Source organism: Geodermatophilus sp. URMC 60 (assembly GCF_053502585.1).
In genome coordinates, this window is sequence record NZ_CP199958.1 from 4,732,267 (window position 1) to 4,787,732 (window position 55,466).

Below are 55,466 nucleotides of genomic sequence, written 5' to 3' on the forward strand. Positions count from 1 at the left end.
GTGCGCGGTGGCTGCGCTCGGAGGGCCTGCCGCCCACCACCCGCGCCGCCGACCTGACCGCCGAGCAGTGGCTGTCGCTGCACCGCTGCTCCGCCGCGGCGGGGCACGTCCCCGGCCCGGCCGCGGCCGGCGGGCGGAACGGCCGGCCGTCGGCGCACGGGCACGCGCCCGGCGCGATGGCCGCGCCCCGCTGGCACTGAAAGAGGACCCCTTGCCCCCCGCCACTCGCGCGCTCGCGGCGGGACCCTGCAAGGGGGCCGACGGGAGGCGCCGTCAACCCGCGCTATGGGCCGACGGCGTCCTCGGCGGCGAGCGCGGCGGCGCGGTCGGGGTGTGCGAACGCCTCGGCCAGCGCCTGGCGCAGCGGCCACACCCCGGCGCGCCAGGCCAGCGCCCGCCCGAGCGCGGCGGGCGTGCCGTCGACGGCGTCGGGGTGGTCGCCCCTCGGACCCCCGCCCGGCCACCACGGCACCGGTCGGCCGTCGGCGCGCAGCGGCTCGTGGACGGCGACCTCACCCGGGAGCTCGGCAAGCCCCAGCCGGGCGGCCGCCAGCCCCGCCCCCGGGACGTCGGCCCAGCGCACCGTGCGCGCCGGGCGGCTCTCCACGCGGGCCCGCACCACCTCGCCGGCCAGCGGCAGGTCCAGCAGATCGGCGACCGGCCCCGGGGCCCCACCGGCGGGCACGAGCGCGGAACCGACCAGTGGCTGTAGCCACGGCGCGTCGAGCACGACGGCCTCCGCGGCAGGCACCACGCGGTCCGGGGCCACGCGCACCCGGGCCGGCGGGTCCACGTCGACGCCGCTCAGCGCCGCGGCGAGCCGCGCGTGCACGGTCCGCAGCACCGCGGGAGCGACCGTCCGGCGAGGGTCGCCGAGCCGGTCGAGCAGGTCGAGCGCGCCGTCGACGTCGGCCAGCACGTCGTCCACGGAGGCCGGCGGCCGCAGCAGGTCGAGGAGGGCCGGCGCGGCGTCGGCCGGTTCGTACAGCCCCTGCAACTCCGTCGCCTCCGGGAGCCGCACCCGGTCCGGACGCCGCCCGCCGAGCACCGGGTGGCTGCCCAGCCACCAGCGCAGGTAGCCGGGCACGGGCACCCCGCCGAGCACGACGTCGGCCCATGCCTCGGCAGGCAGCTCCGCCAGCAGGGGCAGGGCGCCGGCCCAGTCGGCGACGAGCTCGAGATCCCGGACGGCGGTCAGCGGCGGCCAGGAGGGTGCGGGCGCGCCGGCGGGCAGCCGGTCGAGGACGGCGTCGGCCCAGTCCTGGGCACCGTCGACGTCGAGCTCGTCAGGGTCCTCGGCGCGCATCAGCGCGAAACCGTCGAGCACGCCCACCGCGCGCAGCACGTCGGGGTCGGCGTCCACCGCGGGGTCCAGCACGCCCAGCGCCCCCTCGGCCAGCACCGCCCCGAAGCGCGACCCGGGCAGCACGAGCTCGCCGGCCGGCGCCCAGCCGCCGTCGGCGTCGGGCAGCGCCAGCTCGGCCAGCCACGGCAGCTCACCGGGCGCGGTGCCGGCCGCGGCGACCAGCGCCAGGACGGCGTCGGCGAACCCGGCCGGGCCGCGGTCGGCGTCCCAGTCGTCGTCGGCCGCGTCGACCGAGGCCTCGACCGCCGCCCGCACCTCCGGGTCGTCGAGCACCGCGGCCGCGGTCGCGGGGCGGGCGTCCAGCCGCTCCAGCAGCCGTCGGGCGGCGGCCGGTGCGACCGCGTCGGGATCGGCCACCCGCAGACCCAGCGGCCCCAGCCGCGCCACCGGCAGCCCCTCGTCGGGGAGCAGCACCCCGGCCGGCCCGTGGGCGGTGCGGCCGTCGGCGAGCGGCACCGGCAGCGCAGCCAGCTCCTCACGCTCGGCACCGTCCAGCGCGACGTAGAGCCGTGCCCACCACGACGGCGGCCGGGCGACGCCCCGCACCGCCTCCACCACCTCGGCGGTGCCCACCCGGCGCACCCCGAGCGCGGCCAGCGCGGGCTGGTCCCTCCTGCCGGACCAGCCCGCCGGCAGCAGCCCGGGCAGGACGCCGGTCAGCGCGGCCACCCGCTCCTCGGTCGGCTCGGCGAGCACCGCGGCCCGGCCCGGGGTCTGCCGGTCCGGCTCGGCCCCGGCCACCGGCAGCCACGCGGTCTCCCGCAGCCGCTCCAGCGCCGCGGTGCACAGGGCGGCGTCGAGCTCGGCGCCGGCCAGTCCGATGCGCGGCACCAGTGCGAGCACCGCGCCGTCCCCGCCGGCCTCGTCGGCCAGCCCCGCGAGCAGGTCGGCGTAGGCAGCGGCGGCCGCGGTGACCAGCTCGTCGGTGACCGGCCCGGGCAGCACGTGCCGCCGGTCGGCGCCCAGCGGGAACGGCGCGATCAGCCGGGCGGGCAGGGTCAGCGGCTCGTCGCTGGGCGTCGGGCCGTGCACCCGCTGCGGCAGCGGCAGGGCCACCGGGCGGCCGTCGTCGTCCAGGGGCACCGCCCACGTGAGCGTCCAGGCGCGGCGCTCCCGTTCCTCGACCGGCCGCCCGGCGAGCAGCTCCTCGGGCAGCACGCCGTCCCGCCGCTCGAGCCGCCAGGTCGTCGTCCGGTCGCCGTCGGTCAGCCGGGCCCGGGTGCCCGCGTACCGCACGGCCAGCGACCGCGCCGTCCCGTCGAGGACGACGTCGACCGCGGCCAGCCCGGGCAGCGCGAGCAGCAGCTCGGGGTCGAGCTCCTCCAGGGCGGTCCGGACGGCGGCCCGCGACCCGGCGCGCAGCGGCAGCGCCACTTCGGTCGCGAAACCCTCCGGGGGCGTCCCACCGGCCGGCCAGGGCAGCCGCAGCACCGGGACCGCGCCGTCCCGGCGGGCCACCTCCCCGGTCAGCGCGGGGATGCCGGCGACCTCCGCGCGGGTGCGGTCGGCGCTGAACAGCACGCCGCCGGTGGTGGAGTGCACGGCGGGCTCGTCGGTGACCGCGAGGACGGCGGCGAAGCCGACGCCGAAGCGGCCGACCGAAGCCGGCTCGTCGCGCTTGGCCGACGCGCGCAGCGTCGCCAGGCCCTGCACGCCGGCGGCGTCGAGCGGGGCGCCGGCGTTGGCCGCCCGCAGCACCTCTCCCCCCGCACCGTCGTCGGCCAGCTCCAGCCGCAGCCGCCCCGGCACGCCGGCCCGGACGGCGGCGTCGGCGGCGTTCTGCGCCAGCTCGACCAGCAGCCGGTCGCGGTAGCCGCCGCGGACGAGGTCCTCCTCGGCGTTGGCGTCCTCGCGGAAGCGGGCCGGGGAGTCGGTCCAGGCGGCGAGCACCCGGCGCCGCAGCCCGGCGGTGTCGAAGGGGTCGGCTCCCGAGGCGTCGGAGGGGTCGGCTCCCGAGGCGTCGGAGGGGTCGGCTCCCGAGGCATCGGAGGGGTCAGCCACGCCGCCAGCATGGCAGCGGCGTGGCGGGGTATCCGTGGTGCGTGTCCGAGATCGACGTGTCCCAGTACCGGTTGCAGGCCCTCCCCGACGACGACTCCGACGAGGACTGGGACGACGACGGCGAGCTGTTCGGCCCCGACGGCAGGCGGGTCGAGACCTGGCGGGAGGGTTATCCGTACAGCGAGCGGCTGCCGCGCAAGGAGTACGAGCGGGAGAAGCGCCGGCTGCAGATCCAGCTGTTGCGGCTGCAGGGCTGGGTGAAGGACACCGGCCAGCAGCTCGTCGTCCTCTTCGAGGGCCGCGACGCCGCCGGCAAGGGCGGCACGATCAAGCGCTTCACCGAGCACCTCAACCCGCGCGGCACGAAGGTGATCGCGCTGGACAAGCCCTCCGAGCGCGAGCGGACCCAGTGGTACTTCCAGCGCTACGTGCAGCACCTGCCCGCCGCCGGGGAGATCGCCCTGTTCGACCGGTCCTGGTACAACCGCGCCGGCGTCGAGCGGGTCATGGGCTACTGCACCGACGAGCAGTACGAACGGTTCATGCGCCAGGCGCCGGAGTTCGAGCGGATGCTCGTCGACAGCGGCATCCGGCTGGTGAAGTTCTGGTTCTCGGTCTCCCGGCGCGAGCAGCGCACCCGGTTCATCGTGCGGCGGATCGACCCGGTGCGGCAGTGGAAGCTCTCCCCCACCGACCTGGCCTCGCTGGACCACTGGGACGACTACACCGCGGCCAAGGAGGCGATGTTCGCCGCCACCGACACCGGGCACGCGCCGTGGACGGTGATCAAGAGCAACGACAAGAAGCGGGCCCGGCTCGAGGCGCTGCGCCACGTCCTGCACTCGCTGCCCTTCGAGGGCAAGGACGAGGCGGTCGTGGGGCGGCCGGACCCCAACATCGTGGTCGCCGCGGCGGACGTGCTGGAGTCCGACCGCGAGGCGCTCGAGCGGGAGGAGCTGGCGGCGGCCCGCTGATCGGGGACCTCCGGAAGGACCCCGTCCTCGTCGCTCGCAGGCTCGCGACGAGCTCCTGGACGGGGCCGGCTGCCCTCGCACGCTCGGGGCGGGGCCGAGGAGCAGCGGCTACCCGCGGGTAACCTGCATTCCCATGTCGCTCGCCGAGCAGTCGGAACGCCGCGCCACCGAGACCTTCGAGTCGACGGCCCCCGCGACGGGTGCGGTCGTCGGGGTCTTCCCCGTGCACGGGCCGGACGACGTCCGCGCGGCCGTGGACCACGCCCGCGTCGCCGCCGCGGCGTGGGCCGACCTCGGCTTCGACGGCCGGAGGCAGCGGCTGGCGGCCTACCGCGGCTACCTCGCCCGCCGGATGCACGAGCTGGCCGACCTGGTGCACCGGGAGAACGGCAAGCCGCACGCCGACGCGATCCTCGAGATCACCCTGGCCGTCGACCACCTGGCCTGGGCCGCCACCCACGCGCGCAAGGTGCTCGGGCCGCGACGGGTCAGCCCGGGCCTGCTGGCGGCCAACCACGCGGCGTGGCTGGAGTACCAGCCGCTCGGCGTCGTCGGCGTGATCGGCCCGTGGAACTACCCGGTGTTCACGCCGATGGGCTCGATCGCCTACGCGCTGGCCGCCGGCAACGCCGTCGTCTTCAAGCCGTCGGAGCACACGCCGGCCGTGGGGGTGTGGCTGGCCGACGCCTGGCGGGCCGCGGTGCCCGACGCCCCCGACGTCCTCTCGGTCGTGACCGGCCTCGGTGGGACCGGCGCGGCGCTGTGCCGCGCCGGGGTGGGCAAGCTGGCCTTCACCGGCTCGGCCGCCACCGGTCGCAGGGTCATGACCGCGTGCGCCGAGACCCTCACGCCGGTGCTCATGGAGCTCGGCGGCAAGGACGCGATGATCGTCGACGACGACGCCGACGTGGCCGCCGCCGCTGACGCCGCGGTGTGGGGCGCGATGAGCAACGCCGGGCAGACCTGCATCGGCATCGAGCGGGTCTACGCCACCGAGCGGGTCTACGACGCCTTCGTCGCCGAGGTGACCGAGAAGGTGCGCGAACTGCGCCCGGGCACCGACGACGCCGCCGCCTACGGCCCGATGACGATGGCCGCCCAGACCGACGTCGTCCGCCGGCACCTGGACGACGCGCTCGCCGCGGGCGCGCGGATCGCCGCCGGCGGCACGGTCGAGGGCCGCATGGTGGCGCCGACGGTGCTGCTCGACGTCCCCGAGACCTCCGCCGCGGTGTGCGAGGAGACCTTCGGCCCGACGCTGACCATCACGCGGGTGCGCGACGCCGAGGAGGCCCTCGAGCGCACCAACGCCAACGCGCACGGGCTGGCCGGTGCGGTCTTCTCCCGGTCGAGGGTGCGGGCCATGGACCTCGCCCGCCGGATGAGGAGCGGCATGACCTCGGTGAACTCGGTGCTCACCTTCGCCTCGGTGCCGGCGCTGCCCTTCGGCGGCGTGGGGGAGAGCGGCTTCGGCCGGATCCACGGCGAGGACGGGCTGCGCGAGTTCACCCGCGCCAAGGCCATCACCTGCCGGCGGTTCGGGCTGCCGGTCGACCTGATGAGCTTCACCCGGCCGGCCGCGGCCGCCGACGCGCTGGCCCGCGTGATGGGTCTCGTGCACGGCCGACACCGGTGACCGCCTCCGGGGGCACCGAGGAGTTCGACGTCGTCGTCGTCGGCGCGGGCTCGGCCGGCTGCGCGCTGGCCGGGCGGCTGTCGGAGGACCCGTCGCTGCGCGTGCTGCTGCTGGAGGCCGGCGGCTCGGACGACGTCCTGGAGGTGCGGGTCCCCGCCGCGCTGTACAAGGTCTGGCGCACCCGGCGGGACTGGAACTACACCACCGAGCCGCAGCCGGGCCTGGGCGGGCGGCGGCTGTTCTGGCCCCGCGGCAAGCTGCTGGGCGGGTCCTCGTCGATCAACGCGATGATCTACGTCCGGGGTGGCTCGTGCGACTACGACGAGTGGGCCGAGCTGACCGGCGACCCGTCGTGGTCCTACGAGCACGTGCTGCCCCTGTTCCGCAGGATGGAGGACAACGCCCGCGGCGCGGACCGCTTCCACGGCGTCGGAGGGCCCCTGCGGGTGGAGGACCCGCGCTCGCCGCACGCCTGGTCACGGGCCGTCGTGGAGTCGGCGGTCGCCGCCGGGTACCCGCGCAACGACGACTTCAACGGCGCGACGCAGGAGGGCGTGGGGCTCTACCAGCTCACCCAGCGCCGCGGCCGCCGCTGGTCGGCCGCTGACGCGTACCTGCACCCCGCCGCGGGCCGGCCGAACCTGACGGTCCGCACCGGTGCGCTGGCGACCCGGGTGCTCGTCTCGGGCGGGCGGGCCACCGGCGTCGAGTACCGGTCCGGCGGGCGGACCCACACCGCGCACGCCGCGGCCGAGGTCGTGCTGGCCGGCGGGGCGGTCAACTCCCCGCAGCTGCTGATGCTCTCCGGCATCGGGCCGGGGGCGCACCTGCGCGAGGTCGGCGTCGACGTCGTCTCCGACCTGCCCGGCGTCGGCGGCGGCCTGCAGGACCACCCGCTGGTGCCGGTCATCTGGCACACCCGCTCGGGGAGGTCGCTGTTCCGGGCGGAGTCGCCGTCGGGCTACGCGCGCTGGTTCGGCGTCCGCCGCGGCCCGTTGACCTCCAACCTGGCCGAGGCGGGGCTGTTCACCCGCTCGCGGCCGGACCTGCCCGGACCCGACCTGCAGTTCCACTTCCTGCCGGTCAAGTTCTGGCGGCAGGCGGAGGTCGACCCCGACGTCGACGCGTTCACCGCCGCCGCCGTCCTGGTGCGGGTGCACTCCCGCGGCTCGGTGCGGCTGCGCTCGGCCGACCCGACCTGGGCGCCGGCCATCGACGCCGGCTACCTCACCGACGAGCGCGACCTCGACGCGCTGGTGTGCGGGGTCGAGAGGGCTCGCGAGATCGCGTCGTCCGGCCCGCTGGCCGCCGTCCTGGCCGAGGAGTGGTCTCCCGGTGGGACGGTGCACTCGCAGGAGGGGCTGCGGCAGTCGGTGCGCGACACGCTCGAGTCGCTGTACCACCCGGTGTCCTCGTGCCGGATGGGGACCGACGACGACGCGGTGGTGGATCCGCAGCTGCGGGTGCACGGCATCGACGGGCTGCGGGTGGCCGACGCCTCGGTGATGCCGACGCTGGTGCGCGGCAACACCAACGCCCCGACGATCATGATCGCCGAGCGGGCGGCCGACCTGATCACCGGCCGCACCGTCGACCCGACCCTCACCGGCACCGCCTGAAGGCCCTGGCCGCCGGCACGCCGCTGCGGGTCCGGACGGTGCGGCTCCCCTCGAGCGCACCGCGTGCACCGTCCTCCCGACCGCAGAACTCCTCGCCCGGTGTATCCGTCGGGGCGCCTCGACGCTCGGACGGGTGTGAGCACCGGACGGCCACCCGAGTCCTGGCCCTACCTCCTCCTGCTGGAGGCCGCCCGCTCGCTGGGCCGCGTGGACGGCGGTCTGGCCGCGGCCATCGAACCGGCGGGCTCGGTCGGCCCGCAGTCGACGTGCTGCCGGGGCCGCGAGCCCGCGGAGTTCGCCCGTCTGCTGTGGGCGGACCGGCCGGGTGCTCCCCCGAGCGGCCTCCGGCTGAACGCGCCCCTCTGGTACGCCCACGGCTTCGGCGAGGGCCTGGCCGCCGAACGGCGCCGGACCGAGTGCCGGCCGGCCCCGTCCCGGGTCCCGCCCTGAGCCTGCGAAGGGTGGGGAGGACGGGGTCCTTCCTCAGCCGTGGGCCTGTGCGGCGGCCGCCTCCTCCCGGTCGGTGGGCAGGGCCGTCCCGACCACGGCCGGCGGACGACGCGGGATGAGGAAGGACATGGCCGCTGCGGCGATGCAGAGCGCACCCGCGAGGAACCAGGCCAGGTCGTAGGAGCCGGTGACGTCGCGGATCACGCCGCCCCCGAAGGCCGCGAAGGCCGACCCGACCTGGTGCGAGGCGAAGACCCAGCCGAACACCACCGGCGCCCGCGGGCCGAAGAACTCACGGCACAGCGCGAGCGTCGGCGGCACCGTGGCCACCCAGTCCAGGCCGTAGAAGACGATGAACGCGACCATGCTGACGTGCAGGTCGGGCCCGAACAGGGCCGGCAGCAGGAACAGCGACAGCCCGCGCAGGCCGTAGTAGGCCAGCAGCAGCACCCGCGGGTCGGTGCGGTCGGTGAGCCAGCCCGACAGCACCGTGCCGGCGATGTCGAAGATCCCGACGACGGCGAGCAGCCCGGCCGCGGTGGTCACCGGCATGCCGTGGTCGTGCGCGGCCGGGATGAAGTGCGGCTGCACCAGCCCGTTGGTCGACAGCCCGCAGATGAAGAACCCGCCGGCCAGGAGCCAGAACGGGGTCGTCCGTGCGGCCGTGACCAGCCCGCGCAGCGCCGTCCGGGCCGCGCCGGTGCGCACCGGGTCGGCGTCGTCGGCCGCCGTCCCGCCGTAGGGGACGACGCCGACGTCGCGCGGCCGGTCGCGCAGCAGCCACAGCACCAGGGGGACGACGGCCAGCGCGGCCGCGGTGGTGCCCAGCGACGCCGAGCGCCAGCCCCAGTTCGCGTCCGCCCAGGCGACCAGCGGGAGGAACACCAGCTGCCCGGTCGCCCCGCCGGCGGTGAGGATCCCCGACACCAGGCCGCGGCGGGCCACGAACCAGCGGCCGGTCACCGTCGCCACCAGCGACAGCGCCATCGAGCCGGTGCCCAGCCCGACGAGGAAGCCCCACAGCAGCACCAGCTGCCAGCTCGCCGTCATGAACACGGTGAGACCGCTGCCGGTCGCGGTCAGCAGCAGCGCCGCGACGACGACGCGGCGGATGCCGAAGCGCTCCATCAGCGCGGCGGCGAACGGCGCGGTCAGCCCGTAGAGCGCCATGTTGACCGCCACGGCGGCCGAGATCGTCGTGACCGACCAGCCGAACTCCGCGCGCAGCGGCTCGATGAGCACGCCGGGCACCGCCCGGAACGCCGCGGCGCCGACCAGGGCGAGGAAGGTCACCCCGGCGACCCACCAGGCGGGGTGGACCCGGTGCGTGCGCGGCGCGGCGGTGCTCGTCACGACGACGAGCATGGCGGATGCCGCCGACGGCGGGACAGTGGCCCGGCGGCCAACACGTGCAAGGATCCGGCCATGACCGCGGGCCCGAGCCCGGCCACGACACCCGGCCCGAGCCCGGCCACGACACCCGGCCCGAGCCCGGCCGGGGCAGGCTCCCACGACGTCGCCGTCCTGGCCCTACCCGGCTCCATCGCCTTCGAGCTCGGCCTGCCCCACCGGCTGCTCGAGTCCGCGGTCGACGCCGGCGGGCACCGGCTCTACCGGGTGCGGGTGGCGACGCTCGACGGCGGGCCGGTCCGCACCTCCGCCGGGTACTCGATCACGCCGGAGCACGACGCCTCGTTGCTGGCCTCCGCCGGGACGGTCGTCGTCCCCGGGGTGCACGGCGGCCCGGCGATGACCGACGGCACGCTCCCCGACGGCCTCGGCGACACCCTGCAGGCCGCCGCCGGGCACGCGCGGCTGGTGTCGATCTGCACCGGCGCCTTCGTGCTCGCCGCGGCCGGTCTGCTCGACGGGCGCCCGGCCACCACGCACTGGATGCACGCCGAGGCCTTCGGCCGGCTGTTCCCCGCCGTCCGCCTCGACCCCGGCGTGCTCTTCGTCGACGACGGCGACGTGCTGACCTCCGCCGGCAACGCCGCCGGCATCGACCTGCTGCTGCACCTGGTCCGCCGCGACCACGGCTTCGAGGTGGCCAACCGGGTGGCCCGGCGCAACGTCGTGGCCCCGTGGCGCGAGGGGGGCCAGGCCCAGTTCGTCGAGCGGCCGCTCCCCGACGTCGGCGACGTCGGGACGGCGGCCACCCGCGCCTGGGCCGTCGAGCGGTTGGCCGATCCCCTCACGCTGGCCGACCTCGCCGGGCACGCGCGGATGAGCGTGCGCACCTTCACCCGCCGCTTCCGCGACGAGACCGGCCTGTCGCCGCTGCGCTGGCTGGCCGGGCAGCGGCTGGCACTGGCGCGGCAGCTGCTGGAGTCCACCGACGCGCCGATCGACCGGGTCGCCGCCGACGCCGGGTTCGGCACACCGGCGTCCCTGCGCCAGCACCTGCGGGCCACCATCGGGGTAGCGCCGGGCACCTACCGGCGCAGCTACCGCGGTCGCGGTGTGACCGGCCCCTCCCCCGTCTGACGGCACAGATCGGCGCCGCATCTGGTTGAGTAGCAGTACCGGCGTTGCCCTGCTGCCCATCCGGGGCGCGGGACTCGACGTCGGGCTGCGGCAGCGCCACCCCGGCGCGCCCGGCTGTCCGACGTCCCGCTGGACGACGCGCCGCCCTGCTCCGCGCAGGCGCGCCGGCGCGCACTCCGCCCGGGTCGCCCGACGGCGAACCGAGCACTGAGGAACACCCCATGACCTCGCACGACGCCTCCACGCCTGCCTCCGCGGGCACCCGCCGTCGCCGTCGCGGTGGCCGCGGCGGGGGCAGCCGCCCCGCGACCGGCCAGCGCACCGAGCAGCAGCCGACCCCCGAGGCCCCGGCGCCCGCGCCCGTCGTCCCGGTGGGCGCCGACGCTCTGCCGTCCGCCCACCCCACCACCCCGGCGGGTCTCCCCACCGACGCCACCTTCGCCGACCTCGGCGTCCCCGCCCCGCTGGTCGAGGTGCTCGCCGCCAGCGGCATCACCGCACCGTTCCCGATCCAGGTGGCCACGCTGCCCGACACCCTCGCCGGGCGTGACGTGCTCGGCCGCGGGCGCACCGGCTCGGGCAAGACGCTGGCCTTCAGCCTGCCGCTGGTCGCCCGGCTGGCCGCCTCCGACAGCCGCCGGCAGCCCAAGCGGCCGCGCGCGCTGGTCCTGGTGCCGACCCGCGAGCTGGCCAACCAGGTGCTCGCCGTCGTCGACCCGCTGGCCCGCGCGCTCGGCATGAGGGCGACGACCGTCTTCGGCGGTGTCGGCCAGAACCCGCAGGTGCAGGCGCTCGCCGGCGGCATCGACGTCCTCATCGCCTGCCCCGGCCGGCTCGAGGACCTCATCGGCCAGGGCCACTGCGACCTCTCCGCCGTCGAGATCACCGTCCTCGACGAGGCCGACCACATGGCCGACCTCGGGTTCCTGCCCGGCGTCAAGCGGTTGATGGACCGCACTCCGGCCACCGGCCAGCGGCTGCTGTTCTCCGCGACCCTCGACAACGGCGTCGACGTCCTCGTCAAGCGCTACCTGTCCCGGCCCACGACGCACTCGGTCGACCCCGCGGTCGCGCCGGTGGCCACGATGACCCACCACGTCCTCCGCGTCGAGGCAGGCGACAAGGCCGCCGTCGTCCGCGAGCTGGCCTCGGGGCTGGGCCGCAGCGTGCTGTTCACCCGCACCAAGCACCAGGCCAAGAAGCTGGCCAAGCAGCTGACCGCGGCCGGCGTCCCCGCCGTCGACCTGCACGGCAACCTCAGCCAGAACGCCCGCGAGCGGAACCTCGAGGCGTTCAGCACCGGCAGCACCCGGGTGCTGGTCGCCACCGACATCGCCGCGCGCGGGATCCACGTCGACGACGTCGCGCTCGTCGTCCACGTCGACCCGCCGGCCGAGCACAAGGCCTACCTGCACCGCTCCGGCCGCACCGCCCGGGCCGGCGCCGGCGGCACCGTGGTCACCGTCTCCACCCCGGACCAGGCCGGCGAGGTGCGCACCCTCGCCCGGCAGGCCGGCATCACGCCGACGGTGAGCGCCGTGCGCCCGGGAGCCGCGGAGATCGCCGTGCTGACCGGGCCGGCCGCGCCGTACGTCGAGCCCGCACCCACGGCCGAGCCCCAGCCGCAGGGCCAGGGCGGCGGTCGGCGCCGCCGGTCCGGGGGCGGTTCCGGACGCTCCGCCGGCCAGGCCGGCACCCCGTCGGGCGGCGGGACGGCGTCGTCCTCGCGCGGCCAGGGCCGGACGTCGGGTCCGGCACGCACCCGGGCCGAGCTCGCCGCGCGCGCCGGAATGCACTCGGCGGCGTCGTTCAGCGGCCGGTCCCGCCGCGGGGGCCGCTGACCGGCGGCCCGGCCGGCGACGACGGTTGACGCCCCGGCTGGTGGGCACTGGACCCCTCGACCAGGGCAAGGCCAGGCCCTGACCGTCTGCGACCAGCGAGGGAGCACCATGGCACTGCCCATCACCCTGTCCGAGATCGCGCCCCGCGTCTCGGCCGGTGCGTTCATCCTCAACAGCGGCCTGGGCAAGCGCGGCGCCGACGAGGCCACTGCGGCCGGCCTGCACGGCTTCGCCTCGGGTACCTACCCCTTCCTCAAGGGCATCGAGCCGCGGCAGTTCGCCAAGGTCCTCTCCTACGCGGAGGTGGGCATCGGCGCCGCCCTGCTGACCCCCTTCGTGCCGACGGCGGTGGCCGGCGCCCTGCTCACCGGTTTCTCCGGCGGGCTGCTCGGGCTCTACCTGAACACCCCCGGCATGCGGAAGCCGGGCAGCCTGGCGCCGACCCAGGAGGGGCTGACCGTGGCCAAGGACGTGTGGCTGCTCGGCATCGGCCTCGGCCTGCTCACCAGCGGCACGCTGGACCGGCAGCCGCGCCGGGTGCGCAAGGCCGCGAAGACCCTGGCCAAGGCCAACAAGAAGGTCGCGAGGGCGGCCGCCCGCGCCGAGTGACGCGGCAGGGGCCGGGGACGACCTCCCCGGCCCCCTGCGTTCCCCCTGCGCGGCAGCCGGGAGAGCCGTCGATGCGCCGCCACCGGAGTGGGCTGCGCCGTCGGTCGACCCGGGGACGCGCGGCACAGTAGTCAAGCGGTGCCGCAGCGTGATGGGAGTGCCCGCGCCGTCGTGCCCCCCGGGTCGGGGGGTTCCCCCCGGGTGCTTGACCCCTGCAGCATCGGGGTCAACGGGGAGCCGCCGACGGGGCGGGGTCCCGTCGGCTCCCAGGAGGTCCCGCGTGCCCCACGCGACCGGTCCCACCCGCTCTGCCCGCCGCGCCGCGCCGCTGGTCCTCGCCCTCGGGATCGGCCTGGTCAGCGGCTGCTCCGCGGACGACGGCGCCGCAGACGCCGCACCGTCGACCAGCGCCGAGGCGAGCAGCGCACCGTCGAGCAGCGCCGAGGCGAGCGCGTCGTCAGCGGCGCCCTCCTCCCCCGCGAGCTCCCCGGCGGAGGCCCAGAGCGAGACGGTCGCCGTCACCGAGGGCGAGATGTTCATCGAGCTCGCCGAGGACTCCTACTCCGCGGGCTCGTACACCTTCGAGGTCGTCAACGAGGGCCGCATGCCGCACGACTTCGTGGTGGAGCGGAACGGCGAGGACGTCGCCGCGACCGAGGTCCTCCAGCCGGGGCAGTCGGCCACCCTCACGGTCACCCTCGACGAGGGCGACTACGTCTTCTACTGCTCGGTCGGCAGCCACCGCGCCGCCGGCATGGAGACGCCGATCGCGGTCAGCGCCTGAAGAAGGACCCTCCGCTGCCCGCCATTCGCGAGCTCGCGGCGGGTCCAGACGGGGGCCACCGAGCCCCGGGAGGTGGACGGCGGGACCCCCGACCGCCGTCCACCTCCCGGCGCATCAGTTGCCGCTGGCGAAGGCCGCGTCGAACGCGGCCGCCGGCGGGTCGAAGGCCAGCCGGCGCACGAACGCCAGCGCCTCGGGCGCGCCGACCAGGCGGTCCATGCCGGCGTCCTCCCACTCCACCGAGATCGGCCCGTCGTAGCCGATGGTGTTGAGCATCCGGAAGCAGGCCTCCCACGGGACGTCGCCGTGCCCGGTGGAGACGAAGTCCCAGCCGCGCCGCGGGTCGGCCCACGGCAGGTGCGAGCCCATCCGGCCGTTGCGGCCGTTGCCCACCTGCTTCTTCGCGTCCTTGCAGTCGACGTGGTAGATCCGGTCCTTGAAGTCCCAGATGAACGAGACCGGGTCGAGGTCCTGCCAGACGAAGTGGCTCGGGTCCCAGTTCAGCCCGAACGCCTCACGGTGCCCGATCGCCTCCATCGTGCGGACCGTCGTCCAGTAGTCGTAGGCGATCTCCGACGGGTGCACCTCGTGCGCGAACCGCACCCCCACCTCGTCGAACACGTCGAGGATCGGGTTCCAGCGGTCGGCGAAGTCGCGGTAGCCGTCCTCGACCATGGACTCGGGGACCGGCGGGAACATCGCCACGGTCTTCCAGATCTTCGACCCGGTGAAGCCGACGACCGTCTTCACGCCGAGCTTCGCCGCCGCCCGGGCAGTCGTCTTCATCTCCTCGGCGGCCCGCTGCCGGACGCCCTCGGGGTCGCCGTCGCCCCACACGCGCGGGTGCACCATGCCGCGGTGCCGCTCGTCGATCGGGTCGTCGCAGACGGCCTGGCCGTTGAGGTGGTTGGAGATCGCGAAGACCTGCAGGTTGTAGCGCTTCAGCAGGTCGAGGCGCTCCTGGACATAGCTGTCGTCGTTCGCAGCGCGCTCGACGTCGAGGTGGTCGCCCCAGCAGGCGATCTCCAGGCCGTCGTAGCCCCACTCGGAGGCGAGCCGGGCCACCTCCTCGAACGGCAGGTCGGCCCACTGGCCGGTGAACAGCGTGACGGGACGGGGCATGGAGTGCGTCCTCCTCGGACGACGGCGGACCCCCGGTGCCGAGAGTCCGGAGGTGGGGTCAGGAAGGGATCTCGGTCCAGACGGAACGCGCGGCGGCGCTGCGCTCGACGGCGTCGAGCACCCGCTGCACCTGCAGCCCGTCGGCGAAGGACGGCGTCGGCTCCTCGCCCTTGGCGATGGCGGTCACCAGGTCGACGACCTGGTGGGTGAAGCCGTGCTCGTAGCCCAGGCCGTGCCCGGCCGGCCACCAGGCGCCGACATAGGGGTGCTCGGGCTCGGTGACGAGGATCCGGCGGAAGCCGGCGGTCGCGGCCGGCTCGTCGCCGTCGAAGAAGTGCAGGACGTTCATGTCCTCGAAGTCGAAGGCCAGGCTGCCGCGCGAGCCGTTGACCTCGATCCGGATGGCGTTCTTCCGCCCCAGCGCGAACCGGGTCGCCTCGAAGGTGGCCAGCGCCCCGCCGTCGAACCGGCCGAGGAACACGGCGGCGTCGTCCACGGTGACCGTGCCGGTCCCCTCCCCGCCGACGCCCGACAGCGAGCCGGCCGACGCCGGCAGCGGCCGCTCCTTGACGAAGGTCTCCAGCAGGGCGCTGACGCCGGTCAACCGCTGCCCGGTGACGTACTGGGTGAGGTCGACGATGTGCGCACCGATGTCGCCGAGCGCACCCGAGCCGGCCTTCTCCTTCTCCAGCCGCCACGACATGGGTGCGGCGGGGTCGGCGATCCAGTCCTGCAGGTACTGGGCCCGCACGTGCCGGATCTCGCCCAGCCGGCCCTCGGCGACCAGCTGCCGGGCCAGGCCGATGGCCGGGACGCGGCGGTAGGTGAAGCCGACCATCGACCGGACGCCGCGCTCGGCGGCGCGGGCGGCGACCTCGGCCATCGCCTCGGCCTCGGCCACCGTGTTGGCGAGCGGTTTCTCGCAGAGCACGTGCTTGCCCGCCTCGAGTGCGGCGATCGCGATCTCGGCGTGGGTGTCGCCGGGCGTGCAGACGTCCACGAGGCCGACGTCGTCACGCTCGAGCACGCGGCGCCAGTCGGTCTCGGTCGACATCCAGCCCAGCCGTCCGGCGGCGTCGGCGACGCGGACGGCGTCCCGGCCGGCCAGCACGGTGAGCTCGGGACGCAGCGGCAGGTCGAAGAAGTGGGGGGCGGTGCGCCAGGCCTGGGAGTGCGCGGCGCCCATGAAGGCGTAGCCGATCAGGCCGACGCCGAGGGTCGGGGTCATGCGGTCTCCTCACGGGAGCCGCCGGGGGACGGCGCGCCGTCCCCCGGCGACCGCTGTGTCAGCGGGTCAGGACTCGAACGCGGCGTCGATGTACTGGTCGACGTTGTCGGCGGTCACGACGGGGGCGTCCAGCACGATCCGCTGCGGCACCCCCTGCGAGGAGAGGTCGGACAGGCTCTTGCCCTGCACGATCAGCCGGGCGAGCGCGATCCCGTCCGCGGCCTGGGTGTGCGGGTAGATGACCGTCGCGTCGAGCACCGACTGGCCGCCCTGGATCTCGCGCATCGCGTTGGCCGACCCGGCGCCACCGACCATGAAGAACTCGTCCCGGCCGGCGTTGGTGATGGCGGCCAGGACGCCGACGCCCTGGTCGTCGTCGTGGTTCCAGATGGCGTCGATCTGCGGCGCGGCCTGCAGCAGGTTGGCCGCGGTCCGCTCCCCGCCCTCGACGGTGAAGTCAGCCGCCACGCGGTTGTCCACGTTGAGGCCGCACTCGGACAGCGCGTCGGCGAAGCCCTGGCTGCGGTCCTGCGTCAGCGGCAGCGAGTCGATGCCGGCGATCTCCGCGACGACCGCGTCGGGCTGGTCGCCCAGCTGCGTGCAGATGTACTGGCCGGCCGAGACGCCCATGCCGTAGTTGTCGCCGAGGACGGTGGCCCGGGCGGCGAACGGGCTGTTGAACTCGCGGTCGACGTTGACGACGGTGATGCCGGCCTCCATGGCCCGCAGCGCGACCGGGGTGAGCGCGGCGCCGTCGAAGGGGAGCAGCACGATCGCGTCGACGCCCTCGTTGATGAAGGTCTCGACCTGGCTGATCTGGGTGCTGACGTCGTTGGTGCCCTCGGCGACGCTCAGCTCGACGTCCCCGTAGCGCTCGGCCTCGGCCTGCGCGGCCTGGCTGATGCCGGCCATCCAGCCGTGGTCGGCGGCCGGGGCGGAGAAACCGATGCGTACCGTCTCGCCGGCCTCGTCGTTGGGGCTGGCGGCCTCGCCGCCACCGCCGCCCCCGCCTCCGGAGGCCTCGGGGGTGTTGCTCGTGCAGCCGGCGACCAGGACGCCGGCGCCGAGAACGGCGAGCGCGGTCGACGTGACACGACGGAACGGGCGCTGCCTCGCTGCAGACATGTTCTCTCCTCGGGGGATCGCCTCCCTGGCTGTCGTCGGCCAGGTAGTGGGTCGTGCGGGTGGTGCCGGTCCGGGACGGGTGCGCCCCGGACCGCGTCAGGGGCGGTCGGTCGTCGCGCCGGGTGCGGGGCCGCCGGGTCCGCCGGGCGTCGCGCCGCCGGAGACCGTGCCGGCCGCGCCGACCGGGGCGGGCGGGCTGCCGCCGTCGGCACCGCGGCCCAGCCGGCGCAGGCTGAACGAGCCGGTGGCCAGGCGCATCTGCAGCAGGACGGCGACGACGATGATCACGCCGCGGGCGACCGCCTGGGCGGAGCTGGACAGGTTGTTCAGCGTGAAGACGTTGCCGAGCGTGGTGAAGATCAGCACGCCCAGGACGGTGCCGACGATGGTGCCCCGGCCGCCGATGAGCAGCGTGCCGCCGATGACCACCGCGGCGATCGCGTCGAGCTCGTAGAGGGTGCCGTGGGTGGAGCTGCCGGTCGTCGTCCGGGCCATGAGCATGACCGCGGCGATGCCGCAGGTGACGCCGGAGAGCACGTAGAGCCACATGGTGTGCCGCTGCACCCGGATGCCGGCCAGCCGCGCCGCCTCGGCGTTGCCGCCGACGGCGAAGGTGCGCCGGCCGAACGTCGTCCGGTTGAGCAGCACCCACCCGGCGACCGCGACCAGCGCGAAGATCACCACGAGCGTGGGGACGCCGAGGACGTCGCCGGAGAAGAAGGCCAGGAAGTCGCGGTCTTGCACGATCTGGGTGCGCCGGTTGGCGATGATCTCCGCCAGGCCGCGGGCGGCGGCCAGCATCGCCAGCGTCGCGATGAACGCGACGAGCTTGCCGTAGGCGATGACGATCCCGTTGACCAGCCCGCACCCGGCGCCCACGAGGAGCGCGGTGACCACCATGACGATCCAGTGGAAGTCCGCCGCCATCGCCTGGGTGGCCAGCGTCGTCGCCCACACCGAGGACAGCGCCACGATCGCGCCCACCGAGAGGTCGATGCCGCCGCCGATGATCACGAACGTCATCCCGATGCTCACCACGCCGATCACGGCGGCCAGCCGCAGGATGGTGAGCACGTTGTCGACGGCGAGGAACCGGTCGGGGGCGGTGACGGTGCCGACGATGCAGAGCACCGCCAGGGCGACGACCAGGCCGAGGTTGCGGCCCACGGGACCGGCGAGGAACCCTGCCCCGCTGCGGCGCCCCGCCGTGCCGGAGGGCTGCCGGGGAGCGTCCGTCCCCGTCGCCACGGTCGTGCTGCTCATGCCACGTCCCCTTCGCGCTGTGCGTGCTCGTCGTCTCGCGTGTGCATCGGGCCGCCGTGGGCGGCCGCGTCCTGCATGACCAGGTCGAGCACGCGGTGCTCGTCGAGCGCGCCGGCCGGTTCCTCCGCCAGCACGCGGCCGTCGCCGATGACCAGGACCCGGTCGGCCAGGCCGAGCACCTCGGGGATCTCGCTGGAGACCACGACGACGGCCACGCCGCGGTCGGCCAGTCCGCGGATCAGCGCGTACATCTCCGAGCGGGCGCCGACGTCGACGCCACGGGTCGGCTCGTCGAGCAGCAGCACCCGGCAGTCGCGCAGCAGCCAGCGGGCCAGCACGACCTTCTGCTGGTTGCCGCCCGACAGCGTCCGGACCTCCCGGTCGACGTCCGCCGGGCGGACCTCCAGTGCGGTCACCTGCTGTCGCGCGGCCTCGGCCTCCGCGGAGCGGGAAAGGAAGCCGGCGCGGGCGAACCGGGCCAGGCTCGAGAGGCTGATGTTGCGCGAGATCGACTCTCCCAGCAGCAGCCCCTGGCTCTTGCGCTCCTCGGGGGCCAGGCCGACGCCGGCCGAGACCGCGGCGGCGACGTCCCCCGGGCGCAGCCGCCGGCCGCCGACACGGACCGTGCCGGACGTCGGGCGGCGGGCGCCGTAGACGCTCTCGAGGATCTCCGAGCGCCCGGAGCCGACCAGGCCGGCCAGGCCCACGACCTCGCCGGGGCGGACGGTGAAGGAGACGTCGGCGAAGGAGCCGCGCAGGCCCAGCCCCTCGACCTCGAGCAGCGGGGCGGCGTCCGGGTCCGGGTGCTCGCGCCGCTCGGGGAAGACGTACTCGATGTCGCGGCCCGTCATCAGCGTGATGACCTCGCGGGTCGGGGTCTCGCGGGCGGGCAGTCCGGTGGCCACGGTCCGGCCGTCCTTGAGGACGGTGATCCGGTCGCCGACCTCGCGGATCTCCTCGAGCCGGTGGGAGATGTAGACGACGGCGACGTCGTGCGCGGTGAGGTCGCGGATCACCGCGAACAGCCGCTCGACCTCCTCGCTGTCCAGGACGGCCGACGGCTCGTCCATGATGATCAGCCTGGCGTCCTGGGAGAGGGCCCGGGCGATGCTGACCATCTGCTGCGCGGCCGCCGGCAGGGAGCCGACCTCGGCGGTGGGCCGGATGTCGGCGTGGCCGAGGCGCTCCAGCAGCCGCGCGGCGGCGCGGTTGGCCGAGGACGGCCGGGTCAGCCCCAGCCGCGCGTGCTCCCGGCCGAGGAAGACGTTGTCGGCGACGGTGAGGCCGGCGACCAGGTCGAGCTCCTGGTAGATCGTCGCGATCCCGAGCGACATGGCCGCCTGGGGGTCGGTGAGCCGGACCGGCTCGCCGCGCCAGCTGATCCGGCCGGCGTCGGGCTGGTGCGCCCCGGCCAGGACCTTGATCAGGGTCGACTTGCCGGCGCCGTTCTGGCCGAGCAGGCAGTGCACCTCCCCCGCACGGACGTCGAGGTCGACGCCGTCGAGCGCCCGGACGCCCGGGAAGGACTTGACGACGCCGTGCACCTCCAGCAGCGGCGACCCGCCGGACGGCGAGGAGGAGGGGGACATCGGCACCATCCAGACTTCTGCTCAACACTGATCATTAGTCGGCTGAAGCGAGAACATAAGGGTGGCGCGGGATGTGGTCAAGGCCACGACGCCGGGGTTGCCGAAACGAGACGTGGCTGCCGTCCCCGGACCGGGGCTGTCCCACCGAGCGCAGTCGCACCGCAGCGGATCCGCGCGCCGGGCAGCGGCTCGACGCTCCCGGAGGACGGCACGTGGCCGCGGAGCGGTCCGGAGGACCGCAGTGCTATCGCGCGAGCGCCTGCTCGACGGACTCCTCGTCCAGGAAGCCCTCGATCGCCATGAGCGCGGCGCCGATCCGGCCGGACAGCTCGGGGGCCGCGCTGACGGTGATCTCCAGCGCGCGGGCGGCCAGCGGCATCGACCGCCGGTAGACCGACTCGCGGATCCCGGCCAGCAGCGGAACGCCGGCCTGCGCCACGCCGCCGGTGACCACGATGCGGTGCGGGTTGAAGAAGTTGACCAGCGCGGCGAGCACCGTGCCGATGGTCCGGCCCGCCTCTCGGACCAGTTCGATGGCCGCGCCGTCGCCCTGCGCCGCGCGCTCCACGACCTCGCGCGTGGTGCCCACCGGCAGCCCCGCCGCCACGGCGTCACGGAGCAGCGCGCCTCCGCCGGCGATCGCCTCGAGGCAGTTCTCCTGACCGCAGCGGCAGGTCACCACCCGGCCGTCGGGCGTGCTGACGTGGATGTGCCCGATGTCCCCGGCGCTGCCCTGCGCGCCGCGGTAGACCCGGCCGTCGACGATGACGCCGCAGCCGATGCCGGTGCCCACCTTGACGACGAGCACGTCCTGCACCGACCCGGCGGCTCCCATCTCGCCCAGCGCCATGACGTTGACGTCGTTGTCGACGTAGACCGGGCACTCGTAGCGGCCGAACGCGCTCGGGATCGGGAAGTCGTGCCAGCCCGGCATGATCGGCGGGTGGGAGGGGCGCCCGCTGGAGTACTCCACCGGTCCCGGCACGCCGACGCCCACGGCGCACACGTCGGCCGGCTCCAGGCCGGCCTCGGCGAGGACCAACTGGGCCAGCCGGTCGACCTCGGCGAGCACCGGACCGGGACCGTCGGCGATGTCGATCGGGTGGCCGATGGTGGCCAGGATCTCGGCCGAGAGGTCGGTGACGGCGACGTCGACACTGGTCACGCCCAGGTCCACCGCGAGCACGCAGCCGGCGCCGCTGTTGAACCGCAGCAGGGTCGGCGGCCGCCCGCCGGTGCTCCACCCGCGCCCGCCCTCGGCGAGCAGGTTGGCCGCGATCAGCTGGTCGACCCGGGCGCTGACCGTGTTCCGGGAGGCGCCGGTCAGCGCGACGAGCTCGGCCCGGCTGCGCGCGCGGCCGGTGCGGACGTGCCGCAGCAGCGCGCCGGCCGAGGCGGAGGAGTGGGCCACGCGCACATCGTGACACGCAGTGGCCACCTGCCCGGCCGTCGCGAGCCGGTCAAGCGCCGGTGCGGCGCTGCCCGGCCGCGGCGTGCCCGGCCGCCTCGCGCAGCAGGGCCGCGACCTGCTCGGGGTGGGTCATCGGCGACAGGTGGGCCGCCCCGGGGATCTCGACCAGCCGGCCGTCCGGGGCGGCCGCCGCCACCGTGGCGGCCCAGTCGTGCGGGCAGAGCCGGTCCCGGGTGCCGCGGACGACGGTCACCGGCACCCGGACGGTCCGCAGCCGGGCGTCGATCCGGTCGGGCGCCAGCGCGGCCCACAGCTGCCGCATCGCCCGCGGTCCGGTCCGCAGCCACTGCGGCAGCACCAGCGGCGCCTGCGGCCACCGCTCGCGGACCGCCGTCGCCAGCCACCGCCGGACCAGTCCCGCGGCCGACCGCAGGCGCGGGTCGGTGGTCGGCCCGAGCAGCACCAGGCCCGTCACCCGCGGGTCCCCGGCCGCGGCGGCGACCACCTGGCAGCTCTGCGAGTGGCCGACCAGCAGCGCCGGCGTCTCGCCGAGCCGGGCGCGCAGCCGGGCCGCGAGCTCCTCGAGCGGCGGCACCGGACCGGGCACCCCCATCCCCGGCAGCAGGACGACGTCGGCCGCCACCTGCTCCCGCACGCGGGTGGAGGAGCGCTCGTCGAGCCCCAGACCCGGGACGAGGACCGGTCTGATCAGGGACTCCGGCACCGGACCGGTCTACAGCGTGCGCGTCAGGCTCCCGACGGCGGGTAGCAATGCCACAGCCGGTGCGCGCGGCGGGCTGTGATCTGGATCGCTCCCCGCCGTGCGCAGGCCCGGGACACCGAGGTGGGAGACTGATTCATCATGACGACATCACCAGTGGCCGACCCCGTCGGCGCCTCCCCGTCCGGTCGGCCCAGGGTCGTCATCATCGGTTCCGGCTTCGGCGGGCTGTTCGCCGCCAAGGCGCTGAGGCGGGCTCCCGTCGACGTGACCGTCATCGGCAAGACCAGCCACCACCTGTTCCAGCCGCTGCTCTACCAGGTGGCCACCGGCATCCTGTCCGAGGGTGAGGTCGCGCCGGCCACCCGCGAGATCCTGCGGCGTCAGGAGAACGCGCGCGTCGTGCTGGGCGAGGTCACCGACATCGACCTGGCCGCCCGTACGGTCACCTCGACCATCCTGGGCCGCACCACCGTGCACCCCTACGACGAGCTCGTCGTGGCCGCCGGCGCCGGGCAGTCCTACTTCGGCAACGACCGCTTCGCCGAGTTCGCGCCCGGCATGAAGAGCATCGACGACGCCCTGGAGCTGCGCGGCCGCATCTTCGGCGCCTTCGAGCTCGCCGAGCTCGCCACGGACCCGGCAGAGCGGGACCGGCTGCTCACCTTCGTCGTGGTGGGTGCCGGCCCGACGGGCGTGGAGATGGCCGGCCAGATCGCCGAGCTGGCCCACCGCACCCTGCGCCGCGACTTCCGCGCCATCGACCCGACCCAGGCCCGGGTGATCCTGCTCGACGCCGCGCCGCAGGTCCTGCCGCCGTTCGGCGAGAAGCTCGGTGACCGCGCCCGCCGGCACCTCAACGAGATCGGCGTCGAGGTGCAGCTCGGCGCGATGGTCACCGACGTCGACCCCAACGGCCTGGAGGTCAAGGACCGCGACGGACAGGTCCGGCGCATCCAGGCGGCCACCAAGGTGTGGGCGGCGGGCGTGCAGGCCAGCCCGCTCGGCCGGCTCCTCGCGGACCAGTCGGGCGCCGAGATCGACCGGGCCGGCCGCATCAACGTGCAGCCCGACCTCACCCTGCCCGGCCACCCCGAGGTGCACGTCGTCGGCGACATGATGGCGCTGGACAAGCTGCCGGGCGTCGCCCAGGTCGCGATCCAGGGTGGGCGGTACGCCGCCGACCAGATCACCCGGCGGATCTCGGGGAAGCAGCCGCGCGGCCCGTTCCGCTACCGCGACAAGGGCAACATGGCGACGATCTCCCGCTTCTCCGCGGTCGCCGACATCAAGAACCTCAAGTTCGAGGGCTTCTTCGCCTGGGTGCTGTGGCTGGTCGTGCACCTGATGTACATCGTGGGCTTCAAGAGCCGGGTGACCGCGGTGCTGCACTGGGCGGTCAGCTTCCTCGGCCGCGGCCGCGCCGAGCGGGTGGCCACCCAGCAGCAGGTGTACGGGCGGCTGGCGCTGGAGGCGCTGGGGTCGGAGTTCGCCGTCTCCAAGACCGGCGGTCCCAAGGACGCCGCCGCCCCGGCGACGGATCTGACCGAGCGACGGTCCGCCTGAAGGCGGCCCTCTCCAGGGCGTTCCCGAGCGAGCGAGGGGACCCGGGAGGGGTCCTTCCTCAGTCCGCGGGGCCCAGCCACGTGGTGAGGGCGGCGGTCACGTCCCCGGGCCGGACGACGTGGCCGCCGTCGAACTCCTCGTAGCGGACGTGGTACCCGCCGGCGTCCAGCCGCTGGGCCAGCCGTCGTCCGCACCGCGCGACCGGCAGCACGCGGTCGCCGGTGCCGTGGGAGATCCAGACGCGTGGCCGGCCCTCCTGTCGCGGCGGGAGGGCGAAGCCCGGGGAGAAGGCCAGCACCGCCTCGACCAGGTCGCCGTTGGCCAGTCCCAGGCTGAGTGCGTACGAGGCGCCGTCGGAGAAGCCCCCGAACGCCACCCGGGTGACCGGCTGCCGGGCGAAGACCTGCGCGAGCGCGGCGTCGAGCACGGCGACGTCCCGGCCGAGGCCGCCGGCGATGAGGTCCCAGGTCGAGGCGACCGACGACGGGGCCAGCACCAGCGCGTCCCGGGCCGTGGCCGGGTCACCGACCAGGGCCATGCTCTGCGCCGCCGTCCCGCCCGCGCCGTGGAAGAACACCAGCAGCGGCCGGGGCCTCGGCCGCCCGTCGGGGACGACGAGCTGCGCCTGCGCGTGCGGCCCCAGCTCCAGCGTCCGGACCCCCGGCGGGTAGGGCGCCGCGGCCGGCGTCTTCACCGGCCGGGCGTCGAGCCGTCCCTCCGTGGCGTGCGGCAGCGCCATGTCGCGTCCTCAGACCACGTGCGCCAGCGGCGGCACGTGCTCGTCGGCCCGTTCGAGGTGCAGCGGCCGGAGGGGTGAGGTGTCCTCCAGGTACAGGAAGGCGTCGTAGCGCTCCCCCAGCACGGTCGGCACGTAGTTGCCCCACCGCTCCCGCTCGGGCCGGTAGACGACGCCGATCGCCCGGTGGTCGAGCCGCCGGTCGAGCTCGGCCGGCCGGGCACCGCCGCGCTCCCACACGAGCAGCGCGTCGCGGCCGACCTCCTCGTGCAGCACCGCCTCGATGCTGCCGGCGCGGGCCTCGGGCACCGGCATCCGCTGCATCTGCTCGCCCCACGCGCTGCCGGCGACCACCCCGCCGCGGTAGCCGCCGAAGCCGACCAGGACGACGTCGTCGGCGCCGTGCCGCTCGCGCAGCAGCTGCCCGACGTTGACCATCCCGGCGTCGGCCATGTCGGTGGCCCGGGCGTCCCCGATGTGCGTGTTGTGCTCCCAGACCACGGCCTTGGGTGGGTGGGGCCCTGTGCGCGTGTGGGTGAGCAGCCGGTCGAGCGCGTCGACCATGTGCACGTCACGGACGTTCCACGACTCCGCCGAGCCCTGCACCATCGCGCGGTAGTAGCGCTCGGCGTCGACGACGACGGCGGCGTTCTGCTCGGCGGAGAAGCGGGCCTCCGCGTCCTGGGCGGCCTCGGCCCTCCCCCGCTCCTCGCACAGGGACCGCAGGAGGTCGACGACGGCCTGCTCGCAGGTGGTCGGGGCGAGGCGGCTGGCGAAGGCGTACTCGGCGCCGTCCTCACCGAACGGCTCGAAGCAGCGCAGCGCCCGGACCGCCGCGTCGACGTGCTCGGGTTCGTTCTCCCGCAGCCAGCCGACGAGCTCCTGCATCGAGTCCCAGAGGCTGTAGACGTCCAGGCCGTAGAAGCCGACCCGCTCGTCCTCCGGGCGCCCGGCGTTGACCTCGCGCAGCCAGCGGCAGAACTCGACGACCTCGTCGTTGGCCCACATCCACGTCGGCCACCGCGAGAAGGCGTCGAGCGCGTCGTACGGGTCGGCGTCGGCGCCCGGCCGCAGCTTCACCGAGCGGTTCACCCGGTAGCAGTCGGGCCAGTCGCCCTCGACGGCGACGAAGCCGAAGCCGTGCTCGCAGATCAGCCGGCGGGTCAGCGCGGCCCGCCAGGCGTAGTACTCGGAGGTGCCGTGGCTGGCCTCGCCGATCGCTACGATGGGAGCGCCGCCGACCCGCTCGAGCAGCGGGTCGAGGTCGGCGGGGTCCCGGAGCGGCAGGGCGAGGTCCCGGACGCCGGTCATGGCCCTACTCCGCGCTCCCCGGCCCGGCCATCTTCGCGTGGCCGGCGGACTTCAGCTTGTCCGGCAGCACCGAGTTGACCACCGCCTGCGCCTTGCTCATCAGCGAGCCGCCCAGCACCTTGGTCTCGCCCTGCATGAGCGCCTCGAAGCCCTGCTTCGCCACCTGGGCCGGGTCGTCCTTGGGGCCCTGGCCGAGCCTGGTGTCCATGAGGTCGCCGCGCTCGAAGAACTCGGTGTCGGTCGGGCCGGGCATCAGCGAGGTGACCGTCACCCCGGTGTCGCGCAGCTCGGTCGCCAGCGCCTCGGCGAAGGACTGCACGAAGGACTTCGAGGCGTTGTAGACCGCCTGGTAGGGCCCGGGCATGGTCGAGGCGATCGACGAGGTGAACAGCACCCGGCCCTCGCCCCGGGCCGCCATGTCGCGGAGCACGTGCTTGGCGAGGACGACGGTCGAGCGGACGTTGAGGTCGACGATCGCCAGCTCGTCCTCGAGTTCGTTCTCGACGAACGGCCCGCCCTTCCCGACCCCGGCGTTGAGCGCCGCCGCGGCCAGGGGGCGCCCGGTGGCGGTCACCGCGTCGTACACCGCCTGCACGCCCTCGGTCGTCCGCAGGTCGGCCTGCACCGTCTGCACGGTGGTGCCGGCTGCGCGCAGCCGGCCGGCTGCGGTCGTGAGCTCGGTGTCCTCGGCGTTGACCACGAGGTCGAAGCCGTGCTCGGCGAACTGGCGGGCGAGTTCGAGGCCGATGCCGCTCGAGGCGCCTGTGACGAGGGCGAGAGGACGCGGTTCGGTCATGGCCGCCTCCTACCCCGCGGGCCCGCGTCTCACCCGATGCCGGCCGCGCCGTCCCGCACGACCCCGGCGGCCACAGCGCGGAGATCGCGGGTGGCGGCCCAGGCGGCCCGCTGCCGGGTGGCCGACGTGCCGTGCGCCCACAGCCGGTCCAGCAGCGCGGCGACGTCGTCCTCCTCGCCGTGGGTGCGCAGGTCGTCGGCGAGCTCGGCGACCAGCGCCTCGACGGCGTCCCGCGCGGCGGCGACCTCGCCGCGCACCGGGTCGAACAGCTCGCCGCGGAGCCCGTCGCGGGCGGCGCGCCAGCGGGCCGCCCGCAGCAGCTCGGGGCGGACCTCGGGAACCGGCTCCCCGCGCTCCGCGCGGCGGGCGAGCACCCGCACCAGCGAGCGGACCAGCGCGGCGTGCAGGACGGCGGCGTCGAGGTCGGTGCAGACGTCGGCCAGCCGGAACTCCAGGGTCGGCCAGCGCACGGAGGGCCGCACGTCCCAGTACAGGTGCCGGCCGTCCTCCACCACACCGGAGCGGACCAGCCCGTCGAGGACCTCCCGGAACCGCTGCTCGGTGCCCATCGGCTCCGGCGGCCCGGCGTTCGGCCAGTGCGACCACCACACCGTGCGCCAGGACTCGTGGCCGGTGTCCGCGCCGTCGTGGAACGGCGAGCTGCCGGTCATCGCCAGCAGCACCGGCAGGTAGGGGCGGGCGCGGTCCATCACCGCCACCGCCGTCCCGACATCGGGGACGCCGACGTGCACGTGGCAGCCGCAGATGTCCTGCCGCTGGGCCAGCCCCGCCCAGCGCCCGACCATCGCCTCGTACCGGGGCGCGCCGGTGATCCGCTGCTCACGCCAGGTGCCGAAGGGGTGGGTGGAGGCGGCGAACAGGACCAACCCGTCGCGGGCGGCGGCCGCGGCGGCCTCGGCGCGGGTGGCGGCCAGCTGGGCGCGCAGCTCGCCGATGCCGGTGCAGACGCCGGTGGAGGTCTCCAGCTGGGTGGTCACGATCTCCGGGTGCACGTGCTCGCCGGCCCGGCCGGCGAGGGCGGCCGCTGCGACCGTCGCGCTCGGGGTGAGCGCGAGGCTGCCGGGGTCGACGAGGTGGAACTCCTCCTCGACGCCGACGGTGCTCCCGGCGGGAGGGGGCGGCGGGTGGGTCGGAGGCACGGCCGCTGCGGTCACGGCTCGGCGTACCAGGCGAAGCCGAGCCCGGGGACGACGACCTGTCCGTCGCGCACCGGGAGGACGCCGTCGCTGCCGTGGACCTGCTCGAAGCTGCCGAAGCCGGTGACGGTGTCGGCGTCCAGGGCCTGCGGGAACGGCGAGAAGTTGGCCAGGCCGACGAAGGTGCCGCTGCGGGGGTGCTTGCGCCGCCAGACGAGGACCGCGTCGCTGCCGGCGTCGACCACCGCGGACTCCACGCCGCCGCGCAGCGCCAGCAGCGAGCGGCGCACCTCGCCCAGCCGGCGGACCTCCCGCCACACCCGGCCCTCCAGCGTCGCCGGGTCGGGAACGCGAGCGGCGGCGTCCCAGTCCATCGGCGGGCGGTGCATCCAGCGGTTGTCCGGGGCCAGTGCGGGGTCGGCGAGGTAGCCGGTGTCGTTGCGCAGGGCCAGCTCGTCGCCCATGTAGAGCAGCGGGATGCCGCCGTGGGCGTAGATGACCGAGTACAGCAGCACCAGCCGGCGGATCCCGGCCTCCAGCGCGGCCCCGTCGCCGTCCTCGAGCGCGGCCTCGATGCCGCACAGCGAGGCCGCCGATCCGGAGACGCGCGCGTCACCGGTGACCTCGTTCTCCTGGAACAGCGCACCGCGGGCGAAGGAGCCGGGGAAGCGGCCGGAGTAGAAGTCGTTGAGGAAGCGGCGGTGCGCCGGTCCGTGGAGGCCGACCGCGGCGGCGTCGGCGTCGGCGACCGCCCAGCCGATGTCGTCGTGACCGCGCACGTAGGTCACCCAGGTGGCGCTGGGCGGGATCGGCCGCATCCGGCCCAGCGCCTGCCGGGCCAGCCGGACGTCGCCGGTGGCCAGGCTGCTCCACAGCAGCACCATGAGCTGGTTGTGGTAGGCCAGCTCGCACTCGGGCCGGTAGCGGTCGTGGCCGCCCAGGTAGGCCACCAGGTCGTCGGGCGAGACGATCGCCTCGGCCTTGAACACCACCCCGGGGGCGGCGAGCCGGGTGGCCGCGTGCAGCAGCTGCAGCAGGCTGTGCCCCTCGGGCTGGTTCTGGCAGCTGGTGCCCAGCCGCTTCCACATGAACGGGACGGCGTCCATGCGGAAGACGTCGACGCCGCGGTTGGCCAGCCAGGTGATCTCCCCGAGCATCGCCAGGGTGACCTCGGGGTTGGCGTAGTCCAGGTCCCACTGGTACGGCCAGAACGTCGTCCACACCCAGCCGCCCGCACCGCGGCAGGCCTCCGGCACCCAGCTGAACGACCCCGGCGCCCGGTCGGGGAAGACCTCGGGGATCGTCGCGTCGTAGGCGTCGGGCACCGTGCGGTCGGGGAAGGCGGTGTAGAAGCCGGCGTAGGCGGGGTCGCCGGCCAGCCAGCCCTGCGCCCAGGGGTGCTCTCGGGCGGTGTGGTTGAGCACCAGGTCGATGCACAGCGCCATGCCGCGGCCGTGCAGCGCCGTGGCGACCTCCTCGAGGTCGGCCATCGTGCCCAGCCGGGGGTCGACCGCGCGGTAGTCCATGACCGCGTAGCCGCCGTCGTTCTCCCCGGGCCGCGGCTTCAGCAGCGGCATGAGGTGCAGGTAGGTGGTGCCGAGATCGGCCAGGTGGTCGAGGTGCTCCGGCAGCCGGTCGAGGGTGCCGCAGAACCGGTCCACGTAGCAGACGTAGCCCTGCACGCGGGAGCGCTGGAACCACGCCGGGTCGACCTCCCGGCGCCGGTCGATGCGGCGCAGCTCCGCGGGACGCTCGGCCGCCGCGGCCAGCGCCGTCCGCAGCACCCGGGCGAACAGCTCGTCGGCGGCGTCCCCGTAGAGGGTGGCCAGCGGCTCGTGGACGTCGTAGAGCGCGAGGTCGACACGGGCGAGGAACGCGTCGCCCTCGGCCGGGCCCAGCGCCGCGACCGCAGCGGCCGCCACCTCCGGCCGCAGCTGCGCCCACGCCTGCTCCGCCGCTGCTCGACGGGCGGTCGCCGGGATCGTCACCGCGCCAGTATCGGGTCGCTGTTCGCCCACGGCATGACCGCCACCACAGGCGCCGGCACCGGAGTTCACTGGTGTAACTGTGTAATCGAGGAGGTGCGCCATGAGCGTGCTGCCGGAGCCGGACACGTCCTCCGCGCTCGACGCCTACTCGCGGGTCGTCACCGCCGTCGCCGCCGAGCTCACCCCGCACGTCGCCGCGCTGCAGGTGACCGGGCCCGGCGGCCGCGGCGGCGCGGGCTCGGCGGTCGTCGTCCCGGGGAACGGGCTGCTGCTCACCAACGCCCACGTCGTCGGCCGGTCCCGCGCGGGGAGGGCGGTGTTCGCCGACGGCAGCGAGACCGCGGTCGAGGTCGTCGGCGCCGACCCGCTGTCCGACCTCGCCGTCGTCCGGGCGCGCGACGCCACTCCCCCGCCGGCCCGGCTCGGCGACGCCGCGACCCTGCGGGTGGGGCAGCTGGTGGTCGCCGTCGGCAACCCGCTGGGCCTGGCCGGCTCGGTGACCGCGGGGGTGGTCAGCGGCCTGGGCCGGTCGCTGCCCACCCAGGACGGGCGGACCGCGCGGGTGGTCGAGGACGTCATCCAGACCGACGCCGCGCTCAACCCGGGCAACTCCGGCGGGGCGCTGGCCGACTCCGCCGGCCGGGTGGTCGGGATCAACACCGCCGTGGCCGGATGGGGGCTGGGCCTGGCCGTGCCGGTCAACGACACCACCCGGCGGATCGTCGAGGCCCTGGTCCGGGACGGCCGGGTGCGCCGCGCCTTCCTCGGCCTGGTGAGCACGCCCGCTCCGCTGCCGGCGGCGCTCGCCGAGCGCACCGGGCGCCGGCGGGGACTGCGCATCGTCGACGTCGTCCCCGGGTCGCCGGCCGACCGGGCCGGGCTCAAGGCCGGCGACCTGGTGCTCGAGGCCGGACGGCGGCCGGTCGCCGAGGCGCAGAGCCTGCAGCGGCTGCTTTTCGACGAGGCGATCGGCCGGCCGCTGCCGGTGACCGTGCACCGCCGCGGCGCGATGGTCGACGTCATCACCGTGCCGACCGAACTCACCGGCGGGTGACGGCCACACGGGAGGGTGACGCGGAGTGACCCCGGACTCGCCCGATCGGGCGGCTGTCCCTCCTCCAAGGGGTCGGGTCGGTGACACAGCGCTGTGGGGTTCCGGCGGGGCGGTTGATCCTGGCCGGGATGGACGGGGAACCCACGCACACGCTGCGGCCAGGCGGCTTCGCGCTGCTCTCACTGCTCTACGCAGTGGGCGCGGCGCTGTGCGCCGTGGGTGCGTCGGTGCAGGCGTCCGAACACTCGCCCGTCGCGCTGCTGTGGGGTCTGGCCGGGCTGGGTGCCGTCGGGTCGACCTTGCTGTGGCTGGGCCGCGACCGGCTGGGGCCGCGCGTGCTGCACGCGGCGGTCCTGCTGATCTCGGTCGCCCTGGGCCTGCTGACCTGGCGCTCGGCGACCGCGGTGGGGATCGTCGGACTGGGCCCGGCCATGGTGGCCGTCGGCATCTTCAGCGGGCACTTCTTCTCCCGCTACGCCGCGCGGCTGCACGTCGCTCTGCTGCTGATGTCCGCCACCGCCGGCGCCCTGGCGGCGGGGCCCAGCGGGTTCCTGCCCCAGTGGCTGACGACGGTGGTGACCGTCGCCGTCCTCACCGAGGTCCAGTCCCGCCTCTCCGGCGACCTGCACCGCGCCGCGGGCACCGACCCGCTGACCGGGCTGGCCAACCGGCGGGCCTGGCAGGTGGCCGCCGACCGCGGCCTGGCGCACGCGCTGCGCAGCGACGAGCCGTTCACGGTCGTCCTCATCGACCTCGACGCCTTCAAGGCGGTCAACGACCAGTACGGCCACGGCGCCGGCGACGCGCTGCTCCAGGCGCTGGCCGACGCGTGGAGCGCGCAGCTGCGGATGTCGGACCTGTTGGGCCGCTACGGCGGGGACGAGTTCGTGCTCAGCCTGCCCGGCACCGACACCGCCCGCGCCGCGGACCTGCTGGCCCGGCTGCGCGCCGCCCACCCGGCGGCCTGGTCGGCCGGGACCGCGACCGCCCGGCCCGGTGACACCGTGGCCGACCTGCTCGTCCGCGCCGACACCGACCTCTACCGGAACAAGCGTCGCAAGCGCGATACCTGACGCCACCGGTTCCTCCCGACCGACAGCCGGTGGGATGCCGCGGACGCCGGGGGTCCCCTCCCCAGCGGACCCGCTGATGATCATGGAGTTGTCGCCGGGGACACGCGCGGACACGCCGCGCGGGCCTGTCACGAGCCCATGATCAACACCGTCGGGGCCCTCGAGGCGCCGGGCCCCACTGGCGGCGGCGGGACCCAGGAGGCCGAGAGCAACAGGCCGCGACACCGTCGTCCCTGCGAGGCTTCCGGCCCTGTCCGCTCCCCCGAGCCCGGTGGCAGCGTCGCCTGCGGACCCGGGAGGCGGCATGGCAGCGATCGTGGTGTGCGGCGGCGGGGTCATCGGCCTGTGTGCGGGGCTGATGCTGGCCGAGGACGGGCACGAGGTCACCGTCCTGGAACCCGATCCCGCCGACCCCCCGGCGACGCCGGTGGAGGCGTGGGACGGCTGGCGGCGGGTGGGGGTCGCCCAGTTCCGCCAGCCGCACACCCTCTTCTCGCGCTTCCGGCAGGTGGTCGACCAGGAGCTGCCCGGGCTCACCGAGCGGCTCGCCGATGGCGGGTGCGTCCGGGTGGACTACCTCGAGTCGCTGCCGCCCTCGATCGAGGACAGCGCCCCCCGGCCCGGGGACGAGCGCTTCCGCTTCGTCACCGGGCGTCGTCCGGTCACCGAGGCGGTGGTCGCGGCGGCCGCGGCCGGGCACCCGCGGCTCTCGGTCCGCCGCGGGCTGCGGGTCGCGGGGCTGGTGACCGGGCCCGCCCCGCTGGCCGGCGTCCCGCACGTCACCGGGGTGCGCACCGACACGGGCGAGGAGCTCGTCGCCGACCTCGTGGTCGACGCGACCGGCCGACGCTCGCCGAGCGCGGACTGGCTGACCGAACTGGACGCCCGCCCGGCGCAGTCGGAGAGCCAGACCAGCGGCTTCGTGTACTACACCCGCTACTTCACCGGCCCCGAGCAGCCGCGACGGCTGGGTCCCCAACTGGCCCCGGTGGGCAGCATCTCGCTCATCACGCTGGGCGGGGACAACGACACCTGGTCGGTGACGGTGTTCGGACCCACCCGCGACGCCCCCCTCAAGGCGCTGCGCGAACCGGCGGTCTTCGACCGGGTGGTGGCCGCCTGCCCGCGGCAGGCGCACTGGCTGGACGGCGAGCCGATCACCGGCGTGCTCGCGATGGCCGGCGTGCTCGACCGCTACCGCCGCCTGGTGGTCGACGGCGTCCCGGTGGTGACCGGCTTCCTCGCCGTGGGCGACGCCTGGGCGTGCACCAACCCCTCGGCCGGACGCGGCATCTCGGTCGGCGCGGTGCACGCGCAGCTGCTCCGGGCCGTGGTGCGGACGCACCTGGACGACCCGGCCGAGCTGGCGCGGGCCTTCGACGAGCTCACCGAGCAGCGGGTGGCGCCCTTCTACCGCAGCCAGTTGGCCACCGACCGGGCGCGCATCGCCGAGATGGACGCCCTCCGCGCCGGCCGCCGGCCCCCACCACCGGACCCGGCCCGCACCGCCCTGCTGACCGCCGCCGCGCACGACGCCGACGCCTACCGCGCGCTGCTCGAGACGATCACCTGCCTGGCGCTGCCCGACGAGGTCCTCGGGCGGCCCGGGATGGCCGAGCGGCTGGCCGCGCACGCCGGCGAGCCGCCCCCGGTCACCCCCGGCCCGGACCGCGCGCAGTTGCTGCAACTGCTCGCCGGCTGAGCGCGCCGGTCAGGGGCGGCGCCAGTCGTCGGAGGTCAGGTGCGAGCCGGCCATCGGGCCCATCTGCAGCATGCCGCCGTCGACGGCGTAGGAGGACCCGGTCACGTAGGCGGCCTCCGGCGAGGCGAGGAAGGCCACGACGGCAGCGACCTCGCGGGCGTCGCCGGGACGGCGCAGCGGGACGCCGGGCCGTTCGTGCCCGGGGGCAGTGGGGTCCTCGTCCTCCTGGCCGGTCATCGGCGTGGCGATCTCCCCCGGCGCGACGGCGTTGACCGTGATGCCGTGCTCGGCCAGCTCGATCGCTGCCACCCGGGTGAGCAGTCCCAGCCCACCCTTGGCCGCGCAGTACGCGGCCGCGCCGACCCGCGGCTGGTGCTCGTGGACGCTGGTGATGTTGACGATCCGCCCGCCACGGCCGGCGGCGACCATCCGGCGGGCGGCCCGCTGGAGACAGAGGAACGCGGCGTCGAGGTCGGTGGCCAGCACCTCGCGCCAGGTGGCGAAGTCGGTGTCGAGGACGGTCGACATGTGACCGGTGCCGGCGTCGTTGACCAGGACGTCGACCCCGCCGAGCGCCTCGGCCAGCTCGTCGACGACGTCGGCGGCCTGCGGCAGCCGGGTGAGGTCGACGTGCCGGACCTCCGCGCGGCGGCCCAGCGCCCGCACCTCATCGGCGGTGGTCTCGGCGGCCTCGCGCTCGCGGTACCAGGTGATCCCGAGGTCGCAGCCGGCCTCGGCGAGGGCCACGGCGGTGGCCCGGCCGATGCCCGACTCGGAGCCGGTGACGACGGCGATGCGGGGTGCCGGTGCGGTCATGGCCCGACGCTAGAGGAGGGACCCCTCTGCCCCCACCGCTCGCGGGCCCCTGCAGAGGAGCCGCCCGACGGGCTTCAGGCGGCGAGCGCCAGTCGCCGGTCGAGCAGCGCGTCGACGGCGGCCACCGCGTCGGCGACCCGCTGGGCGTTCTCCCCGGACGGGCAGCGCGCCTCCGCACGACGGGCCGCCCCCACGGCGACGGCCGCCACCGCGATCGCCAGGTCGATCTCCTCGGTGTCGGGCGGAACGGTCCCGGGCGTCTCGGTGCTGCGCACGGTGTCGGTCACGGCGGCCTCCCCTCGGTCGGGACGCCCCCGACGCTAGGCCGGGGGTGTGACGGGAACGGGTCGCCCACGTTCCATGCACACGACGGTCCGAACCGTCGGTTCCTCCCCCTAGCGTCGGCTGCACCCCGAATCCCCGCGGAAAGGCGGACGGCGATGGACGCGACCACCACTCTCACCGGCGAGCGGGCCGACCTGCTGGAGGCGTTGGCGGCCCACCGGCACTTCCTCCGGTTCACCGTCCAGGGCCTCACCGAGGAACAGGCCCGGCTGCGGCCGACGGCCAGCGAGTTGACCCTCGGCGGGCTGATCAAGCACGTGGCCTCCCAGGAGGCCGGCTGGGTGGACTTCATCGTCGACGGCCCGGCTGCCATGGCCTCGGCCACCGACCCGGAGCAGATGGCGAAGTGGGCCGAGGAGTTCCGGCTGGGCCCGGACGAGACGCTGGACGGCGTGCTCGCGCACTACGAGGAGGTCGCCCGGCGCACCGACGAGCTGGTGCGCACGCTGCCCGACCTCGACGCGTCCCACCCGCTGCCGGAGGCACCGTGGTTCGAACCGGGCGCGACGCGCTCGGCTCGCCGGGTCTTCCTGCACATCGTCGCCGAGACCGCCCAGCACGCCGGGCACGCCGACATCCTGCGGGAGTCCCTGGACGGCCAGAAGACGATGGGTTGACCCACCCGCCCCGAGCCACCCGACCCGACCCGACCCACCCGACCCGATCCCGGGGGTCAGCCCTCCTCGAGGGCGCGCAGCGCGGCGAGCGCGCGGTCGCGGGCGGCGGTCGCCTCGGTGGCGTGCCGCTCGGCGGTGCGCCGGTGCCGCTCGGCCCGCTTGAGCTCCTCGGCGGTCCCGGCGGCCTCCTCCTCGGTGCGGGCCAGCTCGTCGGCCAGTTCCTCCGCCCGCGCCTGCAGGTCGGCCCGGCGGGCGTCGAGGTCGTCGACCCGGTGCCGCTCCTCCTCGGCCGCGGCGACGGCCTCGGCGGCCAGTGCGGTCGCCTGCTCGGCCGCGGACCGGGCCTCCTCCAGCTCCCGCCGGCGGCGCTCCTCGGCCGCTCGCCGCGCTTCCTCGCGGCGCCGGGCCTCCTCCTCCGCGGCGCGCCGGGCGTCCTCGTCGCGGCGCCGGCGGGCGGCCGCGGTGCCGCCGCGCGGCCGGGCGGTCTCCTCCCGCTCCGGCCGCGGAGGCACCAGCCGCAGCACCGGCCGGCTGCCCGTCGTCCCCAGGCCGCTGTAGGACATCGCGCCGGTGAGCCGGCCCGACAGCAGCGCCTCGCCGGCCGCCGGATCGGCCATCGCCGCGCGCAACGTGTCCGCGACCTGCGTCTCCACGGTGCTGCCCACCCGCATGCCGTGCTCGCGGGCGAGGGTGGTCGCCTGGCGGGTGAGCGCGGTCAGCAGCTGGGAGCGCTGGCGGTCCAGCGCCCGCAGCTGGTCGCCGGCCAGGTTCTCCTGCGCCTCGCGCAGCAGGTCCCCGAGCTCGACCAGGCCCTCGATCTCCGCGCGCTGCTCGCGCACGAGCAGGTTGCAGACCCAGGCCGCCGCGGTCGGCTTGGGCAGCGCACCGACCTCCCGCGCGAGGGTCCGGTCCCCTGCCGCGCGGGCGTCGTCCTGACGCTGCTTGCGGACGGCGACGAACTCGTCGGGCGGCACCGCGTACAGCTCGTCGGCCACCTCGTCGAGATCCACGCGGCCGACCCTGCCACGCCGTCGGTGCGGCACGGCACGATGGCCGACATGGGCACCACCCGGGTGAGCCGGCACGTCGACGCGCCGCGTGCCGCCGTGTACCGCGCGCTGCTCGACCCCGGCGCCGTCGCCCGCTGGAAGGTGCCCGAGGGCATGACCTGCCAGGTGCACGAGTTCGACCCCCGCGAGGGCGGCACGCTGCGCGTCTCGCTCACCTACGACGAGCCCGGGCCGCGGGGCAAGACGACCGCGCACACCGACACCTACCGCGGCCGCCTCGTCCGCCTGGTCCCCGACGAGCTGGTCGTCGAGGTCGACGTCTTCGAGGCCGCCGACCCCGCGCTGCAGGGCGAGATGACCAGCACCATCACGCTGGCCGACGCCCCGGACGGCGGCACCGAGCTGACCGCCGTCCACGACGGGGTGCCCGACGCCGTGGCCCCCGAGGACAACGAACTCGGCTGGCGGACGGCGCTGGACCGGCTGGCCGCACTGGTCGAACGCCGGAGCTGACGATCAGGCCGTCCGGGGTGCCTCCCACAGGTCGATGCCCGAGTCGACGGCGTGCTGGTCGATCGCAGCCAGTTCGTCGTCGCTGAAGTCCAGCCGCTCGAGCGCGCCGACGTTCTGCTCCAGTTGGCCGACGCTGCTCGCACCGATGAGCACGCTGGTCACCCGCTGGTCGCGCAGCGCCCAGGCCAGCGCCATCTGGGCCAGGCTCTGCCCGCGCTTCTCGGCCATGTCGTTGAGCGCACGGACGTTGCCGAGCGCCTCCTCGGTGAGCAGGTCGGTCGACAGCGACTTGCCCTGGCTGGCGCGCGAACCCTCCGGGACGCCGTCGAGGTACTTGGCGGTGAGCATGCCCTGCGCGAGCGGGGAGAAGGCGATGCAGCCGGCACCCACGTCCTCGAGGGTGTCGAGCAGCCCCTCGGTCTCGATCCAGCGGTTGAGCATCGAGTACGACGGCTGGTGGATCAGCAGCGGCGTCCCCAGGTCGGCGAGGATCTCCGCGGCCTTCGCGGTGTCCTCCGGGGAGTACGACGAGATGCCGACGTAGAGGGCCTTGCCGGCCTGGACGGCGCTGTGCAGCGCGCCCATCGTCTCCTCGAGCGGCGTGGTCGGGTCCGGCCGGTGGGAGTAGAAGACGTCGACGTACTCCAGGCCCATCCGGTGCAGCGACTGGTCGAGGCTGGAGAGCACGTACTTGCGCCCGCCGCCGCCCTGGCCGTAGGGGCCCGGCCACATGTCGTAGCCAGCCTTGGTCGAGATGACAAGCTCGTCGCGGTAGGGGCGGAAGTCGTCGCGGAGGTGCCGACCGAAGTTGGTCTCGGCCGACCCGTAGGGCGGTCCGTAGTTGTTGGCCAGGTCGAAGTGGGTCACGCCGAGGTCGAAGGCGCGGCGCAGGATCGCCCGCTGCCGGTCGAGGGGGACGTCGTCCCCGAAGTTGTGCCACAGACCCAGGCTGACCGCCGGGAGGTCCAGGCCGCTGCGGCCGGTGCGCCGGTAGGTCATCGAGTCGTAGCGGCCGTCCGCCGCGGTGTGGGCCATGGGCGCGATCCTGCCCCGCGCGCGGCCGCCCCAACCGGGCCGCCCCGGCCTACGCTCGCCAGGCCCGACCCCCACCGCACCGGAGGTGTGCCGTGCTGCGACTCCTCGGCGTCCTGCTGCTCGTCTGGCTGGTGGTCACCGTCATCGGCGCGGTGGTCGAGGGCCTCTTCTGGCTGGCCGTGGCCGGGCTAGTCCTCTTCGCGCTCACCGCCGCGGTCGGCTGGGGCAAGCGCGACACCCGGGTCTGAGCACCCGCAGGGAGCTCGGCGCCACAGCGCTCGCGCTCACCGCCCGCTGAGGGCGTGCCCGACGCCCAGTGCGCGGGCCGCCGCGGTCAGCGCCCGGGACATCCGGGACGGCACGGACGCCGGCCCCGGGATGGTGACCGGCCGGACCCGGCCGTTGTGCAGTGCGGCGATCCGCCACGCGTCGCACTCCTCCACCGCGACCAGCGTCTGCCGTGAGAGCCGCCGCTTCGGCAGGCTCGAGCGCCAGGGCACCAGGACGGACCCGGTCGCGTGCAGGACAGCGACGCCGGGTCGCAGGTGACGGACCGACTCGATGCGGCCGACGAGCGCCGAGCCGCTCAGCACGCCCCTGAACAGCCGGTCGTGGTTGTCGACCACGGCCCGGTGACCGCGCGCGTGCGTGCCGTCGTAGGAGACGTAGTCGCTGTCCGCGGTGAAGCACTCCCCGTAGGCGGCCGCGTCGCCGGCCGTCCAGGCGGCACACATGCGGTCGAACAGCTCGTGCAGCGCCGCGTCCGCATTCCGTTCGACGACCGTCATCGGGCGTCCTCCTCCGCTCGCTCCGGGTGGGTGGGTGCGCGGCCGGCGCGCCCTGCGCCGACGAGGAGCGCCCGGGCCCGGAGTCGGACCGCGCACTCCTCGAGCTCCTCGGTCGCGCGGGAGAGGAAGGTGAGCACCGCGTCGACCTGGTCGCTGGTCATCCCGGCGGTGAGGCGGTCGAGGTCCGGCCCGGCCTCGGCGAAGACGGCGGCGACCTCCTCCAGGCGCTCCCACACGGGGCGGAGCAGCTGCCGGCGTCCGTCGGCCGGGTCCGGACGGCGGCGCAGGAAGCCGGCCGCCTCCAACCGGCTGACGACACCGGTGACCGCGCCCGTGGTGAGACCGGTCATCGCAGCGAGCCGGCTGCCGGTGAGCTCGCCGTGCTGCAGCAACAGGTCGAGGCACGCTGATCGCCCGGATCCAGCGTGCGCCCATGCCGCCCTCCCTCTCCCTCCGCCCGGTCCGGTTCGCGGCACCGCGGAGGAGACCGCACGAGCAGGGGCGTCGTCCTCGTCACCGGGGCCGGCTCCGGCCTGGGCGAGGAGATGGCGCGGCGAATTCGCCGCCCTCGGCTACGACCTCGCGCTGTGCGTGCGGCGCACCGACCGCCTCGACGCCCCGGCCGCCGAGATCCGCTCCTGCCACGGGACGGCGGGTCGGGACCGCCGCGCCGGACGTCACCGACGCCGACACCGTCCCGGCCGTGTTCCGGCGAGCGGCGCCGGGCGAAGGCGTACGCCCCGGCGTGGCCGTGGGCGCCGATCGGCCTGGTGATGCGGGAGCTGCCGCTGTCGGTCGTCCGGGGGGTCACGTGACCGCGGTCGCCGGTGCGCCCGCCGCGCTGCGGCCCGCTGCCGAGCCCGTCGCCTGGGTCGTGGCCGTCGACCCCGCCGGTCGCGTGGTGTGCGACCTGCGGGCTCCCGACGGCTCCTACCGGTTCGTCACCGCGGCCGCCGAGCGCGACGGCACCGTGGTCGCCGCGAGCCCGCTCGAGGACGACGCGTCGTCCTCGAGTTCTCCGGCTGACCGCTCAGCGGGCGTCGACAGGCCGCAGCGGCCGGGTGGCCCCGGCCGCGAGCATCCCCACCGCGAGGACGGCGAGCACCACCAGCAGCGCCCGCAGCACGCCGGTCGCCTCGGCGACGAACCCGATCAGCGGGGGCCCGGCGAGGAAGGCGGTGTAGGAGATCGAGCTGACCACCGACACCCGGGCCGCGGCGCGTGCCGGGTCGTCGGCGGCCGCGCTCATGCCCACCGGAAAGCCCAGCGCCGCGCCGGCGCCCCACAGCACGGCCCCGGCGAGCGCGAACGGCAGCGCGGGTGCGGTCACGAACAGCAGCAGCCCGAGCACGGCGGTGGCCCCTCCGGCGCGCAGGACGGCGACCCGCCCCCACCGGTCGAGCAGGGCGCCGCCGACCATCCGGACGGCGGTCATCGCGGCGACGAAGACGGCGAAGCCCACGGCTGCGGTCGACTCGCCGATGCCGTGCCCGTCGACGAGGGCGACGGCCAACCAGTCGTTCGCGCTGCCCTCGGTGAACGCGAAGGCGAGGGTGAGCACGCCGACCAGCAGCGTTCGCGGCTCCCGCCAGGCCCGCCCGACACCGGACCCGCTCCGGCGCTCCTCCTCGGCCCCCGGCTCCGCGGGCAGGAAGGAGCGGGTGGCGACGGCGAGAGCGGTGACCGCGAGGACCGCCGTCAGCACCAGCTGGGCCGGCAGCGGGAAGGCCAGCGCGGCGGCCCCGGCGCCCAGCAGCGCGCCGGCGACGGTGCCCACGCTGAACCCGGCGTGCAGCCGCGGCATGAGGACCCGCCCCAGCCGCTGCTCGACCGCCGCGCCCTCGATGTTCATGGCGACGTCCCAGCTGCCGACACCGACGCCGACCAGCGTCAGCCCCGCGCCGGCGGCGACCACCTGGCCGGACCCCAGCCCGAGGGCCAGCACGAGCAGTCCGGCGCCCGCCAGCACGGCCCCGGCCAGCACGCCGCGGGCCGGGCCGATCCGGTGCACGACCGGGCCGGTCAGCGGCAGCGCGACCACCGAGCCGACGGCGATGCACAGCAGCAGGAGGCCGAGCCCGGCCGAGGACAGGCCCAGCGCGTCCCGAGCGGCCGGCACCCGGGAGATCCACGAGGCGAAGGCGAACCCGTTGGCCACGAAGGCGACGGCGACGGCGACGCGCGCCCGCTCGGTGGGGACGGCGGTCGGGGTCGAGGGCACCATGAGGTCCTTCCACGGGGTCGGCCCTCATCCTATCGAATCGATTCGACGCCCGTGACCTCGACGGCGCGGACCAGTGGTCGTAGCGTCGGCCGACCCGACCGACGCAAGACCCCCCGCCGACCCGGAGCCGTGACCGTGACCGACCGGAGCCGCCCGACGCTGGCCACCGTGGCCGCCCGGGCCGAGGTGGCGCCGTCGACGGCGTCCCTGGTGTTCTCCGGGTCGGCGCGGGTCGCGCCGGAGACGCGGGAGCGCGTGCTGGCCGCGGCCGCCGCGCTCGGCTACGCCGGACCGGACCCGGTCGCCCGCTCGCTGCGCTCCCGCCGCAGCGGCGTGGTCGGCGCGGTGATCGGCGAGCGGCTGGCCTACGCGTTCCGGGACCCGGTGTCGGTGCAGCTGCTCGACGGCGTGACCGAGGTGCTCAGCCCGCTGGGCGTCGGCCTGCTGCTGCTCCCGGGGGACGCCGACCGGTCCGGCCCGACGCTGGCCCAGCTGGCCCACGTCCCGCTCGACGCCGTCGTCTACGCGACCTGCGGCCTCGAGGACGACCCGGCCCTGGACCACCTCCGCCGGCGCGGCGTGCCGGTGGTGGCCGTCGACGGGCCGCGGGTCGACGACGTGGTCTTCGTCGGCATCCAGGACCGCCGCGGGACCGTCGAGCTGGCCCGGCACCTCGCCGGCCTCGGGCACCGCCGCGTCGCCGTGGTCGCCCTGCCGCTGCGACTGGACGGCAGCCGCGGCCCGGTCCCCCCCGAGCGCCGGGCGCGGGCGCACTACCTGGACGTCCGGGAACGGCTGCTCGGCGTCGAGGACGTCCTCGGCGCCGTGCCCCTGTGGGAGACGGCGGCCAACGCCGTCGAGGAGGGCGAGCAGGCCGGACGCGCACTGCTCGGCGTCCCGGCCGCCGAGCGGCCGACAGCGGTCGTCGCGCAGAGCGACATCCTGGCCGCCGGTGTCCTGCGCGCGGCTGCCGCGCTGGGGCTGCGCGTCCCGGACGACGTCAGCATCGCGGGTTTCGACGGCGCCGAGCTGCCCTGGCTGCCGCCGGTGCGGCTGACCACCGTCGCGCAGCCGACCGCCGAGAAGGGCCGCGTGGCCGGCCGGGCCGTCGCCGACCTGCTGGAGGGACGGCGTCCGGACGACGTCGTGCTCGACGTGCGGTTGTCGGTCGGCACCACCACCGGGCCGGCGCCCCGGTGACCGCCGTCGCCGGGACCCGGCGTGCCGCGCCTCCCGTAGTCCGGGTCCTCGAGCCGGATCACCTGCGTCGTCCCCGCCGACGGCCGGTCCCGACCCGCCCGTCCGGCGCCGAGATCAGGTCGGGGTGCGGACCAGGGCTGCGGTGACCGCGGCGAGCACGAGGGCGACGACCAGGGGCGCCGGCAACCACAGCGCCTCCACCAGGGGGCACCCCGATCCGGGCACCCGGCGTCGACGAGCACACCCCCGGCGGCGACTGGCCCTGGACCTGCTCGACCTGCTCACCGCTCCGCGCGGTCCGCTCGGCCGCTGTGCCGACCCGGCGTGCGGCTGGGTCTTCGAGGACACCAGCCGAGGCCGCAACCGCCGATGGTGCAGCAGCAGCGACGGCGGCAGCCGCAACCGCGTCCGCGAGCACCAGCGGCGCCGCCGGGGCGCCCGGGGATGAGCCGCACGGTGGCCGCGCCGGTCAGGTCGTGGGCGCTCCGGCGGATCGCCGGTCGAGCAGGAGCCGCACGGCCAGACCGGCCAGCACGGTGCCCACCAGGAGGCGTTGCGCGCGCAGCCACGCCGGGCGGCTGGCGAGGAAGCCGGCGACCGAGCCGGCCGAGACGACGATCAGCGCGTTGACCGTCAGCGCCACCCCGATCTGCACGGCTCCCAGCACCAGGCTCTGCACGGCCACCGACCCGCGGTCCGGGTCGACGAACTGCGGCAGCAGGGACACGTAGAGGACGGCGATCTTCGGGTTGAGCAGGTTGGTCACCAGACCCATGGCGAACAGCCGCCGCGGCGGGTCGACCGGCAGCTGCCGCACCGCGAACACCGGGACGGCACCGGGCCGCACCGCCTGCCAGGCCAGGTACAGCAGGTAGCCGGCGCCGGCGACCTTGAGCACGGTGTAGGCCGCGGGGACGGTGGCGAACACCGCGGCGACCCCGCCGACGGATGCGCCGAGGTAGACGCCGAACCCGGCGGCGACCCCGAGCAGCGAGACCAGGCCGGCCCGCCGTCCCTGGGTGACCGACCGGGAGACCAGGTAGAGCATGTTCGGCCCGGGCGTCAGCACCAGCCCGAGGGCGACGACGGCGATGCCCGCGACGGCGGTCCCGGTGACCACGGACTCAGGCCTCCGGCACGACGCGGACGCGGGTGGTCAGCCGGCCGTCGCCGTCCAGGTGCAGGTCGCCCACGTGAGCCAGCACGTCCACTGCTCGGTCCTCTCCGGTGCCACCGCGGAGGCTCCTCTCCGGGTGGGGTCTCTCCTGGTGGGGTCTCCGGGTGGGGTCACGGCTCCCTCGGTGTGCGTCGGGGCCGAGGACGACGTTAGGTGCGGATTGGTCAGGCCCTACGATCCACTCGTGGCCGATAGGACCGGTCCGATCCGATGACCCTCCTGCCGTTCCCATGGGAAGCGGCGCGCGGTCCGGTCAGCCACCGGCTGGCTGCGGCCCTGCGCGCCGCCATCACCGACGGCCGACTGGTCCCCGGTGAACGCCTGCCGGCGAGCCGAACCCTCGCCGAGGACCTACGGGTCAGCCGCTGGGTCGTCACCGAGGTCTACGACCAGCTGAAGGCCGAGGGCTACCTGACCGCTCGTACCGGGTCGGGCACCACCGTCTCCGCCACGCACCGCCCCCGGGCGATCGCGGACGTGGTCCGGGAGCCGTCGTCGACGCCGTCGGCCGAGGTCGACCTCTCCCCCAACCTGCCGGACCTGCGGTCCTTCCCCCGGGCCATGTGGAAGGCCGCGCTGCGTCGAGCCGTCGACTCGCTGACGGTGGCCGACCTCGGCTACCCCCAACCGCTCGGCGACCGGGAACTGCGCCGGGTGCTGGCCGACCACCTGCGCCGGGTGCGTGGGTTGGACGCCGACCCGGCGGACGTCGTCGTCACCAGCGGGACGGCGCACAGCCTCGGCCTGCTCTTCCGCGTCCTGGCCGCCGGAGGCGGACGGCGGCTCGGCGTCGAGGACCCCAGCTGGCCGCGGCTGCTGCAGACCGCCCGGCGCGTCGGTCTCGAGCGGGTGCCGGTGCCCGTCGACGAGCGGGGCCTGCAGGTCGACGTCCTCGACGACCTGGCCCTCGACGCGGTCTGCGTCGCGCCTGCTCACCAGTTCCCCACCGGCGTGGTGCTGGCACCCGAGCGGCGCGAGCGGCTGCTGTCCTGGGCCGGCGCCGACCGGCTCGTCGTCGAGGACGACTACGACGCCGAGTTCCGCTACGGGCGTCCACCGGTGGCCGCGCTGGCCTCCTTGCAGCCGGACGCCGTGGCCTACCTCGGCTCCACGAGCAAGACGCTGGTGCCGGCGGTGCGCATCGGCTGGATGGTCCTGTCCGGGCGCCACCGCCGGGCCGTCGAGCGCGTCCTGACCGACGAGCGTGCCGGCCCCTCCACCATCGAGCAGCGGGCACTCGCGCTGCTCCTCGCCGACGGCGGTTACGACCGGCACGTGCGCCGGATGCGACGCGCCTACCGAGCCCGTCGGGCGGGCCTGGTCACGGCACTGTCCGGCGTCGCCCCGGAGCTGCGGGTCCGGGGCCTGGACGCAGGCCTGCACCTGCTCCTGGAGGTCCCACCGGACGACGAGCGGGCGCTGGCCGCGGAGCTGGTCCGCCGCGGGCTGCGGGTGATGGCCGTGGGCGACTGCCGGCTCACGTCGACCGGACCGTCCGGCGTCCTCGTCGGCTACGGCAACCTGCCGACGCACCGCATCCCCGAGGTGGCCCGCACGATCGCCACCGCGCTGCACGGCTGAACGCACGGTCCCGGCGTCCGGCAGTCGGTGATGACCGACGTCCTCGTCCCGCGGGCGCGGCTGCTGCACGAGCCGTCGACGCGGGCGTCCGCGGCGCGCGGATGGGCGCGGGGCCGCTCGCGCCGGTCCGCGCCGGGGCCGCCGAGCGGGTGCGCCGGCCCGGTCACGGCGTCGACGAGCAGGTGCCGGAGCCGACGCCGACGTGGCGGGCCGAGGCGCAGCCGGCCTCCGAGCTGCACCGGGTCGTGGCCGACGCCGGCCACTCCCGTCCGGCAGTGGGCAGCGAGGCGAGCACGGGGGCGACGAGCCGATCAGGACCCGCGCGGTCGCACGGTCAGTCGCGTCGCTCGAACGCCGAGGCCATGCGGGCCTGCTGCTCGAGCACCTCGCCCATGCGTGCCTGCACGGCGTCGAGCCGGCCGATGATGTCGCTGGTGGCGTGGATGCCGTCGGCGACCGACCGGCTGCTGGCCTGGATGCCGGCGATGTTCTCGGACACCCGCTGGGTGGCCGTTGCGGTCTCCCGGGCCAGGTCCTTGACCTCGCTCGCGACGACGGCGAAGCCCTTGCCCAGCTCGCCGGCACGGGCCGCTTCGATGGTGGCGTTGAGCGCGAGCAGGTTGGTCTGGTCGGCGATGCCGGAGATGATCCGGATGATCTCACCGATCGCCGTCGTGGCCTGGCCGAGGGCGGCGACGTCCCCGGTCATGGTGGATGCCTGGGCCACGGCCTGCTCCGCGACCGCACCGGCATCGCCTGCGGCTTCCCGCAACCGGGCGACCGTGTCCAGCAGGGCGCGCGCGTTGGTGGCGTCGTCCTCGACGCGACGGAGGACGTCGAGCCGCTGTGACACCAGCTGCTGCACGTTGCGCAGCGCCGCCGTCCGGGACTCGGACAGTTCGATGGTCTCGGTGACGAAGAAGTCCATGGTGCCGACCACCCGCCCGCCGACGATCAACGGGAAGCAGACCCCGGAACGGACGCCGGCGCGCTGGGCGGCCGGGGCGCGGACGCAGTCGGTCATCTCGCCGATGTCGCGGACGAAGTACAGGTCCCGGGCCCGCCAGGTCCGCCCGGACAGACCCACGCCCTCGGCGAAGGAGGCCGCGAGGGTGACCTTGCGGAACTCCTCACCGGCCGAACCCGACTCCTGCTGGAAGCGCAGCACGTTGTCGACCGGGTCCAGCGCCCAGTAGGACCCGTAGGCCCAGCCGAACGCGGTCCGCACCGTGTCCAGGGCGATGCGCAGCGCCGCGGCCTGGTCGGTGGCCGTGCTCATCTCCGACACGACGGTCGTGACCGCCGCCCGGTCGCTGAGCGTCTCCCTCAGCGCCGCCGTCGCCAGGGCGCTGCGTCGGGCGTGGGCGGCCACGCGCAGGATGGCGCGCCACTTCTCCTGCCGCGGCCCGGTGAAGGGCAGCTGACCGTTCGTGTAGACCTCCAGGACGGCGACGACCCGACCGTCCTCGACGATCGGCACGAAGCTGCCCTGACGCGCACCGGCGGCAGACGCCGCCTCCCACCGGGGACAGGCTCCGCGCCTGGGCGGCTGGTCCATGACCACGACCTTCCGATCGCGCAGCGCCTGCCCGCCGAAGCCGGCTCGCTCGCTGAGCACGCCGCCGGCAGGCCAGGCCGCGCCCATGGCCGGGGCGAGCGGCCCGACCTCCGACCGCAGTGCGAACTGGCCCGGACCGGCCGGCATCCACACCGCGCCGTAGGCCATCCCGGTGGCCGGCACCAGTGCCTCGATCACCGCCCGGTGGGCGTCCAGCTCGGAGTTGACGCCGGTCTCCAGCGCCTCGATCACCCGCTCGAGGGCCTCGACGTCACGCGGCATCTCCGGGGGTGCGGTGGTGTCCCGAGCCATCTCGGTCGTGCGCCGCCACATGCGGTTCGTCCTCCACTGTCTCCGACGGGCCCGGGACGACCCAGGTCGCGCCCGGCCGCCGACGATCGCGCGACGGGCTGCACGCTGACTCGATCGGCTACAGAGAACCTCGACGCCGACGACCGGTTATCCAGCCGAACGCCACGGGCGTCGCCTGCCGGCAGTCCGGCCGAGCTGCTCCCCCCGGCCGGCGATCGCCCGGCGCTCGGCAGCGCCGTCGCCGCGACGCGCGAGGCCGGCCCGCACGTCAGCGGCACGGTCGGCGTCCGCGGCGTCCTCGCGGACGGGGAAGGCCGGGCGCAGGAGGCCGGGGGGCGGGCCGGCCGCGACACGGCGACCCGCTGCCGCGCGGCCCCACGGGTGGTCGGACTCCTGACCGACGCCCTCCGTCGCGGATGCCTGCCGAGCCGGACCTCTCGTCAGCCGCCCCCGGGCAGGACCTCGTCGGCGCCCTGGCCTGCGCGGCTCGCCAGCCAGTCCGCCGCCATCCGCCGCGCCCGCCGCACGGGGTCCCCGGTGTCGACTCCCGGCGTGGTCGCCTGGCGGGCCAGTCGTGCGAGAGCGCCGTCGTAGAGGGCGAGCAGCCCGTCGGCGACCTCGGCCGCGTCGTCGGCCCCGGCAGCCCCGGCGAGCTCGCGCAGCCGGTCGGTCAGGAGACGCGTGTCGGCGACCAGCCACCGGTGCCCCGGGTGGTCCGGCGGCAGTTCGGTCGCGGCGGCGAGGAACGCGCACCCGCGACGGTTCTGCTGCACCGCCCGGAAACGGAGGACGGCGTCGAACACGGACAGCAGCCGGTCGACCGGGTCGGCCAGGTCCTCCAGGACGTCGTCCCAGGTCTGCCGCCAGTGCCGGAAACGGCGTTCCAGGTAGGCCGCCACCAGCCCGTCCTTGCCGGAGAAGTGCGCGTACATGGTGGCGGGCGACACGTGCGCACGGGCCAGCACCGCGTCCACCCCGGTCGCGGCGATACCGGACTCGTAGAACAGCTCGCCGGCGGTGTCGAGCAGTCGTTCCCGGGGCGGTCGACTGGCGGCAGCTGGGGGCACACGCCTACTGTAACGAGCGTTATGGTGAAACGATCGTTACAGGTGCGGGTCGGGCGGGGCGGAAGCCTCGTCGTCCCGGGGCTGCTGGTCATCGCGGTCACCTACGGCCTGGCCCGGTACGGGTTCGGTCTGCACCTGCCGCGGTTCCGATCCGACCTGGGGCTGTCCACCGGAGCCGCCGGGGCCATCGCCGCGGGGAGCTACCTCGCCTACTGCGCCACCGCAGTACTCGGCCTGCGACTCGTCGGGCGTGGTAGGGCGCGGTGGGCGCTGTGGATCGCCGGCGGGAGCGCTGCGGCGGGCTCGGCGGTGGTCGCCGCCGCCTCGTCCGAGCCCACCCTGGCCGCCGGGGTCCTGGTCGCCGGGGCCGGGGCGGGCGCGGCCACACCGGCTCTCGTCGCCGCCGTGGCCGCGACCGTGCCGCCGTCCGTCGAGGGGCGCGCCCAGGCCGTGGTCAACAGCGGCACGGGAGCGGGGGTGGTGGTCGGCGGGCTGGTGGTCCTCGCCTGGCCGACGGAGTGGCGGAGCGCGTGGGCGGCCTGGGCCGCCGGCGCGCTGCTCGCCACCTGGTGGGCCGACCGCACCGCCACCTGGACCTCCCCGACCGCCGCCCCGGAGCGGCCCGACGCGGGGGTCCGGCTGCTGCGCCGCGTGCGCCCGCCGGTCGCGAGCCTGCTGGCGGGAGCCGGCGGAGCGGCCGTGTGGACCTTCGGCCGCGACCTGGTGACCGACAGCGGGCTCGGCCCGCAGGTGACCGGGCTGCTGTGGTGCCTGCTGGGCGCGGCCGCACTCCTCGGCGGGAGCAGCGGCGTCCTGGTGGAGCGGGCCGGGCTCGCTACCGCGTGGGTGGGATCCGTCGGGGTCACCGCGGGCGGGACCGCCCTGCTCTCCTGGCGGCCCGGGTCGCCTCTCGTCGCGGCGGTGGCACTGGCGCTGTTCGGGTGCGGCTTCGTGGCACTGAGCGGCGTGCTCATCGCCTGGGGCGCCCACCTGGCACCGGAGGCGCCTGCCCCGGCGGCGGCCCTCCTGTTCATCGCGCTGACGGCCGGCCAGGCCGCCGGCGCGCTGGCCCTCGGCGCCCTTGCGGACGCCGTCGGCACCCCGGGCGCCTTCGCCGCCGCTGCCGGCCTCCTGGTCGCCGCCATCGCCGCCGGCCCTGTGACAGCCTGCGGACGTGGGCCTGGACCGAGCGGTGCTGTTCCGGCTGGCGACCAGTGAGCGCCTCGAGCGGGCCGCGCGGGCACTGCCGGGCGGGGAGCGGCTCACCTGGCAGGCGGCGTCCCGCTACGTCGCCGGTCGCAGCCGCGCCGAGGCCCTCGCCGTCGCCGGGCAGCTGCTGGCCGACGGCCACGGCGTCAGCGTCGACCTCTTCGGCGAGCTGGTGACCGACCTCGACACGGCCGCAGAGGTCGCCGACCAGTACCGGTCGCTGGCCGCGGCGCTGCCCCGGCCGCCGGCCGACGCCTGGCTCTCGGTCGACCTCACCCACCTGGCCCTCGACGGTGACCCGGCCGGAACCGCCGACCGGCTCGCGGCGATCGCCGCCGCCCTGCCTCCGGGCCGGCGCGTGCAGGTGGGCGCCGAGGACGCCCGCCGCACCGACGCCGTCCTGTCCTGCGTGCTCGACGTCGCCGGGCGCGGCCTGGCCGACCGGCTGGGCGCCACCGTGCAGGCCAACCTGCTCCGCTCCCCCGAGGACGTCGACGCGTTGGTCTCCGCACGGGTCCACGTCCGCCTCGTCAAGGGCGCGTACGTCGAGGCGGTCGGCGTCCACCCCTACGGGGAGCCGACCGACGTCGCCTACCTCCGGCTGGGGGCCCGCCTGGCCGAGCGGCAGGGCACGTGGTCCACGGCCACCCACGACGGTCGGCTGCGCGAGGCGCTGCTGCTGCTCGCGGGACCGGTGACCGTCGAACAGCTCCTGGGCGTGCGGCCCGAGGTCCTCCACGACCTGCGGCGACGGGGCGTCCCGACCCGGGTCTACGTACCCTACGGCCACGACTGGTTCCGCTACTGGATGCGGCGTCTCGCCGAGTCCCGCGGCGCCTAGTCGTGTCCCGCGGCGCCAAGTCGTAGGGCCAAGCCGAGCGTGGTCAGGCCCAGGCAGCGGCCTTGCGGCGGAGCAGCTCCTGCTCCCGCTCGTTGCCGCAGAGCTGCACCGCACGCTCGATCTCCCGGCGCGCCTCGTCGAAACGGCCGAGCCGCGCGAGCAGCTCCCCCCGGACGCTCGGCAGCAGGTGCGAGCCGGCGAAACTGCCCGCTCCGGCGAGCTCGTCGACGAGCGGGAGCGCGGCCGCCGGCCCGCGGGCGAACGAGACGGCGACCGCCCGGTTGAGCTCGACGACCGGGGACGGCGCGAGGCGGCCGAGCACGTCGTAGAGCAGCACGATCCGCTCCCAGTCCGTCCCCTCGACCGACGGCGCGACCGCGTGGCACTCGGCGATCGCGGCCTGCACGCCGTAGGGACCGAGGCCGCGGCCGACCCGGCCGGCGTGGACCAGCGCCGCCCGCCCGCGCCGGATGGCCGCCCGGTCCCACCGCCGCCGGTCCTGCGCCTCCAGCAGGACCGGCTCGCCGTCGTCGCCCACGCGGGCCGGGAACCGGGCGGCGGTGAGCTCGAGCAGGGCGAGCAGGCCGTGCACCTCCGGCTCGTCGCGCACCAACTGCGCCAGCACACGGGTCAGCCGGACCGCCTCGCGGGCCAGGTCCGGCCGGATCCACTCGCTCCCGGAGGTGGCGGTCGACCCCTCGGTGAAGACGAGGTACAGCACGCTGAGCACCGAGCCCAGGCGCGCGCGGCGCTCCTCGGGCGGTGGCACCTCGAAGGGCACCCGTGCGGCCGCGAGCGTCTTCTTGGCCCGGGTGATCCGCGCCTGCACGGTGGCGGTCGGCACGAGGAAGGCCCGCGCGATCTCGTCGCTCGTCAGACCGCTCACGACGCGGAGCGTGAGCGCGACCCGGGCCTCGCGCGACAGCACCGGGTGGCAGGCGGTGAACACGAGCGCGAGCACGTCGTCGTCGATGCGGTCGGGATCCCACAGCAGGTCCGGGTCCGGTGCACCCCGGCCGGTCGCGGCCGCCCCGGTGACGGCGCCGCCCTCGGGGAGGTCCCGGGACAGGACGGCGTACCGCTCGTCGAGGGCCGAGCGGCGGCGGAACGCGTCGATGGCGCGGCGTCGTGCCACGGTCAGCAGCCACCCGGTGGGCTCGCGCGGCACGCCGTCCCTCGGCCAGGCCACCAGCGCCTCGGCCAGCGCCTCCTGGGCGAGGTCCTCGGCCAGGGCGAAGTCCCCGGTGTACCGGGCCAGGGTCCCGGTGATGCGTGCGGACTCGATCCGCCACAGCGCCTCGACCGCCTCCCGGCCGCCCGTGGTCCGGGGGGTGGCCGCGGGGCCACCCCCCGGACGGGTCACAGCTGGCCGGTCGCCACCCGCCACGCCCGCTCCTTCTGGATCCACTCGTTGTCCTGCGGGAACTCGTCGATGCTGGCGACGCGGCGGATCTCGGTCTTGCTGCCCGGACCGGCCATCGGCGCCCGCTTGGCCCACTCGACGGCCTCCTCCAGGGAGGCCACGTCGAGGATCCAGAAGCCGCCGAACAGCTCCTTGGTCTCCCCGTACGGGCCGTCGGTGACCACGGGCGGCTCCGCGGAGCAGTCGACGACGACGCCGTTCGCCGCGTCGTCGAGACCCTCCGCCGCGACCAGGACCCCGGCCCGGATCAGCTCGTCGTTGAACCGGCCCATGGTCTCGAGGATCTCGGTGAAGTCGACGTCCTGGAAGGCGGCGTGGGTCTCGTCGGTCGCGCGCATGATCAGCATGTACTTCACGGTGGTCTCTCCTCGCGGTCCGGGTCCCCGTCGGACCCTCTCACCCCTGGGTCGAACGGGGACACCGCTGGATCGACACCCGCCGAGAGATCCACGCGCGACACCGCGGCACCGGCATCCGCCTCGCTCAGGCGGGTGGACGGCGCGGCCGGCGGCCGAGCGCCGCCAGCTGCCGGTCCTGCGCCGGTGCGTCGTCCGGCACGGGGACCGGCGGCCCGTACCTGCCGCCGGCCTGCAGCTGCGCGCCGAGCGCGAGGACCCCGGGCAGCAGGGCCCGGACGGCGTCGGGATCGAGGTCGGCCGGCTGCCCGGTCGCCGTCGCCAGGTCCCAGGTGTGGACGACGGGCTCGACGAGGGCGATGCCGAGGAGCCCGCCGAGGGTCCGGGGGCCCAGCGGGGTGGGCCCCACGGCGTCGGCTGCCAGCGGCATCACGGAGCGCTGACCGGGTTGCCGGGGACGGGCAGCCCCGCGGCCGAGGCGACGACGTGGTCGACGAGGCCGTACTCGCGGGCCTGTTCGGCGGTGAACCAGCGGTCGCGGTCGGAGTCGCGCTCGATCTGCTCGACGCCCTGCCCGGAGTGCTCCGCCTGCAGCTGGTTGATGTCCCGCTTGAGGCGCCGGAGCATGTCGGCCTGGATGGTGATGTCCGACTGCGTCCCGCCGACCCCCGCCGAGACCTGGTGCATCATGATCCGCGTGTGCGGCAGCGAGAACCGCTTGCCGCGCGTGCCCGCGGTGAGCAGGAACTGGCCCATCGAGGCGGCCATCCCGAACGAGTAGGTAGCCACGTCGCAGGCGATGAAGCGCATGGTGTCGTAGACGGCCATCCCGGCGCTGACCGAGCCGCCCGGCGAGTTGATGTAGAAGTGGACGTCGCGGTGCGGGTCGTCGGCCGAGAGCAGCAGCATCTGCGCACAGATCTGGTTGGCGATGTCGTCGTCCACCTGGGTGCCGAGGAACACGATGCGCTCCCGCAGCAGGCGGTCGAAGACGGCGTCGTGCAGCGACGCGTGCCCGTTCGATGCCCGCAGGAACGGGGTGTTCGCGTTCGTGGGCGTGGTGACGTGCATGGGCCGACCCCTTCCGTGGACTGGTGGTGCGGAGTCAAACAACACGCACGGAGGAATACGCGGTCGAAATGGCGGATTTCACTGTTCGCGCAATTCTTGTGCCATGAGCGGAATGGTGTTGACCGCGAGCTCTCATCCCGACCCGGACGTCCGGCGTCCCCGTCCGCTCCCGGGATGGGGCAGGCTGCGGCCGTCGCACCCGGCACGGACGTCGAGGAGGCCCCGTGACGACTCCGCCCGCCGTCTTCGTGCACGGCAACCCGGAGACCCCGGCGCTGTGGGACCCGCTCGCCGGCTCCCTGCAGCGGGACGTCGTCCGGCTGGCTCCGCCCGGCTTCGGTGCACCCCTGCCGCCCGGCTTCGGGGCGACGATGACCGGGTACCGCGACTGGCTCGTCGGGGAGCTCGAGCGGATCGGCGAGCCGGTCGACCTCGTCGGCCACGACTGGGGCGGCGCCCACGTGCTGAACGTGGCCATGGCACGACCCGACCTGCTGCGCAGCTGGGTCAGCGACGCGATCGGCGTCTTCGACGAGGACTACGTCTGGCACGACCTGGCGCAGGCCTGGCAGCAGCCGGGCGCCGGCGAGGAGTCCGTCGCGCGCATGCTGGGCGGCAGTGCCGCCGACAGGGCCGCGCGGTTGGTGTCGTTCGGCTTCCCGCAGGACCTCGCGGAGCAGGTGGCCGACGGTCAGGACGACGAGATGGGTCGCGCGGTACTGGCGCTCTACCGCTCGGCGGCCCAGCCGGCCATGGCCGAGGCCGGCCGGTCGCTGGAGACCGCCGCCGCCCGGCCCGGGCTGGCGCTGCTCCCGTCGGACGACTCCTTCGTCGGCACGGACGCCCAGCGGCGCCGCGCCGCGGCCCGCGCCGGTGCCCGGGTCGAGGTGCTCGAGGGCCTCGGGCACTGGTGGATGGTGCAGGACCCGCAGCGCGCGGCCGCGGTGCTCGAGCGCTTCTGGGCCCGGCTCTGACGGTGCCGCCTCAGCCCGACCGCAGGACGCGGAAACGCGGGCTCGTCCGCCGGCCGACGTCGTCGACGCCCAGCTCCTCCAGGGGAACCGGCGGCGCGCCGTCGAACAGGCGCAGCCCGGTGCCGAGGAGGACGGGCACCACGTCGACGCGCAGCTCGTCGACGAGGCCCGCGGCCAGCAGCTGACGGTCGACGTCGACGCCGCCGACCACGCTGACGGCGCGCTCCCCCGCCGCCTCGGCGGCCTGCGCGAAGCCGTCCAGCGACACCGTCATCCGCGATCACCCGGGCCGTCGGGCCCTTCCGTCCTCGTCGTCCCGTGGCTGCGACCCGTTGGCCGGGCCGGACTCATCGCCGCGGCCGGCGTCGCCCGGCGGCCGGCGCGTGCCCGGGAGACGGTCTGTCCCTCGCGGTCGTGGAGCACGGCTCGCCGACCCCCTCCCTACCGGCGGACATCGCCGGGTGCGCTCGCGGCAGACTGCACGCCGTGACCGTCGAACGGTGGACGACGCCCCAGGAGATCGCGACCGCGCGGGAGCGGATGGAGGCTGCGATCGACGGCTACGAGCGCCCCGCGGCCTACGCGCTCGGGCTGGCCGGGGAGGACGGCGCCGCGGCCGGGGACGTCTTCCCCGTCGTCAACAGCGGCGCGAACTTCCTCCCCGCGGTGGTGCTGGCGACCGTGTGCGGCCACGTCCGCGGGACGGCGACCTACGTGCTCGACGAGCAGCGCCTGCAGCAGGCCATCGACCTGCTGGCCCCGGCCGAGGCGTGCACCGACTACGACCACCCCAACCTCGCCGCGTGGCGACGGGTCCGCGCGGAGCTCGCGGACCGGCCGGCCGCTCAGGTGATCGCGGTGTTCCTCGGCGACCTGGAGCCCTCCCCCGGCGACGGGCCGCACGAGCGGCTGCTGCGCAGTGCCGTGCGGGGCTGAGAAGCCAGGGGGAGCCGTTCGGGACCGCCCCCCATGAATCACCAGGACGAAGCCGGAGATCAGGCCGGGAGCGGCAAGGCCCCGGAGGATCCGGCCCCACCCGGCCTCGGGTCCGCGATCCGCCTGCGCCCGCTCCACGAGGTGCCGTCCACGTCCCGTTCACCGCTCCCACCGGGTCGGCCACCGAGATGATCGGCGTCCTCCGCGACCGGGCCTGACGTCGCCCGGCCGACCTCTGCTTGCATGTCCGCCGTGACCGACGGAGAGAACGCCCTGACCGGACTGCGCGTCGCCGTGCTCGGCCCCGGCGGGGTCGGCGGCCTGCTGGCGGCACTGCTCGCCCGCGGCGGCGCGGCGGTGACCTGCCTGGCGGGCGCCGCGACGGCGGAGCAGCTGCGGACTGCGGGCATCCGGGTCGGGAGCGCGCACTTCGGCGACCTCGCCGTCCCCGTGGACGCCGCCGAGCGGCTGACCGCGCCGGTCGACGTCCTCCTCGTGACCGTGAAGGCCACGCATCTGGACGACGCCCTCGAGCGGGTGCCGGCCGACGTCCTCGGCGACGCGCTGGTCGTGCCGCTGCTCAACGGGGTCGAGCACGTCGACCACCTGCGTCGGCGCTACCCGGGGGCCGGCGTCGTCCCGGCGACGATCCGCGTCGAGAGCACCCGCACCGCACCGGGGGTGATCCAGCACGGCAGCCCGTTCGTCACCGTCGACCTCGTCGCCGTACCCGAGCTCGAGCAGCGGGTGCGGCGACTGGCCGACGCCCTCCAGGAGGCCGGCGTCACGACGAAGGTGGGGGAC

Annotated in this window: 53 protein-coding genes (2 of these 53 only partly in view); 24 read left to right on the forward strand and 29 right to left on the reverse strand. The window is 75.6% G+C overall.

Annotated features, from left to right (window positions below):
• Positions 1-200, forward strand: the 3' portion of a protein-coding gene (locus ACWIX3_RS22280) for a hypothetical protein (RefSeq protein ID WP_448609531.1). 163 nt of this gene lie to the left of the window's left edge; the window shows 200 of its 363 coding nt (coding positions 164-363); the start codon falls outside the window, past its left edge; it ends in the stop codon at positions 198-200.
• A gap of 83 nt (positions 201-283) precedes the next feature.
• Here the strand turns inward: ACWIX3_RS22280 and ACWIX3_RS22285 are convergent, their stop codons facing one another.
• Positions 284-3,367 carry a sacsin N-terminal ATP-binding-like domain-containing protein gene (locus tag ACWIX3_RS22285; protein WP_448609532.1) on the reverse strand — a complete coding sequence of 1,028 codons (3,084 nt, stop codon included), beginning with the start codon at positions 3,365-3,367 and terminating at the stop codon, positions 284-286.
• A 41-nt stretch (positions 3,368-3,408) separates the two neighbouring features.
• Here ACWIX3_RS22285 and ppk2 point away from each other — a divergent pair, with 41 nt between their 5' ends.
• The 4 genes from ppk2 (at position 3,409) to ACWIX3_RS22305 (ending at position 8,046) form a co-directional block, all read left to right on the forward strand.
• Positions 3,409-4,341: a polyphosphate kinase 2 gene (ppk2, locus tag ACWIX3_RS22290; protein WP_448609533.1), complete on the forward strand. Its 933-nt coding sequence runs from the start codon at positions 3,409-3,411 to the stop codon at positions 4,339-4,341.
• 133 nt (positions 4,342-4,474) lie between these two features.
• Positions 4,475-5,977: an aldehyde dehydrogenase family protein gene (locus ACWIX3_RS22295; RefSeq protein WP_448609534.1), complete on the forward strand. Its 1,503-nt coding sequence runs from the start codon at positions 4,475-4,477 to the stop codon at positions 5,975-5,977.
• Positions 5,974-7,596, forward strand: a complete 1,623-nt coding sequence (locus tag ACWIX3_RS22300) for a GMC family oxidoreductase (protein ID WP_448609535.1) — start codon at positions 5,974-5,976, stop codon at positions 7,594-7,596. Before ACWIX3_RS22295 ends, ACWIX3_RS22300 begins: the two co-directional genes overlap by 4 nt.
• Before the next feature lie 135 nt (positions 7,597-7,731).
• Positions 7,732-8,046 (forward strand): hypothetical protein, encoded by a 315-nt coding sequence (locus tag ACWIX3_RS22305; RefSeq protein WP_448609536.1) that lies wholly within the window; start codon positions 7,732-7,734, stop codon positions 8,044-8,046.
• A 33-nt stretch (positions 8,047-8,079) separates the two neighbouring features.
• Here ACWIX3_RS22305 and ACWIX3_RS22310 read toward each other — a convergent pair whose 3' ends face one another.
• On the reverse strand, positions 8,080-9,399 hold the full coding sequence (locus tag ACWIX3_RS22310) for an MFS transporter (RefSeq protein ID WP_448609537.1): 1,320 nt from the start codon (positions 9,397-9,399) through the stop codon (positions 8,080-8,082).
• A gap of 72 nt (positions 9,400-9,471) precedes the next feature.
• On the opposite strand from ACWIX3_RS22310, the gene ACWIX3_RS22315 reads away from it, so the two are divergent.
• From ACWIX3_RS22315 to ACWIX3_RS22330, 4 genes are all read left to right on the forward strand, one after another.
• Positions 9,472-10,533 carry a GlxA family transcriptional regulator gene (locus ACWIX3_RS22315; protein ID WP_448609538.1) on the forward strand — a complete coding sequence of 354 codons (1,062 nt, stop codon included), beginning with the start codon at positions 9,472-9,474 and terminating at the stop codon, positions 10,531-10,533.
• Between the two features lie 221 nt (positions 10,534-10,754).
• Positions 10,755-12,374: a DEAD/DEAH box helicase gene (locus ACWIX3_RS22320; RefSeq protein WP_448609539.1), complete on the forward strand. Its 1,620-nt coding sequence runs from the start codon at positions 10,755-10,757 to the stop codon at positions 12,372-12,374.
• A 108-nt stretch (positions 12,375-12,482) separates the two neighbouring features.
• On the forward strand, positions 12,483-12,983 hold the full coding sequence (locus ACWIX3_RS22325) for a hypothetical protein (protein WP_448609540.1): 501 nt from the start codon (positions 12,483-12,485) through the stop codon (positions 12,981-12,983).
• A 280-nt stretch (positions 12,984-13,263) separates the two neighbouring features.
• On the forward strand, positions 13,264-13,767 hold the full coding sequence (locus tag ACWIX3_RS22330) for a cupredoxin domain-containing protein (protein WP_448609541.1): 504 nt from the start codon (positions 13,264-13,266) through the stop codon (positions 13,765-13,767).
• 114 nt (positions 13,768-13,881) lie between these two features.
• Here ACWIX3_RS22330 and ACWIX3_RS22335 read toward each other — a convergent pair whose 3' ends face one another.
• From ACWIX3_RS22335 to ACWIX3_RS22365, 7 genes are all read right to left on the reverse strand, one after another.
• Complete coding sequence (locus ACWIX3_RS22335; protein ID WP_448609542.1) at positions 13,882-14,889, reverse strand: sugar phosphate isomerase/epimerase family protein; 1,008 nt, start codon at positions 14,887-14,889, stop codon at positions 13,882-13,884.
• Between the two features lie 58 nt (positions 14,890-14,947).
• Positions 14,948-16,117, reverse strand: a complete 1,170-nt coding sequence (locus ACWIX3_RS22340; protein ID WP_448609543.1) for a Gfo/Idh/MocA family protein — start codon at positions 16,115-16,117, stop codon at positions 14,948-14,950.
• A 66-nt stretch (positions 16,118-16,183) separates the two neighbouring features.
• The gene (locus ACWIX3_RS22345) at positions 16,184-17,242 is read right to left on the reverse strand and encodes a substrate-binding domain-containing protein (protein ID WP_448609544.1); all 1,059 of its coding nucleotides are present in this window, start codon (positions 17,240-17,242) and stop codon (positions 16,184-16,186) included.
• A 96-nt stretch (positions 17,243-17,338) separates the two neighbouring features.
• Positions 17,339-18,505, reverse strand: a complete 1,167-nt coding sequence (locus ACWIX3_RS22350; protein WP_448609545.1) for an ABC transporter permease — start codon at positions 18,503-18,505, stop codon at positions 17,339-17,341.
• Entirely contained in the window at positions 18,502-20,094 is a 1,593-nt protein-coding gene (locus ACWIX3_RS22355; protein ID WP_448609546.1) for a sugar ABC transporter ATP-binding protein, read from the reverse strand. The genes ACWIX3_RS22350 and ACWIX3_RS22355 overlap by 4 nt, the downstream gene beginning before the upstream one ends.
• Before the next feature lie 244 nt (positions 20,095-20,338).
• Positions 20,339-21,505: an ROK family protein gene (locus ACWIX3_RS22360; RefSeq protein WP_448609547.1), complete on the reverse strand. Its 1,167-nt coding sequence runs from the start codon at positions 21,503-21,505 to the stop codon at positions 20,339-20,341.
• Positions 21,506-21,554: 49 nt separating this feature from the next.
• Positions 21,555-22,229 carry an alpha/beta fold hydrolase gene (locus ACWIX3_RS22365; protein WP_448609548.1) on the reverse strand — a complete coding sequence of 225 codons (675 nt, stop codon included), beginning with the start codon at positions 22,227-22,229 and terminating at the stop codon, positions 21,555-21,557.
• A gap of 138 nt (positions 22,230-22,367) precedes the next feature.
• On the opposite strand from ACWIX3_RS22365, the gene ACWIX3_RS22370 reads away from it, so the two are divergent.
• Positions 22,368-23,792 carry an NAD(P)/FAD-dependent oxidoreductase gene (locus ACWIX3_RS22370; RefSeq protein WP_448609549.1) on the forward strand — a complete coding sequence of 475 codons (1,425 nt, stop codon included), beginning with the start codon at positions 22,368-22,370 and terminating at the stop codon, positions 23,790-23,792.
• 58 nt (positions 23,793-23,850) lie between these two features.
• On the opposite strand, the gene ACWIX3_RS22375 is transcribed toward ACWIX3_RS22370, so the two are convergent.
• The 5 genes from ACWIX3_RS22375 to ACWIX3_RS22395 are packed head-to-tail and all read right to left on the reverse strand — an operon-like array spanning position 23,851 to position 29,780.
• On the reverse strand, positions 23,851-24,531 hold the full coding sequence (locus ACWIX3_RS22375) for an alpha/beta hydrolase (RefSeq protein WP_448609550.1): 681 nt from the start codon (positions 24,529-24,531) through the stop codon (positions 23,851-23,853).
• Positions 24,532-24,540: 9 nt separating this feature from the next.
• The gene (locus ACWIX3_RS22380; protein WP_448609551.1) at positions 24,541-25,839 is read right to left on the reverse strand and encodes an erythromycin esterase family protein; all 1,299 of its coding nucleotides are present in this window, start codon (positions 25,837-25,839) and stop codon (positions 24,541-24,543) included.
• A gap of 4 nt (positions 25,840-25,843) precedes the next feature.
• Entirely contained in the window at positions 25,844-26,635 is a 792-nt protein-coding gene (locus ACWIX3_RS22385) for an SDR family NAD(P)-dependent oxidoreductase (RefSeq protein ID WP_448609552.1), read from the reverse strand.
• 29 nt (positions 26,636-26,664) lie between these two features.
• Positions 26,665-27,795 (reverse strand): carboxylate-amine ligase, encoded by a 1,131-nt coding sequence (locus ACWIX3_RS22390; RefSeq protein ID WP_448609553.1) that lies wholly within the window; start codon positions 27,793-27,795, stop codon positions 26,665-26,667.
• Positions 27,796-27,806: 11 nt separating this feature from the next.
• On the reverse strand, positions 27,807-29,780 hold the full coding sequence (locus tag ACWIX3_RS22395; protein ID WP_448609554.1) for an alpha-amylase family protein: 1,974 nt from the start codon (positions 29,778-29,780) through the stop codon (positions 27,807-27,809).
• Between the two features lie 100 nt (positions 29,781-29,880).
• Between ACWIX3_RS22395 and ACWIX3_RS22400 the strand changes: the two genes are divergently transcribed.
• From ACWIX3_RS22400 to ACWIX3_RS22410, 3 genes are all read left to right on the forward strand, one after another.
• Positions 29,881-30,834 (forward strand): S1C family serine protease, encoded by a 954-nt coding sequence (locus ACWIX3_RS22400; RefSeq protein WP_448609555.1) that lies wholly within the window; start codon positions 29,881-29,883, stop codon positions 30,832-30,834.
• A 128-nt stretch (positions 30,835-30,962) separates the two neighbouring features.
• A complete protein-coding gene (locus tag ACWIX3_RS22405; protein WP_448609556.1) occupies positions 30,963-31,907 on the forward strand; it encodes a diguanylate cyclase in 945 nt (314 codons plus the stop codon).
• A gap of 304 nt (positions 31,908-32,211) precedes the next feature.
• Positions 32,212-33,609 (forward strand): FAD-dependent oxidoreductase, encoded by a 1,398-nt coding sequence (locus tag ACWIX3_RS22410; protein ID WP_448609557.1) that lies wholly within the window; start codon positions 32,212-32,214, stop codon positions 33,607-33,609.
• A 9-nt stretch (positions 33,610-33,618) separates the two neighbouring features.
• Here the strand turns inward: ACWIX3_RS22410 and ACWIX3_RS22415 are convergent, their stop codons facing one another.
• Positions 33,619-34,425, reverse strand: coding sequence for an SDR family oxidoreductase (locus ACWIX3_RS22415; protein ID WP_448609558.1), 807 nt, complete (start codon positions 34,423-34,425; stop codon positions 33,619-33,621).
• A gap of 74 nt (positions 34,426-34,499) precedes the next feature.
• Entirely contained in the window at positions 34,500-34,712 is a 213-nt protein-coding gene (locus tag ACWIX3_RS22420; protein ID WP_448609559.1) for a hypothetical protein, read from the reverse strand.
• A gap of 153 nt (positions 34,713-34,865) precedes the next feature.
• On the opposite strand from ACWIX3_RS22420, the gene ACWIX3_RS22425 reads away from it, so the two are divergent.
• Positions 34,866-35,387: a DinB family protein gene (locus ACWIX3_RS22425; RefSeq protein WP_448609560.1), complete on the forward strand. Its 522-nt coding sequence runs from the start codon at positions 34,866-34,868 to the stop codon at positions 35,385-35,387.
• Positions 35,388-35,443: 56 nt separating this feature from the next.
• Here ACWIX3_RS22425 and ACWIX3_RS22430 read toward each other — a convergent pair whose 3' ends face one another.
• Positions 35,444-36,397, reverse strand: a complete 954-nt coding sequence (locus tag ACWIX3_RS22430) for a hypothetical protein (RefSeq protein WP_448609561.1) — start codon at positions 36,395-36,397, stop codon at positions 35,444-35,446.
• 48 nt (positions 36,398-36,445) lie between these two features.
• Between ACWIX3_RS22430 and ACWIX3_RS22435 the strand changes: the two genes are divergently transcribed.
• Positions 36,446-36,910, forward strand: coding sequence for an SRPBCC family protein (locus tag ACWIX3_RS22435; protein ID WP_448609562.1), 465 nt, complete (start codon positions 36,446-36,448; stop codon positions 36,908-36,910).
• A 3-nt stretch (positions 36,911-36,913) separates the two neighbouring features.
• Here the strand turns inward: ACWIX3_RS22435 and mgrA are convergent, their stop codons facing one another.
• Entirely contained in the window at positions 36,914-37,945 is a 1,032-nt protein-coding gene (gene mgrA / locus ACWIX3_RS22440) for an L-glyceraldehyde 3-phosphate reductase (RefSeq protein ID WP_448609563.1), read from the reverse strand.
• A gap of 92 nt (positions 37,946-38,037) precedes the next feature.
• Between mgrA and ACWIX3_RS22445 the strand changes: the two genes are divergently transcribed.
• On the forward strand, positions 38,038-38,193 hold the full coding sequence (locus ACWIX3_RS22445) for a hypothetical protein (protein ID WP_448609564.1): 156 nt from the start codon (positions 38,038-38,040) through the stop codon (positions 38,191-38,193).
• Between the two features lie 36 nt (positions 38,194-38,229).
• On the opposite strand, the gene ACWIX3_RS22450 is transcribed toward ACWIX3_RS22445, so the two are convergent.
• From ACWIX3_RS22450 to ACWIX3_RS22460, 3 genes are all read right to left on the reverse strand, one after another.
• Entirely contained in the window at positions 38,230-38,733 is a 504-nt protein-coding gene (locus tag ACWIX3_RS22450) for an SgcJ/EcaC family oxidoreductase (protein ID WP_448609565.1), read from the reverse strand.
• Positions 38,730-39,209, reverse strand: a complete 480-nt coding sequence (locus ACWIX3_RS22455) for a MarR family winged helix-turn-helix transcriptional regulator (protein ID WP_448609566.1) — start codon at positions 39,207-39,209, stop codon at positions 38,730-38,732. Before ACWIX3_RS22455 ends, ACWIX3_RS22450 begins: the two co-directional genes overlap by 4 nt.
• 554 nt (positions 39,210-39,763) lie before the next feature.
• Complete coding sequence (locus ACWIX3_RS22460) at positions 39,764-40,957, reverse strand: MFS transporter (protein ID WP_448609567.1); 1,194 nt, start codon at positions 40,955-40,957, stop codon at positions 39,764-39,766.
• Between the two features lie 135 nt (positions 40,958-41,092).
• Here ACWIX3_RS22460 and ACWIX3_RS22465 point away from each other — a divergent pair, with 135 nt between their 5' ends.
• The gene (locus ACWIX3_RS22465) at positions 41,093-42,157 is read left to right on the forward strand and encodes a LacI family DNA-binding transcriptional regulator (protein ID WP_448609568.1); all 1,065 of its coding nucleotides are present in this window, start codon (positions 41,093-41,095) and stop codon (positions 42,155-42,157) included.
• Between the two features lie 277 nt (positions 42,158-42,434).
• Positions 42,435-42,605, forward strand: a complete 171-nt coding sequence (locus ACWIX3_RS22470) for a CGNR zinc finger domain-containing protein (RefSeq protein ID WP_448612496.1) — start codon at positions 42,435-42,437, stop codon at positions 42,603-42,605.
• 21 nt (positions 42,606-42,626) lie between these two features.
• Here the strand turns inward: ACWIX3_RS22470 and ACWIX3_RS22475 are convergent, their stop codons facing one another.
• Entirely contained in the window at positions 42,627-43,277 is a 651-nt protein-coding gene (locus ACWIX3_RS22475) for a LysE family translocator (protein ID WP_448609569.1), read from the reverse strand.
• A gap of 267 nt (positions 43,278-43,544) precedes the next feature.
• Between ACWIX3_RS22475 and pdxR the strand changes: the two genes are divergently transcribed.
• Positions 43,545-44,915: a MocR-like pyridoxine biosynthesis transcription factor PdxR gene (pdxR, locus tag ACWIX3_RS22480; protein ID WP_448609570.1), complete on the forward strand. Its 1,371-nt coding sequence runs from the start codon at positions 43,545-43,547 to the stop codon at positions 44,913-44,915.
• A gap of 334 nt (positions 44,916-45,249) precedes the next feature.
• On the opposite strand, the gene ACWIX3_RS22485 is transcribed toward pdxR, so the two are convergent.
• Positions 45,250-46,806 (reverse strand): methyl-accepting chemotaxis protein, encoded by a 1,557-nt coding sequence (locus ACWIX3_RS22485; protein WP_448609571.1) that lies wholly within the window; start codon positions 46,804-46,806, stop codon positions 45,250-45,252.
• A gap of 419 nt (positions 46,807-47,225) precedes the next feature.
• Positions 47,226-47,852, reverse strand: coding sequence for a TetR/AcrR family transcriptional regulator (locus tag ACWIX3_RS22490; RefSeq protein ID WP_448609572.1), 627 nt, complete (start codon positions 47,850-47,852; stop codon positions 47,226-47,228).
• Positions 47,853-47,894: 42 nt separating this feature from the next.
• Here ACWIX3_RS22490 and ACWIX3_RS22495 point away from each other — a divergent pair, with 42 nt between their 5' ends.
• Positions 47,895-49,070, forward strand: a complete 1,176-nt coding sequence (locus ACWIX3_RS22495) for an MFS transporter (protein WP_448609573.1) — start codon at positions 47,895-47,897, stop codon at positions 49,068-49,070.
• A complete protein-coding gene (locus tag ACWIX3_RS22500; protein WP_448609574.1) occupies positions 49,027-49,902 on the forward strand; it encodes a proline dehydrogenase family protein in 876 nt (291 codons plus the stop codon). The genes ACWIX3_RS22495 and ACWIX3_RS22500 overlap by 44 nt, the downstream gene beginning before the upstream one ends.
• A gap of 43 nt (positions 49,903-49,945) precedes the next feature.
• Here ACWIX3_RS22500 and ACWIX3_RS22505 read toward each other — a convergent pair whose 3' ends face one another.
• From ACWIX3_RS22505 to ACWIX3_RS22520, 4 genes are all read right to left on the reverse strand, one after another.
• Positions 49,946-51,265, reverse strand: a complete 1,320-nt coding sequence (locus tag ACWIX3_RS22505) for an RNA polymerase sigma factor (protein WP_448609575.1) — start codon at positions 51,263-51,265, stop codon at positions 49,946-49,948.
• Entirely contained in the window at positions 51,262-51,672 is a 411-nt protein-coding gene (locus ACWIX3_RS22510) for a YciI family protein (RefSeq protein ID WP_448612497.1), read from the reverse strand. The genes ACWIX3_RS22505 and ACWIX3_RS22510 overlap by 4 nt, the downstream gene beginning before the upstream one ends.
• Before the next feature lie 136 nt (positions 51,673-51,808).
• Positions 51,809-52,111: a hypothetical protein gene (locus tag ACWIX3_RS22515; RefSeq protein WP_448609576.1), complete on the reverse strand. Its 303-nt coding sequence runs from the start codon at positions 52,109-52,111 to the stop codon at positions 51,809-51,811.
• The gene (locus tag ACWIX3_RS22520) at positions 52,111-52,752 is read right to left on the reverse strand and encodes an ATP-dependent Clp protease proteolytic subunit (protein WP_448609577.1); all 642 of its coding nucleotides are present in this window, start codon (positions 52,750-52,752) and stop codon (positions 52,111-52,113) included. The genes ACWIX3_RS22515 and ACWIX3_RS22520 overlap by 1 nt, the downstream gene beginning before the upstream one ends.
• Positions 52,753-52,976: 224 nt before the next feature.
• On the opposite strand from ACWIX3_RS22520, the gene ACWIX3_RS22525 reads away from it, so the two are divergent.
• Positions 52,977-53,726: an alpha/beta fold hydrolase gene (locus tag ACWIX3_RS22525; RefSeq protein ID WP_448609578.1), complete on the forward strand. Its 750-nt coding sequence runs from the start codon at positions 52,977-52,979 to the stop codon at positions 53,724-53,726.
• 10 nt (positions 53,727-53,736) lie between these two features.
• Here ACWIX3_RS22525 and ACWIX3_RS22530 read toward each other — a convergent pair whose 3' ends face one another.
• Entirely contained in the window at positions 53,737-54,000 is a 264-nt protein-coding gene (locus tag ACWIX3_RS22530) for a dihydrofolate reductase family protein (protein ID WP_448609579.1), read from the reverse strand.
• Between the two features lie 212 nt (positions 54,001-54,212).
• Here ACWIX3_RS22530 and ACWIX3_RS22535 point away from each other — a divergent pair, with 212 nt between their 5' ends.
• The gene (locus ACWIX3_RS22535) at positions 54,213-54,662 is read left to right on the forward strand and encodes a hypothetical protein (protein WP_448609580.1); all 450 of its coding nucleotides are present in this window, start codon (positions 54,213-54,215) and stop codon (positions 54,660-54,662) included.
• 243 nt (positions 54,663-54,905) lie between these two features.
• Positions 54,906-55,466: the 5' portion of a ketopantoate reductase family protein gene (locus tag ACWIX3_RS22540; RefSeq protein ID WP_448609581.1), read on the forward strand. The gene runs 372 nt beyond the window's last position; only the first 561 of its 933 coding nucleotides appear in the window; it begins with the start codon at positions 54,906-54,908; its stop codon lies beyond the right edge, outside the window.

Excerpts from the sequence above, each read along its gene's own strand:
- ACWIX3_RS22435 (WP_448609562.1), top strand. The coding sequence starts at position 36,446 with ATGGGCACCACCCGGGTGAGCCGGCACGTCGACGCGCCGCGTGCCGCC.
- ACWIX3_RS22400 (WP_448609555.1), top strand. The coding sequence starts at position 29,881 with ATGAGCGTGCTGCCGGAGCCGGACACGTCCTCCGCGCTCGACGCCTAC.
- ACWIX3_RS22385 (WP_448609552.1), bottom strand. The coding sequence starts at position 26,635 with ATGACCGAACCGCGTCCTCTCGCCCTCGTCACAGGCGCCTCGAGCGGC.
- ACWIX3_RS22485 (WP_448609571.1), bottom strand. The coding sequence starts at position 46,806 with ATGTGGCGGCGCACGACCGAGATGGCTCGGGACACCACCGCACCCCCG.
- mgrA (WP_448609563.1), bottom strand. The coding sequence starts at position 37,945 with ATGGCCCACACCGCGGCGGACGGCCGCTACGACTCGATGACCTACCGG.
- ACWIX3_RS22410 (WP_448609557.1), top strand. The coding sequence starts at position 32,212 with ATGGCAGCGATCGTGGTGTGCGGCGGCGGGGTCATCGGCCTGTGTGCG.
- ACWIX3_RS22345 (WP_448609544.1), bottom strand. The coding sequence starts at position 17,242 with ATGTCTGCAGCGAGGCAGCGCCCGTTCCGTCGTGTCACGTCGACCGCG.
- ACWIX3_RS22515 (WP_448609576.1), bottom strand. The coding sequence starts at position 52,111 with ATGCCGCTGGCAGCCGACGCCGTGGGGCCCACCCCGCTGGGCCCCCGG.
- ACWIX3_RS22510 (WP_448612497.1), bottom strand. The coding sequence starts at position 51,672 with ATGCTGATCATGCGCGCGACCGACGAGACCCACGCCGCCTTCCAGGAC.
- ACWIX3_RS22320 (WP_448609539.1), top strand. The coding sequence starts at position 10,755 with ATGACCTCGCACGACGCCTCCACGCCTGCCTCCGCGGGCACCCGCCGT.
- ACWIX3_RS22350 (WP_448609545.1), bottom strand. The coding sequence starts at position 18,505 with ATGAGCAGCACGACCGTGGCGACGGGGACGGACGCTCCCCGGCAGCCC.
- ACWIX3_RS22530 (WP_448609579.1), bottom strand. The coding sequence starts at position 54,000 with ATGACGGTGTCGCTGGACGGCTTCGCGCAGGCCGCCGAGGCGGCGGGG.
- ACWIX3_RS22415 (WP_448609558.1), bottom strand. The coding sequence starts at position 34,425 with ATGACCGCACCGGCACCCCGCATCGCCGTCGTCACCGGCTCCGAGTCG.
- ACWIX3_RS22380 (WP_448609551.1), bottom strand. The coding sequence starts at position 25,839 with ATGACCGGCGTCCGGGACCTCGCCCTGCCGCTCCGGGACCCCGCCGAC.
- pdxR (WP_448609570.1), top strand. The coding sequence starts at position 43,545 with ATGACCCTCCTGCCGTTCCCATGGGAAGCGGCGCGCGGTCCGGTCAGC.
- ACWIX3_RS22340 (WP_448609543.1), bottom strand. The coding sequence starts at position 16,117 with ATGACCCCGACCCTCGGCGTCGGCCTGATCGGCTACGCCTTCATGGGC.
- ACWIX3_RS22325 (WP_448609540.1), top strand. The coding sequence starts at position 12,483 with ATGGCACTGCCCATCACCCTGTCCGAGATCGCGCCCCGCGTCTCGGCC.
- ACWIX3_RS22460 (WP_448609567.1), bottom strand. The coding sequence starts at position 40,957 with ATGGTGCCCTCGACCCCGACCGCCGTCCCCACCGAGCGGGCGCGCGTC.
- ACWIX3_RS22520 (WP_448609577.1), bottom strand. The coding sequence starts at position 52,752 with ATGCACGTCACCACGCCCACGAACGCGAACACCCCGTTCCTGCGGGCA.
- ACWIX3_RS22335 (WP_448609542.1), bottom strand. The coding sequence starts at position 14,889 with ATGCCCCGTCCCGTCACGCTGTTCACCGGCCAGTGGGCCGACCTGCCG.
- ACWIX3_RS22405 (WP_448609556.1), top strand. The coding sequence starts at position 30,963 with ATGGACGGGGAACCCACGCACACGCTGCGGCCAGGCGGCTTCGCGCTG.
- ACWIX3_RS22375 (WP_448609550.1), bottom strand. The coding sequence starts at position 24,531 with ATGGCGCTGCCGCACGCCACGGAGGGACGGCTCGACGCCCGGCCGGTG.
- ACWIX3_RS22315 (WP_448609538.1), top strand. The coding sequence starts at position 9,472 with ATGACCGCGGGCCCGAGCCCGGCCACGACACCCGGCCCGAGCCCGGCC.
- ACWIX3_RS22425 (WP_448609560.1), top strand. The coding sequence starts at position 34,866 with ATGGACGCGACCACCACTCTCACCGGCGAGCGGGCCGACCTGCTGGAG.
- ACWIX3_RS22450 (WP_448609565.1), bottom strand. The coding sequence starts at position 38,733 with ATGACGGTCGTCGAACGGAATGCGGACGCGGCGCTGCACGAGCTGTTC.
- ACWIX3_RS22295 (WP_448609534.1), top strand. The coding sequence starts at position 4,475 with ATGTCGCTCGCCGAGCAGTCGGAACGCCGCGCCACCGAGACCTTCGAG.
- ACWIX3_RS22370 (WP_448609549.1), top strand. The coding sequence starts at position 22,368 with ATGACGACATCACCAGTGGCCGACCCCGTCGGCGCCTCCCCGTCCGGT.
- ACWIX3_RS22355 (WP_448609546.1), bottom strand. The coding sequence starts at position 20,094 with ATGTCCCCCTCCTCCTCGCCGTCCGGCGGGTCGCCGCTGCTGGAGGTG.